The sequence below is a fragment of the Paenibacillus sp. FSL R7-0313 genome (assembly GCF_037969885.1).
In the GTDB taxonomy this organism is placed as follows: Bacteria; Bacillota; Bacilli; order Paenibacillales; family Paenibacillaceae; genus Paenibacillus.
In genome coordinates this window covers 5303810-5361480 of the sequence record NZ_CP150219.1, presented here as the reverse complement: position 1 = coordinate 5361480, position 57671 = coordinate 5303810, and the positions used below count along the sequence as shown (strand labels likewise).

General features: G+C 46.5%; 46 protein-coding genes (2 of these 46 running past the window's edge). 30 read left to right on the top strand and 16 right to left on the bottom strand.

Translation table 11 applies throughout. The features are described 5' to 3' along the window. Both NSQ38_RS23115 and NSQ38_RS23110 read right to left on the bottom strand, forming a co-directional pair. A protein-coding gene (locus NSQ38_RS23115; RefSeq protein ID WP_338594202.1) for an MFS transporter crosses the window boundary here: on the bottom strand, positions 1-571 show its 5' portion. Its footprint begins 740 nt before the window's first position; the window shows 571 of its 1311 coding nt (coding positions 1-571); it begins with the start codon at positions 569-571; its stop codon lies beyond the left edge, outside the window. Between the two features lie 77 nt (positions 572-648). Then, positions 649-1353 carry an O-methyltransferase gene (locus NSQ38_RS23110; protein WP_339784199.1) on the bottom strand — a complete coding sequence of 235 codons (705 nt, stop codon included), beginning with the start codon at positions 1351-1353 and terminating at the stop codon, positions 649-651. A gap of 139 nt (positions 1354-1492) precedes the next feature. On the opposite strand from NSQ38_RS23110, the gene NSQ38_RS23105 reads away from it, so the two are divergent. Next, positions 1493-2389 (top strand): LysR family transcriptional regulator, encoded by an 897-nt coding sequence (locus tag NSQ38_RS23105; RefSeq protein ID WP_339784198.1) that lies wholly within the window; start codon positions 1493-1495, stop codon positions 2387-2389. A gap of 117 nt (positions 2390-2506) precedes the next feature. Here NSQ38_RS23105 and NSQ38_RS23100 read toward each other — a convergent pair whose 3' ends face one another. Together NSQ38_RS23100 and NSQ38_RS23095 are read right to left on the bottom strand one after the other, a co-directional pair. Further along, complete coding sequence (locus NSQ38_RS23100) at positions 2507-3223, bottom strand: YoaK family protein (protein WP_339784197.1); 717 nt, start codon at positions 3221-3223, stop codon at positions 2507-2509. 86 nt (positions 3224-3309) lie between these two features. Beyond that, complete coding sequence (locus NSQ38_RS23095) at positions 3310-4194, bottom strand: prolyl oligopeptidase family serine peptidase (protein WP_339784196.1); 885 nt, start codon at positions 4192-4194, stop codon at positions 3310-3312. A gap of 245 nt (positions 4195-4439) precedes the next feature. On the opposite strand from NSQ38_RS23095, the gene NSQ38_RS23090 reads away from it, so the two are divergent. Together NSQ38_RS23090 and NSQ38_RS23085 are read left to right on the top strand one after the other, a co-directional pair. After that, a complete protein-coding gene (locus tag NSQ38_RS23090; RefSeq protein WP_036608962.1) occupies positions 4440-5183 on the top strand; it encodes a GTP pyrophosphokinase family protein in 744 nt (247 codons plus the stop codon). Positions 5184-5189: 6 nt separating this feature from the next. Continuing rightward, positions 5190-6425, top strand: coding sequence for a multidrug effflux MFS transporter (locus NSQ38_RS23085; protein ID WP_339784195.1), 1236 nt, complete (start codon positions 5190-5192; stop codon positions 6423-6425). Positions 6426-6561: 136 nt separating this feature from the next. On the opposite strand, the gene NSQ38_RS23080 is transcribed toward NSQ38_RS23085, so the two are convergent. Continuing rightward, the gene (locus tag NSQ38_RS23080; protein WP_339784194.1) at positions 6562-7209 is read right to left on the bottom strand and encodes a hypothetical protein; all 648 of its coding nucleotides are present in this window, start codon (positions 7207-7209) and stop codon (positions 6562-6564) included. Positions 7210-7663: 454 nt separating this feature from the next. Between NSQ38_RS23080 and NSQ38_RS23075 the strand changes: the two genes are divergently transcribed. From NSQ38_RS23075 to NSQ38_RS23050, 6 genes are all read left to right on the top strand, one after another. Continuing rightward, on the top strand, positions 7664-8656 hold the full coding sequence (locus tag NSQ38_RS23075) for an iron-hydroxamate ABC transporter substrate-binding protein (RefSeq protein WP_339784193.1): 993 nt from the start codon (positions 7664-7666) through the stop codon (positions 8654-8656). 165 nt (positions 8657-8821) lie between these two features. Further along, positions 8822-9442 (top strand): flavin reductase family protein, encoded by a 621-nt coding sequence (locus tag NSQ38_RS23070; protein WP_339784192.1) that lies wholly within the window; start codon positions 8822-8824, stop codon positions 9440-9442. Between the two features lie 233 nt (positions 9443-9675). After that, positions 9676-10830: a type III polyketide synthase gene (locus NSQ38_RS23065; RefSeq protein ID WP_339784191.1), complete on the top strand. Its 1155-nt coding sequence runs from the start codon at positions 9676-9678 to the stop codon at positions 10828-10830. 107 nt (positions 10831-10937) lie between these two features. Beyond that, the gene (locus NSQ38_RS23060; RefSeq protein WP_339784190.1) at positions 10938-13184 is read left to right on the top strand and encodes an MMPL family transporter; all 2247 of its coding nucleotides are present in this window, start codon (positions 10938-10940) and stop codon (positions 13182-13184) included. A gap of 189 nt (positions 13185-13373) precedes the next feature. Continuing rightward, positions 13374-14393: an alpha/beta hydrolase family protein gene (locus NSQ38_RS23055; RefSeq protein ID WP_339784189.1), complete on the top strand. Its 1020-nt coding sequence runs from the start codon at positions 13374-13376 to the stop codon at positions 14391-14393. Positions 14394-14501: 108 nt separating this feature from the next. Next, positions 14502-15617, top strand: coding sequence for a GDSL-type esterase/lipase family protein (locus tag NSQ38_RS23050; protein ID WP_339790667.1), 1116 nt, complete (start codon positions 14502-14504; stop codon positions 15615-15617). A 132-nt stretch (positions 15618-15749) separates the two neighbouring features. On the opposite strand, the gene mnhG is transcribed toward NSQ38_RS23050, so the two are convergent. Genes mnhG through NSQ38_RS23020 form a run of 6 tightly spaced genes read right to left on the bottom strand, consistent with a single transcriptional unit; the run spans position 15750 to position 21658 of the window. Then, positions 15750-16142, bottom strand: a complete 393-nt coding sequence (gene mnhG, locus NSQ38_RS23045) for a monovalent cation/H(+) antiporter subunit G (RefSeq protein ID WP_074094788.1) — start codon at positions 16140-16142, stop codon at positions 15750-15752. Then, positions 16126-16410: a Na(+)/H(+) antiporter subunit F1 gene (locus NSQ38_RS23040; RefSeq protein WP_017688855.1), complete on the bottom strand. Its 285-nt coding sequence runs from the start codon at positions 16408-16410 to the stop codon at positions 16126-16128. The genes mnhG and NSQ38_RS23040 overlap by 17 nt, the downstream gene beginning before the upstream one ends. Further along, positions 16410-16886, bottom strand: coding sequence for a Na+/H+ antiporter subunit E (locus tag NSQ38_RS23035; RefSeq protein WP_036608718.1), 477 nt, complete (start codon positions 16884-16886; stop codon positions 16410-16412). The genes NSQ38_RS23040 and NSQ38_RS23035 overlap by 1 nt, the downstream gene beginning before the upstream one ends. Before the next feature lie 6 nt (positions 16887-16892). Then, positions 16893-18371 (bottom strand): Na+/H+ antiporter subunit D, encoded by a 1479-nt coding sequence (locus NSQ38_RS23030; RefSeq protein WP_339784188.1) that lies wholly within the window; start codon positions 18369-18371, stop codon positions 16893-16895. Continuing rightward, positions 18364-18702: a Na(+)/H(+) antiporter subunit C gene (locus NSQ38_RS23025; protein ID WP_036670645.1), complete on the bottom strand. Its 339-nt coding sequence runs from the start codon at positions 18700-18702 to the stop codon at positions 18364-18366. Before NSQ38_RS23025 ends, NSQ38_RS23030 begins: the two co-directional genes overlap by 8 nt. Before the next feature lies 1 nt (position 18703). Further along, the gene (locus NSQ38_RS23020; RefSeq protein ID WP_339790664.1) at positions 18704-21658 is read right to left on the bottom strand and encodes a Na+/H+ antiporter subunit A; all 2955 of its coding nucleotides are present in this window, start codon (positions 21656-21658) and stop codon (positions 18704-18706) included. 461 nt (positions 21659-22119) lie between these two features. On the opposite strand from NSQ38_RS23020, the gene NSQ38_RS23015 reads away from it, so the two are divergent. Together NSQ38_RS23015 and NSQ38_RS23010 are read left to right on the top strand one after the other, a co-directional pair. After that, the gene (locus NSQ38_RS23015; RefSeq protein WP_339784187.1) at positions 22120-23760 is read left to right on the top strand and encodes a diguanylate cyclase; all 1641 of its coding nucleotides are present in this window, start codon (positions 22120-22122) and stop codon (positions 23758-23760) included. 71 nt (positions 23761-23831) lie between these two features. Beyond that, complete coding sequence (locus NSQ38_RS23010; protein ID WP_339784186.1) at positions 23832-24353, top strand: hypothetical protein; 522 nt, start codon at positions 23832-23834, stop codon at positions 24351-24353. Positions 24354-24484: 131 nt separating this feature from the next. Here the strand turns inward: NSQ38_RS23010 and NSQ38_RS23005 are convergent, their stop codons facing one another. Beyond that, positions 24485-25615, bottom strand: a complete 1131-nt coding sequence (locus NSQ38_RS23005) for a GGDEF domain-containing protein (protein ID WP_339784185.1) — start codon at positions 25613-25615, stop codon at positions 24485-24487. 232 nt (positions 25616-25847) lie between these two features. Here NSQ38_RS23005 and NSQ38_RS23000 point away from each other — a divergent pair, with 232 nt between their 5' ends. From NSQ38_RS23000 to NSQ38_RS22970, 7 genes are all read left to right on the top strand, one after another. Next, on the top strand, positions 25848-32558 hold the full coding sequence (locus NSQ38_RS23000; protein ID WP_339784184.1) for a hypothetical protein: 6711 nt from the start codon (positions 25848-25850) through the stop codon (positions 32556-32558). Beyond that, a complete protein-coding gene (locus NSQ38_RS22995) occupies positions 32555-34246 on the top strand; it encodes a DUF11 domain-containing protein (RefSeq protein ID WP_339784183.1) in 1692 nt (563 codons plus the stop codon). Before NSQ38_RS23000 ends, NSQ38_RS22995 begins: the two co-directional genes overlap by 4 nt. Positions 34247-34399: 153 nt before the next feature. Further along, positions 34400-34657: a YolD-like family protein gene (locus NSQ38_RS22990; protein WP_036608707.1), complete on the top strand. Its 258-nt coding sequence runs from the start codon at positions 34400-34402 to the stop codon at positions 34655-34657. A 100-nt stretch (positions 34658-34757) separates the two neighbouring features. After that, on the top strand, positions 34758-34877 hold the full coding sequence (locus NSQ38_RS22985) for a hypothetical protein (protein ID WP_017688846.1): 120 nt from the start codon (positions 34758-34760) through the stop codon (positions 34875-34877). Positions 34878-35034: 157 nt separating this feature from the next. Next, complete coding sequence (locus tag NSQ38_RS22980) at positions 35035-35538, top strand: ferritin (protein WP_339784182.1); 504 nt, start codon at positions 35035-35037, stop codon at positions 35536-35538. A 474-nt stretch (positions 35539-36012) separates the two neighbouring features. Continuing rightward, positions 36013-36753 carry a polysaccharide deacetylase family protein gene (locus NSQ38_RS22975; protein WP_339784181.1) on the top strand — a complete coding sequence of 247 codons (741 nt, stop codon included), beginning with the start codon at positions 36013-36015 and terminating at the stop codon, positions 36751-36753. Positions 36754-36801: 48 nt separating this feature from the next. Continuing rightward, positions 36802-37713, top strand: a complete 912-nt coding sequence (locus NSQ38_RS22970) for a hypothetical protein (protein WP_339784180.1) — start codon at positions 36802-36804, stop codon at positions 37711-37713. Between the two features lie 179 nt (positions 37714-37892). Here the strand turns inward: NSQ38_RS22970 and NSQ38_RS22965 are convergent, their stop codons facing one another. From NSQ38_RS22965 to NSQ38_RS22955, 3 genes are all read right to left on the bottom strand, one after another. Beyond that, positions 37893-38492: a response regulator transcription factor gene (locus tag NSQ38_RS22965; protein WP_036608692.1), complete on the bottom strand. Its 600-nt coding sequence runs from the start codon at positions 38490-38492 to the stop codon at positions 37893-37895. Beyond that, positions 38489-39637 carry a sensor histidine kinase gene (locus NSQ38_RS22960; protein ID WP_339790662.1) on the bottom strand — a complete coding sequence of 383 codons (1149 nt, stop codon included), beginning with the start codon at positions 39635-39637 and terminating at the stop codon, positions 38489-38491. Before NSQ38_RS22960 ends, NSQ38_RS22965 begins: the two co-directional genes overlap by 4 nt. Positions 39638-39724: 87 nt before the next feature. Further along, positions 39725-40783, bottom strand: coding sequence for a fatty acid desaturase (locus NSQ38_RS22955; RefSeq protein ID WP_339784179.1), 1059 nt, complete (start codon positions 40781-40783; stop codon positions 39725-39727). 373 nt (positions 40784-41156) lie between these two features. Here NSQ38_RS22955 and NSQ38_RS22950 point away from each other — a divergent pair, with 373 nt between their 5' ends. The 11 genes from NSQ38_RS22950 to NSQ38_RS22900 all read left to right on the top strand — a co-directional run bounded on the left by NSQ38_RS22950 (position 41157) and on the right by NSQ38_RS22900 (position 56259). Continuing rightward, entirely contained in the window at positions 41157-41996 is an 840-nt protein-coding gene (locus NSQ38_RS22950) for a YitT family protein (RefSeq protein ID WP_062834072.1), read from the top strand. Between the two features lie 657 nt (positions 41997-42653). Beyond that, positions 42654-43883, top strand: a complete 1230-nt coding sequence (locus tag NSQ38_RS22945) for an ROK family protein (protein WP_339784178.1) — start codon at positions 42654-42656, stop codon at positions 43881-43883. A 36-nt stretch (positions 43884-43919) separates the two neighbouring features. Further along, on the top strand, positions 43920-44972 hold the full coding sequence (locus NSQ38_RS22940; RefSeq protein WP_339784177.1) for an ROK family protein: 1053 nt from the start codon (positions 43920-43922) through the stop codon (positions 44970-44972). A gap of 49 nt (positions 44973-45021) precedes the next feature. Continuing rightward, positions 45022-46245: an MFS transporter gene (locus NSQ38_RS22935; protein WP_339784176.1), complete on the top strand. Its 1224-nt coding sequence runs from the start codon at positions 45022-45024 to the stop codon at positions 46243-46245. Positions 46246-46266: 21 nt separating this feature from the next. Further along, the gene (locus tag NSQ38_RS22930) at positions 46267-48507 is read left to right on the top strand and encodes a helix-turn-helix domain-containing protein (protein ID WP_339784175.1); all 2241 of its coding nucleotides are present in this window, start codon (positions 46267-46269) and stop codon (positions 48505-48507) included. Between the two features lie 239 nt (positions 48508-48746). Then, positions 48747-49121, top strand: coding sequence for a hypothetical protein (locus NSQ38_RS22925; protein WP_339784174.1), 375 nt, complete (start codon positions 48747-48749; stop codon positions 49119-49121). A 395-nt stretch (positions 49122-49516) separates the two neighbouring features. Continuing rightward, on the top strand, positions 49517-51118 hold the full coding sequence (locus NSQ38_RS22920; RefSeq protein WP_339784173.1) for an extracellular solute-binding protein: 1602 nt from the start codon (positions 49517-49519) through the stop codon (positions 51116-51118). Positions 51119-51229: 111 nt separating this feature from the next. Further along, positions 51230-52132 (top strand): ABC transporter permease subunit, encoded by a 903-nt coding sequence (locus tag NSQ38_RS22915; RefSeq protein WP_339784172.1) that lies wholly within the window; start codon positions 51230-51232, stop codon positions 52130-52132. 38 nt (positions 52133-52170) lie between these two features. After that, complete coding sequence (locus NSQ38_RS22910; RefSeq protein ID WP_076249554.1) at positions 52171-53043, top strand: carbohydrate ABC transporter permease; 873 nt, start codon at positions 52171-52173, stop codon at positions 53041-53043. A gap of 243 nt (positions 53044-53286) precedes the next feature. Further along, complete coding sequence (locus tag NSQ38_RS22905; RefSeq protein ID WP_339784171.1) at positions 53287-54993, top strand: hypothetical protein; 1707 nt, start codon at positions 53287-53289, stop codon at positions 54991-54993. Positions 54994-55293: 300 nt separating this feature from the next. Next, positions 55294-56259: a TIM barrel protein gene (locus NSQ38_RS22900; protein WP_339784170.1), complete on the top strand. Its 966-nt coding sequence runs from the start codon at positions 55294-55296 to the stop codon at positions 56257-56259. 599 nt (positions 56260-56858) lie between these two features. Here NSQ38_RS22900 and NSQ38_RS22895 read toward each other — a convergent pair. Beyond that, entirely contained in the window at positions 56859-57443 is a 585-nt protein-coding gene (locus NSQ38_RS22895) for an AAA family ATPase (RefSeq protein WP_339784169.1), read from the bottom strand. Positions 57444-57667: 224 nt separating this feature from the next. On the opposite strand from NSQ38_RS22895, the gene NSQ38_RS22890 reads away from it, so the two are divergent. Continuing rightward, positions 57668-57671, top strand: the start of a protein-coding gene (locus tag NSQ38_RS22890) for a helix-turn-helix transcriptional regulator (protein ID WP_017688825.1). 332 nt of this gene lie beyond the right edge of the window; 4 of the gene's 336 nt are visible here — the first part of the coding sequence; its start codon is at positions 57668-57670; its stop codon lies beyond the right edge, outside the window.

The following is a 57671-nucleotide window of genomic DNA, read 5'->3' as shown; positions in this document are numbered from 1 at the left end:
CCAGTGTTGCTGCACCACCGACAAATAAAACCGTCTGCAATCCGGTTACTTTGGCGAGTCCTGCCGTATGTAACAAATCTGCGAATACGCCGCCACCCAGGCTACCAAGCACCTGGGAAGCGAGCACAAGGGATGAATAATAACTGAACATTTTCAGCCGCTGGCTTTTCTTGACGTTTTCCGCCAGATAAGGAATGGCCAGTACTTGGAACACCCCAGCGAAAAGGCCAGAGAATACCGCGAACCAGATCAGTCCTGTAGCCGAATAATCGAAGGAGCGTCCGATCAGAAAGATTCCGCTGAATAACGCCCCGGTAATGAGTAATCGCTTGCGGCTGAACAGATCACCGCATAGACCGATAGGAACAAACATAATGGCTGTTGCGAGTGATTGAATACTTACAATCTGGCCGTTCATTGTATCATTATAGCCCAGACCCTGAATATACAGATTGTACAAGACAGAGAACATGCCATTTCCGATCTGATACAGAATGCTAGCCAGGAAAAACAGTTGAATATTGCGGGACCAGCCGCGAATTTCATCATGAATATGTTGTAAAACTCTCAAGTGGTTCCCCCCAGTCTGCCTGTGCAGTGATTCCAGTTTAACAGGAAAGGGGAATTTGCGGAAGAATTGACCACTGTTTATTTTGGTTCAGGGGCATCAATCACACGAGCAATGACGAATCCATCGTAACCTTTGCTACCGACCGTTTGTAGTGCTGTAGCTTCAAGCCGAGGGTGATCCGCGATCAACTGCAGGAATGATCGAACGCCCTGAACTCTGGGGTCTGTGCTGTCTGTGCGGATCACTTCACCGTCTCTGACGATATTATCACCAATAATAAGACTCCCCGGCCGAGTCAGTCGTAGGGCCCATCTCAGATAATCGGGATTACTCGGTTTGTCAGCATCGATGAAGATCATATCAAACGGTTCTCTGTATTCTTCCTGAACATCGGGAAGGGTGGTTAGTGCAGGACCAACTCTCAGGTCAACCTTGTGCATCAGTCCTGCTCGTGTGAGATTGGCTCGCGCCAAGTCCGCATGGTGTGGTTCGGATTCCAGTGAGACGATGCGTCCGTGTTCAGGCAGTGCTCTTGCCATCCAGATGGTACTGTACCCACCCAATGTGCCGATTTCAAGTACACGGGATGCACCTTGGATTTGCAGCAGGAGTTGAAGTAACTTTCCTTGATTTGGTGTTACGTCATGAGCCGGGAGTCCAGCTTCGGCATTGCTTTGCAGTGTATGTTCCAGCAGGGTATCTGATGGAATCAGCAGATCATTCATGTAATCGTCGACTTGAGTCCAGGTATGCTGTAGGTTGGTCGTATTTATATTTTTCATTTTCACATGTTCCTTTCTTTGTTTCGTGTATTGGATTTCATAATTCAACTATAGATGGAGTGAATGTATAAATAAAATATATATTATGTATGTTAATATAACTTTAGATTATGTATTTGACGTGGAAGAGGTGTAACACATGAATCTGCATGGATTACGATTATTTCATGCCATCGTGAGATATGGCGGGGTCACTCGTGCCGCAGAGGAACTAAATATTAGTCAACCTGCGGTATCTTCTCAGGTGAAGAAGTTTGAACGTGAATTGGGAATCCAGCTTTTTGTTTCGGAGGGAAGAAGACTGGTGCTTACGGATGCGGGGGTACAGTTAACCGGTTATGCGGAACGCCTGTTTATGCTGGAGCAGGATGTCGAGAATTTTGTGCAGGATTTTCGGGTGGGCAAGAAAGGACTAATCCGTCTTACCGCAACCTACTTGCCTTCAAATTTTCTGTTGCCGGGCTGGATTGCGCGGTTTAAGCAAATGCACGAGGATGTGGAGATTGTTGTGAGCACAACCAACACCCGGATGGCTTTTGACCAGTTACTTCGTTATGAGGCAGAGATTGCAGTGTATGGTGGAAGTGGAATTACACATGCGGGTGTCCAATGGGATGAATTGTTTGACGATGAGATGTGGTTTGTTGTACATCCAGACCATCCGTATGCAGGCAAAGAAATCGAGCTGAATGAGATGGTGGCAGAGCCGTTCATCATGCGTGAAGAAGGCAGCGCCACGCGTGAGCGACTCGTTTCCCTATGCACAACAAATAACCTGGCCGCTCCCCGCATTGCGCTTCAGTTCAACGGGCTGAATGAAACGATTAGTGCGGTGAAGGCAGGTTATGGAGCCAACTTTATATCTTCTTTGGTTGTGAAGGAAGATGTGCAGCAAGGCAAGCTGGCACGTGTGTTCGTTCGAGGTGTACAGCTGAGAAATACGGTTGCCGTATGTACACGAGCAGGGGAAGTGTTGTCGCCTGCTGCACAACATCTGGTCAAGCTTATCCGCCAAGAAGCTGCTTTGATGAAATAAATAGCGTGATTATACTTAAAATAACTTAAAGTCCATGTTCAAAAAGACCAGTTTTCAGTATCCTATAGCGGATTTTTGAACAGCCTCTTAAAAATGAATAGGTTGCTTCTCCAAATATTAACTTTCGCTTTGTTGTGAAGTTCCCCATGCATGTAATCGGGCGTATAGGGTTATGCCGCCAATGATCAGGACAGGAATCCAGACTGCAATCATGGGCAAACGGTGGAATAACAATGCTGCTGCAATGACGCCGATCAAATAGATGACAACAGCAGCTGCACGAAGGTAGGAATCTGTGGACAAGGCTTTGGTTAACGATCGGATATTGGCATGTCGCAGCTTTTTGAGAATGCTTACGGTATCCTCAACCACAGCGGCCAAATTATTGGTGAGCACGGTTGTTGAGATGCCAGCAATGCCAATGCGGCGTGCCGCAGTTGTTTGCATCCCCATTGCAACGGCAAGGATGACAATTAACAGATAGGACAGTTGTTCTGAAAATGGACTAATCATGGTGATTGCGAACAGCAGAAGCAATATGCTTTCAACAGTGAACACTGCTGTGACCCTGGAAGACCAGCCATTTTTGGTCTGCACAGGTCCAACCATATGTGCTGCAATGGCATTGCCGGCAATAAAACCGATGAGAGCAAGCAATGACCGCAGCACAACAAATTCCTGAGCACGGGCAATGGCAATACCCAATAAAACAATATTTCCCGTCATATTGGCTGTAAGCACATGCCCGAGTCCCAGATATCCGATCAGATCCACCATTCCGGCAGTCATGCAGAGAAGCAGCATAGCGTATTTTTGGAGGGTGCTTTGATTCATTCTATCCGTCCTTTCAGAAAAACGTAGCCCCTCCAGTATACAGCCATAACGCATGATTCTTCAAAATGAAATTCATAGTGAAAGACTTAAGGTGCAGCGAGCCAATCAAACATATTGTTCACCGCTGACTCATGTATTTTCTCGTGAAAATGATGATCCTGCCCGCCATAAGCGTGAAATGTGACGTCTGCACCTCGGCGCTTAAGCCAGTGATACATTCGGGTTCCGTGACTGTAATTCACCTGTGTATCTGATGTACCATGCATGATTAGCACGGGACAAGATAGTTTGTTTGCTTTTGACAAGGGAGAACGGGCGAGATAAGCTTCCGGAACTGCGCGTGGGGAGCCACCCAGCACCCGTTTCAATGTGCGCCTCAGGTCGGTTCGCTCATGGTAAGTGCGTTCCACATCGGCGACACCGCTCCAAAGAATTAACTTATGTACTTTGTCCGGTCCCTCATTGTAGGCAGTTGCGGTATGTACAGCATTAATGGCTCCACGGGAGAACCCCATTAACGATATCCGAGTTGGGTCGACAAAAGGTAAACGCTGTATCAACCGGTAACCTGCATGCACATCTTCGGCATCTCTTCCGCCATACTCGTCACGCCCCTCACCGCCTTCGTTGCCACGATAGGATGGGGCGAACACGATATAACCTTTATGTACAAATTGCTCAAGCCAAACGGTATTTACCCCGCCATAGCTGCCAAGTCCACCGCGACAATAGATCAAAACCGGCCACTGTTCCGGTAAGTTATCCGTATCATGTATTGTTGCAGCAGGGTAATGGCTGGCGAGCGGTTGCAGATGAAGATGTAGAGGCTTATGTATGGAAGCGAAGTCTGGAAAGGAAGAGGAGACAGAGCCGGGATGAGACGTTTCATATGTCGTGATATCAGGTAATGAACAACCTTGTGGCAGGTATAAATAAGCTTTAACTCGAAGTGTATCGGATGAATACGTCACTTGATAGAGCAGTAAAATCCACCTCTTTTATTAATATTTGCGTGCCAAATGACAGGGATGCTTCTATAGGATGCGCGTAAAATAAGTTCCCATACCTTCCAGGCTGAATCACCAGCCCAAATGTAAGAAATTCGTTTATTGGCTCCATATGATTTATAATGGTTCAGGAGACATGTGGATTGACCGCTTGTTCTCATATTCATAAAACTAATTTTAGTGTGCAGAAAGAAAGGGAGAAAGCCATGATGAACGCTCCACATCCAATCGATCAATTCAAGAAATTCAAATATGAAATTACGAGATTTATGATGATCTATAAATTTGCTCTGGATCAAATGGAGACCAAGATTGAGGTCCTGAAGGAAGAATTCCAGTCTTTGCATGATTACAGTCCAATTGAGCATACAAAGTCCAGACTGAAATCTCCTGAGAGCATTATGAACAAGATGTTCCGTAAAAATCATGAGTTAACATTTGAGAGCATCAAGCAAAATATCAAGGATATCGCCGGGGTACGGATTACATGTTCCTTTATCTCGGATATCTATCGCATTAAGGATATGCTGTGCAACCAGAGTGATCTGCGTGTACTGGAGGTCAAAGACTACATCGAGAATCCAAAGCCAAACGGCTACCAAAGCCTTCACCTTCTGGTGGAAGTGCCGGTGTACATGTCCAATGGTGAGGAACGAGCATGTGTGGAGATCCAGATCCGTACAATCGCGATGGATTTCTGGGCGAGTCTGGAGCATAAGATTTTTTATAAATACAATAAGGATGTTCCCGAGCATTTGACGAGAGAGTTAAAGAGTGCGGCAGATTCGGCAAATGCGCTGGATCAACAGATGGAGCGACTTCACCGGGAAATTCAGGAGATTAAGGACGCCGATAATGAGCGGGATGAAGAAGAATTGCGCCGTATTATTATTAACAATCAACAGTTCACACTGCCGTCCAATCTGCTCAAGCTGCTGGGTAGCGGGGAGTAGTATTTGATGAAAAGTACAACAGCTTCATTGAACACAAACTCCACATCTCGTGTACGGATGGCTTTAATTCTGGGGACACTGTCGGCCTTTGGGCCGTTGTCCCTGGATATGTATTTACCCGCATTGCCCACGCTGGCTGATGAGTTTGGTTCATCTACTTCGTATGCTCAACTCAGTCTGACGGCGTGTATGATTGGACTTGCGGTTGGACAGTTGCTTGCCGGACCGCTAAGTGATGTACGTGGTCGGCGAACACCGCTCATTGCAGGGCTTGTGCTCTATACGATCGCCTCCATACTTTGCCTGGTCAGCCCGACGATGGGCTCTTTTGTTGTGCTGCGGTTCATTCAGGGTGTAGCCGGAGCGGCAGGGATCGTTATCTCGCGCGCAATCGTCAGAGACGTATATTCGGGCCCGGAACTTACACGGTTCTTCTCCCTGTTAATGCTGATTAACGGCGTAGCTCCGATTGCTGCACCGATTATTGGTGGACAATTGTTGACGTATACGTCGTGGCGCGGCGTATTTATTTTGCTTAGCCTCATCGGAATACTGACGCTGTTGGCTGTCATTTTTGGTCTTGGAGAGACCTTGCCTTCCAACCGCAGATCAAGCGGCGGATTGAAGCAGACATTAATTACGTTTCGCCAAATCGCAGGGGATCGTCAGTTTATGGGGTATGCGTTAACCCAAGGGTTTGTAGCTGCTGGCATGTTTGCGTACATATCCGGTTCGCCGTTTGTGCTTCAGAAGATATACGGGGTATCCCCGCAAATGTTTAGTGTCTGCTTTGCCATAAACGGGCTGGGCATTATTCTGGCCAGTCAGATTGCCGGCAGACTTGCAGGTAAGGTATCTGAAACCCGGCTGTTAATCGCGGGGCTGCTAACCGCGGCGCTCGGAGGAACTTCACTGCTCATCGCCATTCTGGCTGGAGGTAATCTAATCTCTGTACTGATTCCGTTATTTCTGGTGGTATCCAGTGTTGGGTTGGTCAATACCGCGTCCTTTGCCTTGGCGATGGCCAATCAGGAGAAATCGGCAGGCAGTGCGTCTGCGCTTATTGGTGTGATGACGTTCCTGTTTGGTGGTATTGTCGCTCCCCTCGTAGGTATCGGGGGAGAAGGCACAGCTGTGCCAATGGGAATCGTTATCGCGTGTGCGGATCTCGGGGCCTTGGTGATTTACTTCCTAATGGTCAGTAGGGGCAGGAAGCGTCAGATGGATCAGGTGTTGAGTTAAAGACACTGATTCTGCACACCTTGCATTTGTGGGGTCTTAATAATGTAAAGGTACATCTGGTAAAAGAACGAACAAGAGCCTCATTTGGAAGGAATCATGCTTCCAAGTGGGGCTCTTGCTGTAGGTAAGGACAGGATTAGCAGAGCGCAAACAAAATCTGTGTATTGGACAGTATACCTGGCGTGAGGAATGGATAGAAGTACCCCACCACAAAACCAAACAGATTGATGGCAGGCCACATCAGGTACACATCATTGTATGTGAAGACAAGGGACCACCGGTTATAGCAAAAGTTGGGCAGCACACGTTCTTCGTTATCTCGTGGTGCCGCTGCACCAGTCTGTGCAAATTGCACAGCTTGAGTGAGGTTTTGCGGCTGTTGCTGGAGGAAGAGCGGAAGTAGACCCGGGCTGCTTTTGATCAGGTTATACAGAAAAAGCATTTCTGCCGGAGGCTGACCTACCGGACGAGGATAGGCACTAAGCAGGGTGGGCAGATTGCCTTGCGCCAGTTGCGCAGGTACGCCCGTTGCTGTACCCGGGAATGTACCCGGAATGCCTCCGGGGATATATGGACCAGGTCCTCCGCCTGGAATGTATGGAGGATAGGAGCCTTGACCGCCAGGTGTACCTGGAAACGTCTGACCACCCGGTGTGCCGCCACCACCACCTGGGAACAGTGGAGGCAATTGAAAGGAACGGTCTTCTCCATAACTTAGATAAGGGTTATATTCGTAATACATGTACAGAACATCCTTCCTGTCGTCGTATTCTGCATTCAGCATATGGCGGCATCCGCCTATATGTGAGTGCCGTCAAGAAGATTTTATATGATCTATATAGTTGAACTAATCATTTACACCAAACGGAGAAGATAGAAAAAACCTGAAAAAGCGAAGCGCTCGCCTAAAAGCTTTCTGAAAGAAAGCTGCATCGGAAGCATACGCTATCACCGGATTTTCCCTTAGAGAAAGGGGGATCGAAAAAATCTGGGGATAACAGCGATTGGAAGGTTGTTCTATCATCGAAGTGTCAGTGTAAATAATCTTTAGTTCAACTTTATAGCGCAGAGCATAATCGAATTGACAACTGAACTGATAACAATTATCATTGTCAATGGAATCGGACAAATGTACATACGGATATTATATGTATCAATAATAGTATCAATATTTTTGAACGTAGATATCTGTCATAATAACGCCTAATGAGGTGTTCATATTGAAAGGGGTTAATACAGTGTTTAAGAGAAATAGAAAGATGATCATGCTTCTAATTACGGTGATGGTCATGTCCATCTGGTTGGCCGCGTGTGGAGCGAAGCCTGCAGAGAACGGAGCAGCAGGAGAGAACGATACAACAACGGAGGCAGAGACGCAAACAGAAGCCGCTACAGAGCGCACATTAACAGATGCAATGGGACACGAAGTAACAATTCCCGCAAATCCGGAGCGCATTATCGCTTCTTATCTGGAAGACAATCTGGTAACACTAGGCGTTAAGCCAGTTGCCCAATGGTCCGTAGCCAACGGAATTCAGGAATATTTACAAAAAGATCTGAATGGTATCTCCACGATTGCTTTCGATCTGCCTTTTGAAGCGGTAACAAGTTTTAATCCGGATCTGATTATTATCGGTTCCGAAAGTGTAGTTGAAGGTGAGAAGTACGAACAGTACAGTAAGATTGCACCGACGTACGTACTCGGCGATGAGATTAATAACGACTGGCGCAAAACGCAGCTGAAAATCGGTGAAATTTTGAATAAGAGTGCCGAAGCACAAAAAGCGCTGGATGATTACGAAGTTAAAGCTACAGAAATCAAGGAAAAGATCAACACCGTTACAGGGGGGACAAAATCGGCAGCTGCCATTTGGTTGGTTAGCGGCAAGTTCTTCATCGTAAGTGACAATGTATCGAGTGGAGAAGTAATGTACAAAGAACTGGGACTTGTAGAGCCTGAAGTTGTAAAAGAAATCTCTGCCAATGCGACAGGTAACTGGTCTTCCATCTCTATGGAGAAGCTGGCTGAAATGGATGTAGACTACTTGTTCTTTGTGAATAGTGATGAAGGTACAGGGGCAGAAGCACTGAAAGATCCGGTATGGCAAAGCATCCCAGCTGTGAAAAATGGTAATTTGTTCGAGTTTCCCCGTTCCAGCAGCTGGTTATATAGTGGAGTTCAAGCGAATCTTCAAATTATGGAAGACATTCAAAAGAGCATTGTTAAATAAGAAATGGTCAAATGTATAACATGTTTGAACTCCTTGGTGCAATGGACACCAGGGAGTTTTTTTGTTAATACAGCATTTTAGGATATATAATAAAGAAGTTAGTTTATTGTATTGTCATGAAGTAGAGTGGTCATATACTTTGTGGCAGGGAAGGAGATATTACATATGTATACATTGGATCCACGTGAAATAACGGGAAGAGACAACTATAAACTGATGAGTGGTTCGGTGGTGCCGCGTCCAATAGCTTTTGTGACGACACGTTCAGATGAGAATGGTGTGATCAATGCAGCGCCTTTTAGCTTCTTTAATGTGGTTAGTTCGGACCCACCGCTGTTATCCATATCCATTGCACGTAAAGACGGTATCATGAAAGATACCGCACGTAATGTGCTTGCTCATAAAGAACTGGTCGTGCATATATGTGATGAAGCGATCATAACAGAAGTGAATGAGACAGCAGCTATTCTTGAACCCCACGAAAGTGAGCTTGAGCGGACGAAACTGACTACAGTGCCGAGTACAAAGGTCACCGTGCCAGGAATAAAAGAAGCACTTATTCGGATGGAGTGTGAGCTGTATCAACACATTCCTATCACGAATGATGATGGTAAACCGGTGAGTGACCTGCTGCTGGTACGCATTGTGCAGTATCATTTCAGCGAACAAGTCTATAATCCGGACAAAGGCTATATCCTCATGGATCATTTGAAACCAGTCAGCCGACTGGCAGGTAATGATTATGCCAAACTTGGGGAGAGATTTACTATAATTCGGCCTGAGTAGTTCTGACAGATCGAATATGTAATATAGGAACGGGTTTAATCCGGTAGCAAAGGCGGACAGCACGTGCGAAACTCGCATATGTTGTTCGCCTTTGCTTGTTAATATGAACATAAACAGGACAGGTAGTGAATAGACTTGTACTATATCCTGCACACATGTCATATGAACCTATTTTATATATAGGTTGTTTAAAAAGCCTACTTTTGAACACGTACTATAAGGGGGTTAAGCCGATGAACCAGCTTGAGGCAACTACTGGGGCAAGTATTATGGGAATAGGAACGGCGTGGCCTGCCCACCGTATTGAGCAAAAGGATGTGTCTGCCCGTCTCGCGCAAGCGCTGGAACATGAGCCAGATGCGAGAAGGTGGGCCAAACGAATCTTTAATCAGTGCGGTGTGGAGACTCGGTATACGTGTGAACCGAATCTGCTTGAGCCTGTTGATTCTTGCCGATATTTACCCTTTACCAATGCGGACGAGGTTCCGACTACATCCGAACGTATGGGCAAATACAAAGCTGCTGCTGTTCCACTTGGTCTCGAGGCGGCCGGACAGGCCATTCAGGATGCAGACGTAACCTCCTCGGAAATTACACATCTCATTACGGTGAGTTGCACGGGGCAATTCTTGCCGGGACTTGATGTTCGGCTGATCCAACAGCTTGAACTGTCACCGCAGATCAACCGGATTCCACTGGTGTTTCAAGGATGTGCAGCCGGTCTGAAGGCGATCCAACTGGCGAATTCCATTGTAACGGCAGATCAGAAGGCTACAGTTCTCATCGTGTGTGTGGAACTATGCACACTTCACTTTCAGCCATCTGCCAAACGGGACGACCTGTATGCCGCATCGTTTTTCGGAGACGGTGCCTCTGCCTGTGTTATTGGTGCGTCCGGAACAGACCGCAATGAATGTTTTCGATTAGGTCATGGGCAATCAACGCTGCTCCCGGATTGTGCAGAAGAAATGATCTGGGAAGTGGGCAATACAGGTTTTGATCTCTACCTGTCACCACAGATTCCGAAGCTGCTTGGTTTGCATCTCGGTCCAGAGGTAGAGCGGTTGCTGGAGGGTAGCAGTTTACCGGAAATATGGGCGATCCATCCGGGAGGCAGAGGCATCGTGGATGCCGTTCAGAAGCTGTATCAGTTGACAGATGAGCAGGTCTCCTACAGCAGAAACATTCTGCGGGATTATGGCAACCTGTCGTCCGTGACGATTCTTTTTGTTCTTCAAGCCATCCGCGAGGATTACAGACAGAAGGAAGAGCATTCCAGTGGGATTGCGCTGGCCTTTGGCCCGGGACTGACGGCAGAGTTACTTCCTTTTACATACATCCCTGCCCCCATAGCGAACAGAACACCTGTGAATCATGGTATCCAATAGTTCGCGAACCCGAGTGAAGGAGATATACACCGCAAGTGTATGAATGTGCTTAGATCTTACCGATGAACATAATCGAAGGACTAATCTAATTGCAGAGGAGCTTAGGTATGGGTTATCGCAGACTTGCTGCCTTCATCAGCCGATATCCGAGGTTCATTATTCTCTGCTGGGTATTTATCATCGGAATGTCAGCGGTCTGGGCGTGGAAGTTACCTGACATAGTTCAGGATCACGGATTAAAACGGGTTCACGGGGATGCGCAAGCAGTTGATGCTGTTCTGGAGGACGAATTCGGTTCTCCTGCTGATCCGGTTATTCTGGTTTTTGAGAAAAAGGAAAATACCTCGCCGTTACAGTTCCGGCAGTGGATCAAGGATCAATTGACACAGGTTCTAGTGCTGCCTGCGGTAACCTCTATCACGTCCCCTCTGGATGTTAGCGAAAGAGTGACGATGCAAGACCAAAGGGCATATGCCCTTGTGAAAATGGATGTGCCCGCGCATCAGATGGGTCCCCCACTGGAGCAGTTGCGCGCCGTGTTGGCAACAGACGGTCCAGGTACGGTGCAATTGACGGGAAAGGCAGTCGTGCAGCAGGATGTCAATCATCTGAGCTTTCGTGATCTGGAACGTGCAGAAATGGTCGGCCTGCCGATTGCCCTGATCGTTTTGTGTTTTGCATTCAGGGGGCTATATGCCGCGTTGATTGCTGTTATGATGGGCATCAGTGCTGTGATTACCGCTATGGGAGTCACGTCACTCCTTGGTTATCATCTGGAATTGTCCAACTTTATCATTAATGTGATTCCCATGGTGGGAATGGCACTCAGTATAGACTTTGCCCTGATCATCCTGAGCAGGTACAGGGAAGAACTTCAGCGGGTCTACGAAGATGAAGGCAAAGCTAACGTTACGGGCAGCAGCCTGGATATGCAAAGCGAGGTTTTGCGGAGCGAGATTCTTCAGCGAACATTGCGTACAGCAGGCAGAGCGGTATTGTTCTCGGCAGCTTGCGTGCTCCTTGGGCTGCTGGGTTTGCTCTGGATCAGACTGCCAATGTTTCTGAGTGTCTCCTTGGGGGCCATTATTGTTCTGCTCCTATCGCTATTGTTAAATGTTACGCTGCTGCCAGCTCTACTGTCACTGTCTGCGGATCGGGTCTTCAAGCGAAAGTTAATCCATTCGTTACCCAGACGCTCGGTCTGGCATAGATGGTCAGCAATGGTCATGAAACGACCAGTCAGTATGGCCATTGGAGGTACGGTTGTGCTGCTCCTGTGTGTTTATCCAGTGACCCGGTTGGAACTGTCCGTCCCGGATGCTTCTTCACTGCCAGAGAGAATGGAGTCCCGCCAGACAGCAGAGCAGTTGCAACATGATTTGGGGCAAAAGAATACCTCCGCCATCGAGATCGTGATTGGCGGACAGCAGGAACTGTTAACTGCCTCTCACTGGCAGTTGGCCCACAACAAAGCCCGTCAATTACTGCAGGACTCAGACGTATTGAGCATTGTTTCACCATGGGGTCTATTACAGCCGAATCAAAATGGCGCGCAAAGCCTTTTTCGAATTCCGCCGTCGTCGCTCACTCCTTCCATAGAAGGTAAGGAGTCAACAAGGACGGCATGGCTGCGTTCAACGGTCTCTGATCATTCCATACGATTGGTAGCCACCGTACACGGGGAGCCCGGGTCGGAGCAGGTGGCAGATTGGCTGGAACGAATGAGGAATAGCGATTATACGCTTGGTTCCAACAACGTAAAACTACGTTATGGTGGGGAAGCTGCCAAGCAGTATGAAATAATGCAGGAAGTCACAAGTCAACTGCCCAAAGTGCTGGTATTTGTAGTGGTCACCAATTATCTTGTGTTACTGGCGGCATTCCGATCGATGCTCATTCCAATCAAGGCAATTCTGATGAATCTGCTCAGCTTAGCCGCTTCATTTGGCATATTGGTGTGGGTGTTCAATGAAGGACATCTAGGTATGGAGCCGTCAGCCATTGCCATTATGATTCCTGTATTCATTGCAGGATTGGTGTTTGGCATATCCATGGATTATGGTGTGTTTATGCTGAGCCGTATTCAGGAAGTGTATAGACGAACCGGAGACAGTGATGTGGCTGTCCAACAGGGATTGGCTTCTACGGGTCGTCTGGTTACCTCCGCCGCGGCAATTCTGCTTGCGGTGACCGTGCCGTTTGCTTCTGCCGAAGTCGCAGGTGTGAGGCAGTTAGGGATCGGAATCACGGCAGCGGTGTTGATTGACGTTACATTAATTCGGCTAATACTGGTACCTGCATTGATGAAATTAATGGGCAGGTGGAACTGGTGGCTGCCAGGTCAGATGAAATGAAGGGTATTTCCGTAACCTGTCTTCAGGTTGGAGATATCCTTTTTGGCTAGAAATCGTGTGATTCTATTCAAAACAGGCAAACATGTTCAATTCATGGCTGACCTAGATGTTCTATAATGGATGGGATTAATTCCATGTAACAGTCTTATATCTACGTTATCCTACGAATAACAGGAGGGACACAGGCCCATGTCGGATATTGAAGCCTATTTACAACAACAAACGAATCTCCGTGATCGTTCCGCGTATCATGCAGATCAACCCCTGGAGTTATGGCGAAGTCAGTTACGTACACGTGTAAAAGAACGGTTGGGCGGTTTTCCCACGATGGCGGCCGCACTGAATCCTGTCTTACTGGAGCGCATTACATGTGACGGATATATTCGGGAGCGGATTGAAATCACGACCTATGCAGGACTTCGTATGCCTGTATATTTATTAATTCCAGATGAGGGTAACGTTACCGATACTAAAAGACCTGCTATCGTTGCTTGTCATGGGCATGGCTACGGTAGCCGAGAGATATCGGGTATGGAACCTGATGGGTCGCCACGGACAGGAGAGCCCGGATTACACAAGGACTTTGCAGTAGCTCTTGTGAAGCGTGGTTATGTGGTTGCGGCTCCAGAGCTGCTCGGATTTGGTGATCGAAGACTGGAAGAGGACCGCGATGCGCCACCAGGGGTAAGTTCCTGTACGAAGATTGCTGCGCATCTGCTCATGGTGGGGAAGACCCTCGCCGGTCATAGGGTGTATGAAACAACACGTGTATTGGATTATGTATCGACTCGGCCAGAAGTGGATTCGGAGCGAATTGGAAGCATGGGTATCTCGGGCGGTGGGCTGGTGACCGCATTTACAGCCGCGTTGGATGAACGGTTCAGGGCAACTGTGGTAAGCGGTTATGCAAATACATTCCAGGGCAGCATATTGGATCGGAACCATTGTCTGGACAACTATGTGCCAGGTATCCTGGGTGAAGCGGAGTTGCCGGATCTCATCGGCCTGATTGTGCCTAGGCCACTTTTTATTGAAGCTGGAAGTGATGACCTGGTGTTCCCCATTCATGCAGCGAGAGAGGCGTATGCCCGTTTGACACACATATATGAGCAGGCGGGAGCATCAGAATCACTGGATGCGGATTTCTTTACAGGTGGACATGAGATTAGCGGAGCGAAAGCCTATGACTGGCTTGACCAAGTTCTGTGAAGTTGTGGATCGTGCACCGAGTTAATTCTGATTCGAGAGGAGAATTCAGTGATGAAATGGTCAATATCGGTAAAGCTTCTGCTCTGTCTTGTTCTGTTTGCGAGTACAATGGGCATCGGTTTGGGAAGCAGTGGAGGGCGAGTCGCCGAAGCGGCAACAGACAATTACAGATTTGATTTTGGTTCGGGTGCTGTTGAGAGCGGTTACACAGGCGTGTCCGCAGGAGATGCCTATACATCTACGAAAGGTTATGGCTTCAACACACCTGCACAGATGAGGAATGTGTCTGCCTCAGGAAGCGGGGTTAAGAGTGACGCTGTGCAGTTTCTGACTTACGGCACGAAGAGCACCAATACCTTCAATGTGAATCTGTCCAATGGTCTCTATGAGGTCAAAGTGGTTCTGGGCAATACAGCCAGAGCGAGTGTGGCTGCAGAAGGTGTCTACCAGATCATTAATATGACAGGCAACGGGGCAACGGACCAATTTCAAATTCCGGTGACTGACGGGCAATTAAACCTGCTGGTTACGGAAGGAAAGACAGGCACCGCCTTCACACTTAGTGCACTCGAAATCCGGAAGTTATCCAATCAGACCGTTACCAACCGCACAATCTACATTGGTGGGGATTCAACAGTCTGCAATTACTATCCGCTGGGTAGCAGTGTACAAGGAGGTTGGGGACAGCTGTTTCCGTCCTATGTGAACAATTCCACCTTCCAGGTTCGCAATATGGCGGCAAGTGGTCAGTTTGCGAGAGGATTCCGCGATGATGGTCAGATGGAAGCGATTCTCAAGTATATCAAGCCGGGAGATTATTTTATTTTGCAATTCGGAATTAACGACACCAATGCCAAGAACAATACAACAGAGGCGCAGTTCAAGGAGATTATGCGGGATATGGTGCGTCAGGCAAAGAACAAAGGAGCAACGGTCATTCTCTCTACGCCTCAAGGCCGGGCAACGGACTTTAATTCAGCCAATGTGCATCAAGCGGAGAACCGCTGGTACAATCAATCCACCCGTGCACTAGCTCAGGAAGAGGGAGTCACCCTGGTTGAACTGAATAAGTTAAGTTCTGCCTATTTCACGTCCATTGGTCCAGCGGCAACACTTGGTCTATATATGACAGGGGATAGTCTGCATCCGAATCGTCAAGGCGCTGCGGAGCTTGCGCGTATTGTGGCTGCGGATCTGAGAAGACAGGGACTGAATGGTTTCTGACTATACTACTTAATCTGTCTGTATAATCAGTGTTTGATATGATCCGTGTATGAAAATAAAAAATACCCCCAGGACGTACCGCAAAACGAGCGGTTGATCCCTTGGGGGTATTCGTTATGCCTAGGCTTGGGATTATTCCATCATATCCTTGGCCTCATGGTTCACCTTTTTCCCTTTTAACAAAGGTTCCAGTTCATCTTGAACGCTCTGCTCCCACAGCGGTACATCTGTGCGATAGGCGGCCCGTCCGTTCAGATGTCCGGCCACCGGAGCCGTGATGAATACAAACAGGATACCAAGCAACAAGCGGGCACTGATATAGTTATCGAAGTACCAGAAGTAGAAAAATGTAGCGCTTAATACACAGAATACTCCAAGTGTCATACTTTTGGTTGCGGCATGGGCTCTCAGATATACATCAGGCAGACGAATAAGTCCGAATGCACTGAGTGCACTGAGTAGTGCACCGAGCAGTACGAGTAGACCTATAGCGGTTTCAGTGGTTACTTTAACGATCTCCATCATTTTTGAATACCGCCCCCCGTTCGATATAACGTGCAAATGCCACTGTACTTAGAAAGGCCAGAATACCAATCAGCAAGATGATATCCAGATAGGCTTGGGTTTGCAGCATCATCGACAGAACGGCAACGATGGCAATTACATTGATACCGATGGTATCCAATGCTGTAATCCGATCAGCCATGGATGGTCCCCGCAGCACCCTGTACAAGCAACCTAGTATGGCTAAGGAGAGGATGAGCAAGGAGATGAACAACAGTGAGGATAACATTAACGCGTCACCTCCATAATTGCTTTTTCGAATGTATTTTGGATATCATCTCTCATTTTCTGTTCATCCTTGATATCCAGTGCATGAATAAACAGTTTGCGTTGATTACCCGAGATCTCAAGCGGAAGAGAACCTGGTGTCAATGAGATGAGTAAGCAGAGCAGAGTAACCTCCCAATCCGAGGACAATTGAGTTTTATACGTAAAAATACCGGGCCTTATATCGAGCTTGGGCTTGATAATCTGGCGTATAACCTCAATGCTGGCTCGCACCAGTTCCTTGAACAGCAGTGTAATCAGTTTGAAGATGGCCCAGACCCGCACAATATAGAAGCGCTGGGGGAAAAATCTGCGCATTCCCCCGATGAGAAGCAGTCCAAGCAGGTAACCTATGAGAAAACCAACACCATTCCAGGCATTGTTCAGAAACATCCATACAAAAGCAATGATAAGATTCAGTACAATCTGAAAGGCCATAGACATCTACTCCTTCAATACGGCATCAATATAAATATTGGGATGCAGTAGAATATCGCCTGCGCGGGAGGTCAATTGGAACATGCCTTCAGCCCCCACACCCATTACGATGATGAATACAAACAGAATTCCGGCAGGAATCAGCAGGCCGTTCACCGCGTAAGGGCGTCTTGTAACCCCGGCAGGCGGTTCGCCCCAGAACGCTTGTATGAAGATGCGTAGTACCGAATATAACATCAACAAGCTCGAAAGCACCGCAATGCCGGTAAGACCATACAAGCCTGCCTGCAAGCCTCCTTCAAAGAGAAGCAACTTCCCTGGAAATCCACTGAATGGCGGCAAACCTGCCAAGGCAAGTGCGCTAATGAAGAACATCCAGCCGAGCAGTGGATAGCGATGGATCAGCCCACCCATGTTATCGAGTTTTGATGTTCCGGCAACAGCGATCAAGGCACCGCCGAGCAGGAAGAGCAATGTTTTGATCAACATATCATGCAGCATATAGAAGAGCAGCCCCTCCAGTGCAGGACGACTGGCCGAAGCCATACCAAAAGCGACAAAACCTACACCTGCGACCACGTTGTAAATGAGAATTTTGTTCACATCGCGGTATGAGATCGCACCAATGACACCAAGGACCATCGTTGCACCAGCCATCCATCCGATCAGTGTATGGAAGAAATCAGGATCATGATAGAAGATCAGTGTGAATGTTCGCACAATTGCGTACAAGCCAACTTTGGTAAGCAATCCTGCGAACAATGCAGTGACGACAGCAGGTGGTGCCGCATAAGAGCCCGACAGCCAGAAGAACAGGAACAGTCCGGCCTTGATGCTAAATACGATTAGGAAGAGTACGGCAATTAAGGTAATGACCCCGCTCTGTCCCACTTCAGCAATTTTTACGGACAAGTCTGCCATGTTCAATGTGCCAGTAATAGAGTAGAGGAAGCCGATGGAAGCGACAAACAGTGCTGAAGAAACGATGTTAATCAAGACATATTTAATCGTTTCACGTAATTGTCTTTCCGTACCTCCCAATACGATCAGTGCATAGGAAGAGATGAGCATCAGTTCAAAGCTGACAAACAAATTGAACAAATCTCCGGTTAGAAATGATCCATTAACTCCCGCAATCAGGAAATGAAAGAACGGATAGAAGTGGTGCTCTTCCCGCTCCTTGTTCACACTGCGGAAAGCATACAGTAGACACGCCAGTGCAATGATGGAAGCGGCTACGACAAGTAGCGCCGACACCATGTCAGCAACAAGCACAATACCATAAGGAGGTGCCCAACCGCCCATATTAAGCGTTAGAACTCCAGTTTGAGTCACACGAGTAATGAGTATGGTTGAGACCGCTGCTGTAAACAAAAGTCCGATGACACTAATGATCCGCTGGATATTTGTTTTCCGGAAAAAGAGCAAAGTCAGAACGCCTGTAATTAAAGGCAACAGAATCGGCAGAACGACGAGATTATTCATATGGGCGCCCCCTTACTTCTTCCATATCGTCTGTTTTTAACTTCAGATAAGAACGATAGGAGAGAACAAAGAAGAACGCAGTGAGGCCAAAATTAATAACAATTGAAGTTAGTATCAAAGCCTGAGGAAGTGGATCGACATAACGTTCAGCCATCTCCCCAAGCAGTGGTGGTGCCCCAGTTTTGAGACGTGACATGGTGATCAAGAGCAGATGCACGCCATGGGTTAGTATGGACATGCCAAGTACGATGCGGAGCAGGCTCCGCGACAAGATTAAAAAGACGGCAACCGCAAACAGAATGCCAACGGCTACACACATCAATATTTCCATATCAGCGATCCTCCCCGATCTGTAGAATGATGGTCATGGTGACACCCAGGACAGCGAGATACACGCCAAGATCAAACAGCATGGCCGTGGCGAGTTCTGTCTCTCCCAGCAAAGGAAGTTCGAAATAGCCGAAGGTTTGACTTAGGAACGGGACTCCGAATATAAATGAACCCGCACCCGTAAGTAACGCTATACCCAATCCGATCCCTGTGAGAACACGGAAGTCAACGGGTAACGCTTTGCGTATTGTATCAGTAGTGAATGCCAGGGCAATCAATACGAGCGCTGCCGCTGTTACCAAGCCGCCGATGAAACCTCCGCCCGGATTGTGGTGACCTGCAAAGAAGAGATGCATGGCAAACGTCAGAATGATGAACACAACGACCTTGGTGGTCGTTTGCAGCAATACATCATTACTCTGCAAGGGAACAGTATCCCACGAGGATGAGCTGCGTTCCCGGTTACCATATTTTTTCGTATTGTCTGTTTCATCATCCAGATCGGGCTCGGAATCCTGACTTTCGTCCTTCTTACGGAACTTCAAGCGGGCTCCGAGATCTTTTGCTTCGAGGTTCAGATTAATCATGGAGTAGATGGACAATGAAGCAACCCCAAGCACCATAATCTCCAATAACGTATCGAAGCCTCGGAAATCCACCAATAACACGTTCACGACATTTTTACCACCAGCCGAATCATAGGCTTCCTGAAGGAAGAAAGTAGAAATGCTGTCGAGTGATGCTGTTCCGCTTGCAGCCAGTGCCACAAAAGTCATCACGATTCCGACTGCAATCGCTACGATCATATTCACCGTGAGATAACTGCGGCTTGATTTGCCACGTTGAAGCTCAGGCAGATGGTAGAAGCAGAGCAGGAACAACGCAACGGATACCGTCTCAACAATCATCTGTGTCAACGCCAGATCCGGCGCCCGGAAGAGTACAAACAGCAGGGTTACGAGGTAACCAACCGCTCCGGTCATAATGACTGCCGACAATCTGTTCTTGGCAAAAGGAATTGAAACTGCAGCGCCGATGAGCGTGACTAGCAGTACCACCTCATAGAATGAGTAAGGTGCATTGCCCTGCAGATTCCAGGTAATATTTTCTCCTGAACGGAAGAAGGCATAGACCAGCAACGCGACCGTGAATGAGAAAATGTAAACGAGATAATTACGAACCGAGCCATTCATATAGGCTTCCGTCCATTTGCGTGCATAATGCTGAAGATTATCCAGCACGACATGGTACATATTGTTAATTGTTAATCCTTGTGGATAATGCTCATAAATATTCCTCCATCGTGGCAACAGCTTGTAGAGAGTGATTCCGAGAATCACAACTCCGATCGTCATAATCAGTTCCGGAGTCCATCCATGCCACAGAGAGAAATGTACATCGAAGCGCTCATTCCCATTTAAGAGGGATGGAAGCACAGCGGCCATTGCCGGTTCAATCAGTGATCCGGCCAGCAGATTCGGGAAGAGTCCGAATACGATGACAAGAACACCTAGAACAACAGGCGGAATGAGCATGCCAGCGGGCGCTTCGTGTAGCTTCTCGGCAGGGATCTCGCTTTGGCTACGACCGAGGAATGTTTTGAACACGATAATAAGCGCATAGATCAGGGTAAACACACTTGCAAGCCAAGCGAATACCGGCAATAGAACACTCCAGGACCCAAGTCCAAAGATTCGCAGATGCGTGACTTCTACCATCGCCTGGAAGAATAACTCCTTGCTCAGGAATCCGTTGAACGGCGGAATACCCGCCATGGCAAGTGAACCGAGCAATGCCACGGTGAATGTAATTGGCATGAATGAAGCAAGTCCACCGAGCTTCCGAATGTCACGTGTACCCGTTTCATGATCGACAATGCCTACGACCATGAACAGAGCGGCCTTGAAGGTCGCATGATTAAACAGGTGAAGCAGCGCAGCGGTTATTGCCACGGTATACATCGCAGAGGATTCGCCATATCCGAAGTAGAGAGCAGCAGATCCAACCCCTAACAGGGACATGATCAGACCAAGTTGAGAGATGGTCGAATAGGCGAGAATCGCTTTGAGATCGTTTTTTTTCACCGCCAGGAATGATCCATAACACAAAGTTAGAAGACCAACGCCAGTAACCAGCCAGAACCAGAGTCCCTCTCCACCGAAGATTGGTGTGAATCGGGCCACAACGTACAGTCCGGCCTTGACCATGGTGGCTGAGTGAAGATAGGCACTAACAGGTGTGGGAGCTTCCATGGCATCCGGCAACCAGATGTGGAACGGGAATTGAGCTGACTTGGTGAAAGCTCCAATCAGGATCAAGATAAGTGCGGGTAGAAATAGCGCGCTTTCCTGAAACTGACCCAATCCTGCAATGGTTGCACGAATACTGAATGTTCCGGTAATGAGATACATCATCATGAATCCGGTAAGCATGGCGAAACCGCCAAATACCGTAATCAGGAATGATTTTTGTGCACCTGAAGTCGAGGCTTTACGTTTGTAATGAAATGCAATCAACAGGAATGACGTAATACTGGTCAATTCCCAGAATCCGTAGAGCACGATCATATTATCAGACAGCACCACGCCCAACATGGCTCCCATGAACATCAACAGATACAGGTAGAAACGGTTCAGCGCTTCTTTCATATCCATGTAGAAGATGGAGTAGAGAACAACGAGGACACCGATTCCGGTGATTAGCAGTGTCAGCATGAGGCTCAGACCGTCCAGATACAGGTTAAATCCAATGTCCAGTGAAGGAATCCATGGGATATTTCCAGATACGGTATTGCGCTGTGACACAGCGGGTATGAGACTCGCAAAGTATACAAATAATAGTGCCGGAACAAGGAGAACCGGCCATCCCAAATGTAATTTACGGAAGAAACGATGCAGCGTGGCAAGAAGAATGCCAGCGGCAAAAGGCAGAATAACAGCAACATGAAGCAGGCTCAACATTACACCCCCAATGTTTAGTAGTTCGATTACTCTCTCTGTGACATACAGGCGCATGATCCTTTGAAGGATATGCTTGCTCTCTATATTCATAACCCAAGTATGTATATACAGAATCGTGTCTATTCTTTGAATGGAAGAAACACGGTGAAAATTTCAGTATAATATTGTATGGGGATGTATAATAAATAAACACACAAGTTCCGATAAATATGAAAACGATTAGGGCGTGTCTGAAACTCCGAAGAAGCAGATTTTGCCGAATTTTCGTTCCAAGCCAGGAAGTTTTCCGCAGGCGTGCCGGGGCACGTCAAGGGAAAGTGACGCAGCAGGGGGCGAAAAGGCGGTAAAAGATGCACTTCAGCGAGTTTTGAGACACGTCCGAGGTGACATTCCGTGTACTCTTTACAGCATAGTTATGTTGAAAAGCAAGATGGTTTCACCGTGTAATGGAGGAAGTAATGTCATTCAAAATTAGAACTGTGCTTACAGTCATCTTCGCTGTGTTATCCCTGCTGGTTACTCTGACGATTGGGTCTATTTTTAGCCAAAAGTCATTTGTTGCTGTAGAGACTGAGATTGGTCACTCGCTTACAGGCACGGCCTCACAGGCTTCAGACAAGCTGGATCGATTCATGTCCGCTCGCGCGGGTGAACTGGACCTGCTGGGCCGGATGGTTTCGTTGGAAGATGGATTCCAACCTGATGAGATTCAGATGCTGCTGGATCAGTTACAAGATAGCTTTCCCTCATTCTCATGGGTTGGATTCATGAACCCAAAAGGAAAAGTGTTAGCTGCCACGGATGGTATCTTGCTTGGGGAAAATTTATCGGAGCGACCTGTGTATCAGGAGGGAATCAAGGGTAAATTCATTGGAGATGTGCATAATGCAGTACTTCTTGCCAAGCTGCTTCCGAATCCAACGGGAGAGCCGTTGCAATTTGTCGATATCAGTTTTCCGCTGAAGGATAGCAAAGGACATATTCAAGGTGTGCTCGCTGCACATTTAAGCTGGGAATGGGCGAAGGAAGTCGAGGAATCCGTTCTTGCCCCATTGAAAAGGGAAGAAAAAGACATTGAGTTCTTTATCGTGAGCAAAAAGGAACATACAGTGCTGCTGGGGCCGAAGGAATGGGTTGGTAAACCGTTGGTACTGCCCGGCATCGAAGAGGCCCAGCGCAACAAAAGCAGTTGGTCCATTGAAAAGTGGCCTGACGGTAATGAATATGTGACAGGGTTTGCCTACAGCCAGGGTCATCTGGATTACCCCGGATTAGGCTGGACCGTAGTCATTCGTCAAGTCAAGTCTTCTGCCTTTGCTTCTGTGTTTGACCTGATGTGGTTTAATGTGTGGTCTGGACTCGCCGTTACCGTGCTGTTTGCACTGATTGGCTGGTTTGTCTCACGTCTGATCTCTTCCCCACTAGTGCGTCTTACCAGAGTAGCCAATCGACTGCGTGCAGGGGAAGAGCTTGAGATTCCTGCGAATAAGGGGATAAAGGAGATTGAAGTGTTGTCCCGTTCGCTTCGGGATATGCTGACCTCTCTTATGAATAAAAACTCAGAGCTCGTCGTGATGCAGAATCTGGCGCATTTTGATCAGTTGACTAGTCTGCCGAATCGCACTGCTCTTGAAGTGTATCTGGAGGAGTCTCTGGAGACCGAAAGTGAAAATCACACGCTGACTTTTCTCTATCTGGATCTCGATGGATTCAAACGGGTCAACGATACACTTGGACATCAGACTGGAGATGTGCTGCTACAGAAAGTGGCCCAGCGACTGTCGGCTCTTGGTCAGGAGAAGGGTATAACAGTCCGATTGGGCGGAGATGAATTCCTGATTGTACTTCAGTCTGTTGGAAGTCATCCGAGGGAAGAAGCCATGGCTTATGCAGAAGCCATCATTCAAAGTCTGAACAAGCCGTTTATTATCGAATACGAGCGAATTCGAATTGGATGTAGCATTGGAGGTGCTGAATATCCAACCAACAGCGACAACCCAAGTGAGATTATTCGGATGGCGGACGAAGCTTTGTATGAGTCCAAACGTGCAGGTAAGAACAGAATGACATTTTATTCCGAGTTGAAGCAGGATCGTTAGCGTATAATAACAATAGCTGGGTTATCCCAATTACCTTTGTGCGAATGTGCGTATAGACAAGGAGGGGTGAAATGTCTGGAAATCATACATCTGTACCTTATGGTTATGAGCCACCTGCGGCCAGCCGTAAAGGCACACTGACTTTTTATGACTCGTTTGAACATGTGACGGATGAGCAACTCGAGCGCGCTGCTGCAACGGTGGATACCCGTTCATTCATACAGCTTGTGCTGTATCCTTTACATGAGAGCACGTTCAAACGAATAAGCAAGGATACAATACAGGCATATTACAAAAGAGAAGACCGCCTGCATGATTGGCGGCGGGAACATCCAACTTCACGTATACGTGTGGAGGGGCTTGAGGGCAAGAGAAAGAAATATACACCTGTGGATAGCGCGTTGCGCCATATCACTGCGGAATATCCAGCCCCTCACTTTCTATACTTGACGATAGAGATGGCGAATATGTTTGCTTCATTTGATTCCTTCAAGGATTGGATCAAAGAGCTGCGTCTCATCATTGACGGATCGTCCGAATACCTGCATCCCAGGCTGGAGCAAAATCGTCATCGCTGGGAATGGGCGGAATGATGTACAGACATAGTTGCAGGTATGGATTTAGAGAGAAGATCGGCTAATTGATCATAAGCAAACCCAAAAAAAGTTGTGTTGTACAAACCGGAATTCCGGTGTACAGCACAACTTTTTTATTTATATTTTCTCTACGAAGGAGACGGAGTCAGATCAAGTGATGTTACGGTTTTATTTTTACCTGTTCGTTTGGCGGCATACAGACAGGCATCCACTTCCTCGAACAATTTGTCTTTGCTTAGATTAGGACTGTAGCTTTTGAGACCGATACTCACCGTGATGGAAGCTCCTTCAAGTTCCAGATGGCCCATCAGGGCAATCTTCTGACGAATCTGTTCCACCAAGGCATAGGCCTGCTTGAAAGATTGCTCAAACATCAATATGGCGAACTCTTCGCCCCCGTACCGTGCTGCAATATCACTTGAGGTAATCGTTTCCTGAATGATCAGGGACACTTTCTCCAGAATGATGTCTCCAACCCGATGACCATACGTATCATTAATGGATTTGAAGTCATCAATATCGATCAGGGCCAGATGCAAACTCAAGCCACTGTTGGCATACTCAAATGCTTTTTCGTAATAATCCTTGAATGAGCTTTGATTATAAAGGTTCGTTAAACCGTCAGTTTTGGACTGTTTGGTCATAATGGCATTTCGCACAATAAGGTCCTGCTTGGCAACCATACTGGCCTGAAGATCTTCCAAAACTTCAACGCCGCTGGTTACGATAACCTGTGCTACATATGTACCAAGGATTAGAAAAGCCGGAATGGATACCATGTCAAATGAAGACAGGTACAACCGGTAGGCCGGATCGAACAAAACCAGAAGGTAACCAATCATCTGCATCAGAAAGACAATCCAGACTCTTTTTTTACTGAAGAACAGTACCGAAGCAAAGATGGGCAACAGACAGATTGCTAATATAATCCGAATGTCATAATTGACATGAATAATCGTCCAGGCGATAACCGTGCTGGCTATAGACATGGTGTAAAAGGAATATGAACTGAAGCGCCGATCAACCCAACTTGCGAACAAAATGCATGAACTGCTGACGGCCGTAGGCCAGAAAAGCACATTCATCAAGAAATCTATCGGTGTGCGCTCATACTCCAGAAACAGGAAACAGCCAATCTGAATGGCGAAATGTGCAATGATAACAACCCAGTAGGCATGGAGCATTTTTTGAATCCATTTGGAATGTTTGAACTCGTATTCTGTTGGAATATGGCTATTGCGCGTATGGAAACCTTTCATATATCACCGCTGACTGCATCATAATGGTACGACAGAATTACTCTCGTATATGATGATTATAAATCACAATGAACAAAACGCAAATGTATTTAACTGTTATGTGAGAACAAAACTCACAGAAGTTTCGAGTTGTCACAAACTTTTTATGGAGGACAAACAAAACTCAACGATACACTCATAGACTATATACATGGCTCCGTTCCATATGTAGGAAATCATTGATGAAGGGGAGGTGATCTTCATTCCTCTTGTCGTTCGTTCAACCGTTAATGCTACGGGAGCAATTACATTTACAGGAAATACGCTTGGACTGAGTCGTTCGGAAACAGCGGGGGTACCCGGAACACAGGACAGTATTGGAGGTTTTATCACAACCAACACCAGCCTCCAGTACGGCACCTATCCACTGGGAACGACAAGCCTGTATCAGAGCAACAGTTCAGCAGCCATTCTTACGCTGCCGGCTGGAAGTACCGTTCTGTATGCAGAATTGATCTGGGGCGGCAGTTACATCAATGGTACAGTCAATCTGAGTGCTGCCATCAACAATCCGGTTACGTTTATTACACCGGCAGGGACTTCCAGTGTTACCCCCGATCCACTTACCTACAATCAATTTGATCTTGGGGGCGGTGCTGCTGGCTATGTACGTTCCGCCAATGTGACGACACTTGTACAAAATGGGGGAGCAGGTACATATATCACCGGAGCAGTAGTAGGGACTATTGTTATTACAAATGATTCCACGGCCAATCATGCGGGATGGACACTTGGAGTCATTTATCAGAATCCCAATCTGCCTTTTCGCAACATGTCTTTGCGTGCAGGAGGCGTACTCGTTCAATCCACTTCACCACCTGTCGTTACCACATTGACTGGATTTGCAACGCCCCTTTCCGGTGTACTGGGAGGAAGAATACTGTTCAGTGCGCAGGAGGGCGACGCGAACCGGACCGGTGACCAGGCATTATTCGGGCCAACCTCAGCTACATCGGTTGCTTTGTCCGGGCCCAATAATCTAGCTGCGAACTTTTTTGCTTCTCAGATTAACGGAGATACCGGAGCGCTTAATACAACAGGAACGTTTGGGACACGAAATCAGATCAACGGGGCTCCAGGCACCAATATTATCGGTGGACGTCAAGGCTGGGATATTACCAATGTGGATGTTTCAGCAAGGTTGATCAATAACCAGTCATCTGCGGTGTTGACATTAACCACCTCGGGGGATGCCTACATTGTCAACGCCAATGCAATTCAAGTTGATATTAATGCACCCAAGATCACATTGGCTAAGGCAACGGTCGCCGCCGGTGCAGTTGCCGGGGATAGTATTTTATATTCGGTTACCGTTACCAATGCAGGCACTGCGAGTGCGGCCAGTGTTGTTTTATCCGATTCACTTCCTGCAGGTCTTACCTTTATTCCAGGCAGTGTCACTGTTGCAGGTGTATCCCGTCCAACACTTGATGTGACGGCAGGCATTCCGCTGGGTTCGTTAACTTTATCCAGCAGTGTCGTTGTAACCTATCGAGCACTCATCGGTCAGGATGCAAGCATCCTGCAACTGGTGAATTCGGCCAATGCAGCCTTTACCTTTCAAAGCGTAGCAGGGGGGCCGGTCATTACCGGAGTTATTCCGTCCAATAACTCCACCCTTCCTGTTTATTCGCCAAACCTGTCCATTGTGAAATCGGCGAGTACCACCAATGCCACGGTGGGTGACCTGGTAACTTATACACTCCAAGTGAACAACGGAGGGAATGTTGCTGCCAACGTTACATTGAGGGATAACATTCCAAGTGGTAGCTCATATGTAGCAGGCAGCTTTCGTCTGAATGGAAATGTGATTGCTGGCGCCAATCCGGTTACCGGCGTTAATCTGGGGAGCCTTGCGGCAGGAAGTGCCAATACCGTGACCTTTCAGGTACTTGTAACAAGCTTGCCGACACCGCCGACTCTTGTGGATCAGGCTACGGCTTCTTATTCCTTCAATTCACCTGATGGTCGGACGATCACGGGAAACATCGCCTCGAATACCTTAACAATCCCGGTAACCTTGCCCAATGTGACCACGGTAAAATCAGCATCAGTCACCGATGTTGCTGTCGGGGAGACCTTCACGTACACCGTAGTTACTACCAACAGCGGTATTCAGGTGATTAACAATGTGGTACTTACAGATGCGCTCCCTGCTGGAATAACTTTTGTTCCCGGCAGTGCAACCGTAAGGGGAACTGTCGTACCGTCTGCGAATCCGAGCAGTGGTATCTCTATTGGGACATTGGCGGCCGGAAGTTCTGCAACGGTGACGTTTCAGGTGAATGTGCAGTCCCAGCCTGCTTCGGGTTCGTTAGTCAACCGAGCGGTAGTATCGTATAGCTCAGGTGCGTTCACGGGTATTTCCAACTCCAATTCCATTACAACCCCTGTATACCAAGCTGTTGTTGGTATCAACAAGTCGGCAAGCCAAACCAATGCGACACTGGGGGATCAGATTGCATACACACTTGTGGTCACGAACAGTGGAAACATAGCGACTCAAGTAAATGTGACCGATACGATTCCAGCGGGACTGACGTTTGTCCCGGATTCGGTAACCGTGAATGGTACTGCACGTCCTGGAACCAGCCCATTAACCGGAATAACACTGGGCAGCCTCCTGCCGGGAGTTACGGCTACGGTGGTGTTTCGCGCTACACTCACCACACTTCCGACTCCCCCGACACTGGAGAATCAAGGGACAGCAAGTTATACGTACCAGCTTCCAAGTGGAAGGAATCTCTCAGGCAGCAGCTTATCCAATATCGTTCGTATATCTGCATCGGCTCCCAATGTTTCTATTAGTAAAACAGTAAATACACCGGATGCGACAGTAGGAGATGTGCTTACGTATACCGTTGTTGCAACAAACGCAGGAATTAGTGCAGTACAAAATCTGGTGATTTCGGATGCACCATCCGGCTCTGAATTTGTCCCGGGTAGTGTCACGATTAATGGATCTGCTGTTACAAGCGCAAGCCCCGTTGCGGGAATAGCAGTGGGTACATTGAATAGCTCAAGCAGTGTAACTGTGACCTATCAGACCCGAGTGAATTCTGTTCCACCCACGGGTTTGGTTAGTAACCGGGCCAATGCAGCATTTACATCAGGCAGTTTTAATGGTGTTTCTTCTTCCATATCAGTAAATACCCCCATATTTCTGCCAGTGATCCAAGTGGTGAAGTCAGCAAGTACAACAAGTTTGACGGTAGGCGATACGTTTAATTACACCATCCAAATTAACAATACAGGTAATATAGCTGCAACGGTTACCTTGACTGATCCCATTCCAGCAGGAGCAGTATTCAGCACAAATAGTGTCATTATTAATGGCGTACCTACACCTGGGGTCAGCCCGGAGATAGGAATCAGTCTAGGAGAGATTGCTGCGGGCTCAGGTGCAACAGTCACCTTTGTTGCGACGGTTACCAGTTTGCCAGATGCAAGACAGTTAATTAATCAGGCGGTTGCTTCGTTTGCCTACACGCTGCCAAGTGGGAGAACGATTGCCGGTCTCTCGTCATCAAACACCATCACTATTCCAGTGTCTCTACCCAATGTTACGATTGTTAACAGTGACAATGTAGAGTACGGCGTAGTCGGGGATGTCATTCGATACACATCTGTTATTCGTAATAACGGCACAGTAGCCGTTAATAATGTGGTATATGTCAATCCTCTTCCTTCAAATACCCCATTTGTACCCGGAAGTGTCATTGTGAACGGGACTTCGTTCCCGCTCTCCAATCCGACAGCCGGCATTCCAATCGGTACGTTGGCTCCAGGAGCCGAGGTTACCGTAACTTTTGAGGTGACGATTACCATGCCGATTCCTTCACAGATTAACAATCAGTCGACGGTCAGCTTCACATCCGGTTCATTTTCAGGGTCATCATCGTCCAATACGACTCAGACTCCGGTCATACAACCGCAGATTTCACTTGTCAAAACGGCAAATACCGTCAATGCAACCGTAGGTGATACGGTTGTATACACGGTAACGGTTAGCAACACAGGCAATCTGGAGGCAAATGTTACAGTGACAGATACCATTCCAGCTGCGACTACTTTAGTAGCTAACAGTGTTGTGGTATCTGGTGTACCCCAACCTGGAGCGACGCCAGCAGCTGGCATCCCGGTAGGCATTGTAGCAGCGGGGGCGACGGCTGTTGTCACGTTTGCTGTTGTTGTGGATTCCCTTCCATCTCCGCAGCAGCTTAGCAATTTTGCTACATCATCCTTTACCTTTACACCTCCAGATGGGCGGACGTTGACTGGCTCAGCCACTTCGAATACGCTCACGTTCCCGGTCTCGTCACCAAACGTCGCTGTTGTCAAAAGCACAGCTTCCACTGCGGCTACGGTAGGCGATACGGTGACCTATTCCATTCTGGTGACTAACAGTGGAATTGCACCAGTGAACAATATTCAGTTTTCGGACCCGATTCCAGCCGGAGCCTCCTTTGTTACAGGTAGTGTCACAGTGAATGGGGTTGCGCAACCTGGAGCCAATCCGGCAGGTGGGATATCCCTTGGGACATTGGGGCCCGGAACGTCCGCAACGGTCACGTTCAGTATCCGTGTCGACGCGATCCCGCCAAGCAATCAGTTGAGCAATCGCTCTACGGTCAGTTTTACCTCAGGTACATTCTCAAGCACAACCTTTTCAAATACCGTGGTCACTCCGGTGTACCAGCCTATTCTTTCAGCACAAAAAACAGCCAGTACACAAAACGCTACCGTTGGGGATACGGTCAGCTACACGATCACCGTGAGCAATCAGGGAAACTATGGAGCCCAGATTAACTTGACAGATAACCTTCCAGCCGGAACCATCCTTGTTCCAAATAGCGTTATTGTGAACGGTCAACCGCTGCCAGCAGGAAGTCCGGCAACCGGCATCCCCGCAGGCAATGTGGCTCCCGGAGCTACGACCACCATTACCTTTTCAGTAGTTGTTGATACGCTGCCAAGTCCGCAACAACTGGTGAATCAGGCTACGGTAGCTCTATCATATACATTGCCGGATGGGCGGAACATCACGGGGTCTGTTCTATCCAATGTGCTGACCATTACTGTATCGGCACCGGATGTCGATGTCGTCAAATCCACAACTTCAACGGCGGTATCTGTTGGTGATGTCGTAACGTATAGCATCGCTGTAACCAATAACGGAATTGCAACGGTGAACAATGTGGTTTTCACGGATGCATTGCCGACAAGTACCGTTCTTGCGCCAACCGGCGTGTTTGTCGATGGTGTTCTGCGCCCTGGTGCCAATCCTTCTACGGGAATAACACTTGGTTCCATCGCACCTGGTGTTACGGTAACCGTTGTATTTAGTGTGCAGGTTACGGCGCTCCCGGCAAGTGCAGTGTTAAACAATCAGTCCACGGTCAGCTTTACATCAGGTACTTTCTCAGCGACCACATTCTCCAATACAGTTACAACTCCGGTCTATCAACCTATTCTGTCGGCAGTGAAAACGGGAGATCAGACGATAGCAACGGTAGGGGATACCGTTGTGTACAGCATCGCCATCTCCAATGCCGGGAACTATGGGGCATCCGTCACGTTGACCGATACCATTCCAGCCGGAACAGAGCTTGTTCCAAATAGCGTTATTATTAACGGGGCTTCTGCACCAGGTGCAGATCCGGCTTCGGGTATTCCGCTTGGTGTCGTTTCTACAACAACTCTAGTTACCTTCTCCGTTGTGATTGTGACATTACCTTTGAGCCAGTCCATCACCAATCAGGCTTCTGCTACATTTTCGTACACATTACCTGATGGAAGAACACTTGGAGGCACGATTACGTCCAACGCACTCAACATTCAAGTATCTGCTCCGAATGTCAGCGTTGTGAAGACCACTCCGGTGATTGATGCTGTGGTGGGCGATACGATTGTATACGAGATGGTTGTGACCAATGAAGGAATTGACCCGGTAAACAACATTGTGATCACCGATCCGATCAACCCAGCCACTACATTTGTTACAGGCAGTGTTCTGGTGGACGGCGTCCCACGTGCCTTGGCCAACCCTGCGCTGGGCATAGCCCTTGGTAGTTTGGCACCTGGAGCATCGATAGCGGTATCGTATGCAGTTCGGGTCAATACACTGCCAACACCACCACAAGTGAGCAGTCAGTCTTCCGTAAGTTTCACATCGGGTGTTTTCTCGGGAGCAGCGTATTCCAATACGGTTGTAACACCAATCTATCAGCCGATTATTGCCGTAACCAAAACAGGGAGCACTTCCAATGCAACGATTGGTGACACTATCACCTATTCTTTTGCCATTAACAATAGCGGGAATCTTGATGCAAATTTGACATTAACGGACAATATACCGAATGGAGCCGTACTGCTTCCCAACAGTGTTCTGATTGATGGTGTTCCACAGCCAGGTGCCAATCCGGAGACGGGTATCGTTGTGGGTACCATACCGTCCGGAGGTACGGTTATTGTAACGGTTACCCTCGAAGTGACTGTAGATACGTTGCCGCAGGATCAGCAACTGGTTAACCAGGCGGTGGCCAACTATACATTTAGTCCACCCGATGGCCGTCTGTTGACGGGCACCGTATCTTCGAATGTTCTGGTTATCCCGGTATCTGCACCAAATGTTGTTGTTGCCAAAAGCACAAGTGCCATTGATGCTGTTGTTGGTGATGTAATCACCTATACGGTTGTAGTAACTAATAGCGGCATTGAAGTGGTGAATAATGTGGTCATGGTTGACCCGGTACCTGTCGGTACAGTATTTGTGCAAGGAAGTGTTACGGTGGATGGTGTGCCAAGACCAACAGGGAATCCGAATACAGGCATCACGCTTGGTTCGATTGCTGCGGGTGCTTCCGTTACGGTTACATTCAGAGTAGAGGTTGTGGTGATATGAGCCAATCTTCCGGTCCGTTGTCCCACTGGCTAAAGAATCAGTCCCTGGTTCGATTCAGCTCGGGTGCGACTGAACTGGAACAGGTATCTTATTCGAATACGGTTGTAACACCGTGGATCGGCCCCAGGCTTGAAGTCAGAAAAGTGTGCAATGTCACGGAGGCTGCCTTGGGGCAGTCTCTTATCTACCGTGTTGAAATTGTTAACACCGGAAATCTTACGGCCGTAGTGCGCCTATTGGATCAGCTATCTGCAGAGACGGCACTGCTTCCCAACAGTGTATTACGTGATGGTATTCCGTTACCGGGAGCATCACCGGAGAGAGGATTGCCTCCAGCTGAAATCGAGCCCGGAGCCACGTTGCGATACCACTTCCAAGTTGTAATATTGCGTTTACCTGAGACACTGAAGCTGTTGAATCAGGCACAGGTTAACTATGAGTTTTTGACACCGGAAGGCAGAACGGTTACAGGTATGGAACAATCCAATATCGTGGAGGTCAATCTGGTCTCATCCCGGCTGGAGATCTCCTTGCAGGCGGATCACATCTATACCTTCTCAGGGGATATTGTCATGTACACCGTCATCGTGAGCAATCCGGGTTTTATTGCGGCCACGAATGCCCAAGTAACGATTTCTTTGCCACAGGGTATTGTTTTTATACCTGCGAGTGTCATCGTAGATGAAATGTTTGCGCCACAAGTAACGCCTGATACGGGCATACAACTTGGAGAGATTTTGCCCGGAAGCTCAATTAGGATACAATATCGGGTTCAGGTTATGGGGGGAAGCGATGCAAACGGAATATCAAGTTTAGCCGTACTGGCGTATATTTCAGCAGGACAGCAGGAGACGGTCTACTCCAATCAGGTTACCCTGGAAGTGATACAGCCCCAGGTCTCTGTGGTGAAAAGTGTGCTCCCGGTAACGGCCACATTGGGTGATGCCGTCCAATATAATATTACCGTCTCCAATGCAAGCAGTTATGCGGTGGATGGAACTCTCCTGGATGTAATGCCAACAGGTGTGACATTTGTTGAAGGCAGTCTGCGCTGGAATGGGGTTAAACGTCCCGGAACCAATCTGGTTAAAGGGCTTAATCTGGGGACGTTGACAGCCCGTTCGGTTCTGAATATTCAGTTCGAAGCGAAACTTCCAGATCGAGATGAATCGATGCCTGAGGACTACAGGTATGTGAATCATGCTAGCCTGATGTATACATTTCGATTGCCGGATTCACGGTCAGTGCAGCGGATGATTACATCCAATGAAGCTGTGGTCGAATTAAAAGCGCCGATAATTCAGGCTTATGTTCAAGTGACACCCACATTGGTCGAGCAGGGAGGTACCGTCACTTTTCAGGTACGTGTGGGGAATACGGGCAATTTGCCGGCACGTGTACAACTTGGGAGCATTTTACCTGAGGGTGCCAGATGGCTTGGGCAAGCTACGGGTGAGATCCAATTGAGCATATCAGAGTATTCTACACCACGGGTTCTGCATGTGGGCGTGATTGAGCCTGGAACGGAAAAGAACATCTCGTATGTAGCGCAGTTAGCTTCTGAGAAGGCGGGGACGCTGCAAGGAGACTTGATTGCCAGGTACACGTATGAATGGAATGGACAAAAACGGGCTGGAGAAACCCGATCGAATGAGTACAGCATCATTGTGGAGTATGGAGAAGAATAGGAGGTATCACGGTTAACGGTAAATTGCCTGAGGAATTTGCTCATTCTGGATGCCATGAGATTACACGAACGTAAATGAATGGTATACTAATTGAATATGAACTCGGCAATCAACCCGTGGAATCGGGACGTCGGAGTAGAGGAGGCAGCCACATTGGCAAAAGCAAAAGTAGCAAAAAGACCTACACGGGATGAGTTTGAACTTGAAGAGTTGGGAAACCAGCTGGTTGAAGCCTTTCGGGAACGTTCGGAAGTACTGTTGACGGTATGGGGCAAGGAAGATCAGGTGCAAGGAGTCATCGTCAAAATGGACTCCCGTACACGACTTGTGCATGTAGAGTATACCGAAGAAGAGTTCACAGCGAAGGTACCTTTTCTGGATATCATGCGTGTGCAATCTCCCCGGTACTGAATGAAAAAAACAGCAATCTGAATAATTAGGGCATCCGCCCTGTCAAAGTCGTTCTTCCTGCATAAGATAACCCATACCTGTTGCAGAGGAGGTACGGTCAATGAGCGAAGTATTAGGTGGAGAAACAAGAGGCTACGGATACGGAGGTTTCACTTCTGTAGGTGCCATTCTGGTTCTGTTCATCCTGTTGGTTATCATCTCCAAAGCGTTCTTGGTATAATTGCATATCTCTAAAGAATGAAAGAAGCTCTGCCATCGCGGCAGAGCTTTTTTTGTTCGTTCAGTCATTGGCGAATTTTGTAGAAAATCGGTGTAAGTCCTGCTTACGTTATGTTAGAATGTAACCATCCCTAGAGAAAGAAAGAGGTGTTTTGATTATGAGCCAAGCGTTAACAGAATCTTTAAATGAACAGATGAATTTTGAGTTTTATTCCGCTCATGTATATCTGGCTATGGCAGCCTATTGTTCCAGCAAAAGTCTGGATGGATTTGCGAACTTCTTCATCGTGCAAGCGGAAGAAGAGCGATTCCATGGCATGAAAATATACAAATTCCTGAATGATCGTGGACAACGTGCCACACTTGCGGCTTTGCCAGAACCGAAGAATGAATATGCTTCGATGCTGGATGTATTTGAGCATGGTTATGCTCATGAACAGCAAAACACGAAAAAATTCTACAATCTGGCTGACATCGCTCTGAATGAACGTGAACATGCAACGATGTATTTCCTGAAATGGTTCATTGATGAGCAGGTTGAAGAGGAAGCTTTGTTTGACAATATTATTCAGAAGCTTCGCCGCATTGAAAAAGACAGCAATGCCTTCTATATGCTGGATGCCGAGTTTGGCAAACGTTCGTTCACTGCTCCAACTGAATAAATTGCACGTAGGGAGTCGAGAAGATTCCAGCGTCAAAACACCATGTACATACAGCATGAGGTAATGATCCTGAAAGCAATGGGGGCAATCCCCTTGCAAGGGATGATGGTTTGATGCCATATGCTGATTGAAGACAAAGAAGCCTGCACTTGTGCAGGTTTTTTTGCATGCAACGATATTTAATGATTGTATAGATTTGTTTGAATTGGAGTAAAAGTCTATCAAAATTCTGAATGTGGGTAATAGAGGATATGTCACAATTGATCTATCCTGACGGGATCTTTTTTTTTACTTAAATCTATCAAATTCGTATTAAATTTTAGGTTTATCTGACAAAAGTGTAACTCTACCGTAGCCTTTGAAGCGAGAACAGGAGTGACTATCTTTGATAGTATTAGGATTAATCGCCAAGGGATGAAGGTAGAAAAACATGGACACCCGGGGAAATATAACACACAAGGGAGATTTTTAATTATGTTACATATTCGCAAATCTATCATGCTCACACTTGCTATTTTACTAATCATTCCACTACTATTGCCGCAGTCGGTATCTGCCAAATCAGCTGCATCCAAGGGTGGTGCAAGCAAAGCAAATTCCAAAATCATATATCTGACGTTTGATGATGGGCCAACCGCTCATACGGGTCAGTTACTGGATATTCTGGATCAGTATAATGCAAAGGCAACGTTTTTCATGCTGGGTCCTCAAATGGAGAAATTTCAGAAGGCTACCAAACGAATCGTAGCTGACGGGCATGGATTGGGTCTGCATGGTGTGACTCACGTTCCAAGCAAATTCTATAAATCTGCATATAGCGGATTGAAAGAGATGCAACAGGCCAATGTAAGTCTGAATAAGGTTGCCGGAGTTAAAACAAGTCTCGTTCGGACGCCATATGGTAGTAAACCATATCTCAAACCGGCATTCCGTAATGTACTGCTGGGCCAGGGTGGATTCCATCTATGGGATTGGAATGTGGATTCGGAAGACTGGAAATACCAGAAAGATCACCAGAAAGTCTATAACAGTGTAATGAAGCAGATCCACAATGTGCAAAAGAGCGGAACAACGCCAGTTGTGCTTATGCACGACCAGGAAGCAACGCTGAAAGTATTACCGCAAGTGTTGAAAACATTGAAGGCAGAAGGGTATCGTTTTGAAGTATTAAGCAAAAAAGTGCAGCCGGTTAACTTCTGGAACGACAAGCGTTAATCTTTTTAATTTTTCTACAGATTGGCTACAACGAAGGAGGTACACATCATGAAGAAACAACCATTATGGATCACGATTCCAGTAACGACAGCCGTTTTACTTGCTCTGGCAGGATGTGGCGGACCGGATTCAAATGCAGCATCATCAGAGAACAGTTCTTCAACAACGACAACAGTGGGTGAACAGACCGAGACCGGCAGCGGTGGTGCTGATTTTTCTAATGAAAATGAAACAGGAACCAAAGCGAATACGGGCACAACAGATAATGAAGAAACATCAGGATCGCAGGCGGGCGACAACCATGTTGCTACTGGTCAATCAGGTGTGAATGATATGATCAAACAAGTTCGCAACCAACTGAAGATGAAGGATGCAGCGTTACCCACTTCATTCACATTGGACAAGGGTACATCTTTGGGTGCGGCAATACTGTCCAATACTGCTGATGCATTTAAGGTAAACTTCTATGCTACCACTCAGTCTGTTGCCATTAATGATCAATCTTTAACTGCATCCGATAGTAAGATACCTGTACTGGCTTCCTATGAAGTGAAGACCTATAAGGACCCGAATCAGCCAGAAATTTTCCCTGAGACGGACCTGAAAGATATTCCAGCAGATATGGCTGTGGATCTGGGACATGGCATCAAAGGCATGAGTGAAGGTGCCGCAGGCAGTCAATATCTGACTTGGCAAGAAGGTAGATGGACGCTGGAAATTCGTTCGGTATCCGAAGATGAAATGAATAATCCGGGCATAGCGAAGAAAATGGTAGAGTACCTGGAGTCCCATACGTTGCCTGTACCCAAAGATAAAGGGTATATCAAGGTTGAATATCCAAGTGGTGGAAAGTCAGTTCATGTAACGATCTCATGGCAGGACGGTAACCAAATTCATCAGCTTAAGACCGATCAAGTGCCATTAGAAGCTCTTGGCTTGGCTGTATCTGTGAAATCTTGAGTGTTTTACGGATATTCTGCAATGTAGAAGAAATGAGTGTTGGGTTGTTACGATACACATAAAAAAGCTTGGCCCAGCAATTTTTTCCTGGGCCAAGCTTTTTATTTGGAGCATGTTATCGCAGCTTATGCAGCCGGGACACATGTTTATTTTTGTTTCAGTGGGTTAAAGCGGTACTTTCATTTGAACCACCCTTTTTCCTTGGAGCGAGTGATGGCCTCAATGCGGTTACTGGCATTTAACTTGTTGAGAATAATGGAGATGTAGTTACGCACTGTTCCCGTTGTGATGAAAAGATGCCCGGCGATTTCCTTGGTGTTTTTCCCATCTGCCATGAGGCCTAGTACGGCATTCTCCCGTTCTGTCAGGGGATTTTCTTCTACATAAGCTTCATCGACCAGGTCGGGAGCGAAGATTCTTCTGCCGTTCATGACTTGGCGAATGGATTCGGCAAGTTCTTCAATCGGACTGTCTTTGAGCAGGTAACCACGGACACCGCCCTTTAGGGCACGTTCGAAATATCCGGTCCGGGCAAAAGTGGTCAGGATAATGACCTTACAGCTCATTCCTTTAAGTTCTTCTGCAGCTTCGAGGCCGCTTTTCACGGGCATTTCTATATCCATCAGACAGATGTCTGGTGCAAGCTCCTGGACAAGGGCAAGGGCTTCCTGGCCGTTGCTGGCACGTCCGACAACTTCCATATCTTCCTCCAGATTGAGGAGGGAGGACAAGGCGCCAAGCATCATGCGCTGATCTTCCGCGATTACAATTCTAATCATGATTCTGCCTCCTTTATCGGTTTGCGGACGAGTTTGGGAACATGAATAATGATCGCTGTACCCGGGATGTCTGTTGCAGAGCGAATATCCAGACAACCGTTCACAAATTCAAGTCGTTCCTTCATGCCCAAAATTCCTGTTCCGCGCCGATCCTGTTTGCGAGTTCGTTCTATTCCAACACCGTTATCTTGTATGGTTAACACATTATCCGCCAGTGTTTCCTTAATGGTGATGGTACATGTTGTTGCCTGACTGTGTTTGACGACATTGGTGACAGCTTCTTTCAAGCACATACCGAGCACATTTTCATTTAATTGTGACGTATCCTGTAACTTCGGATTGCCTTCCAGCTCAAATTCAATCGAAGCGGCCTTCAGAATCTGTTCCGCCCGGAACAGTTCATCAACCAATTGTGTACCACGCATGGTGGTGACCATTTCCCGGACTTCCTTCAGAGCTGTACTTGCCGTTTGTCTGAGGTCGTTCAACTCGATCTCAGCCTGATCGGGATTATTGCGGAGCAGCCGTCTCGCCAGATCGGTTTTCAGACCGATCAGAGAGAGCTTCTGTCCAAGTGTATCGTGCAGGTCACGAGCGATACGCTGGCGTTCTTCCATTTTTACGAGATCATCAAGTCGCTTGTTCGCATTCTCCAATTGGCCTTCCAATTGTTCAGTCTTGTTTTTGTTATACGTACTGATTGGAAGCAGGATGGAGGCCATTAAGCTGATGAACACAAACGGGAACTGACTCACGAGCAATGAACTCTGATTGATAAAACCATAATTAATGGTTAGGAAACTGGCTCCCAAGTTCACCGAGTAGAGGGTGAAGAAACCGGCTTTATTTTTAATATTCCCAATAAAAAAAGCAAGAAACAATGAGAAGTAGGCATAATCATAGGCAATCGTCATCGTAATGGATATGGCAATGAGCAATCCAATCCACATGTATACCTGCCAGCCCTTGGTGATGAAGGCGAGCAGATAACAGACGAAGAAAACGAGAATGATAATAATGCCTGTTACCATCGTCCATAATTTGGAATATTGTGAAATGTAATAGAAGGGCAGGATGAAAAAGACGAGCCATACATAAGGGTTCAACCCTGTATTTTTATAAAAAATCTGCATCCACTTTTGAATGTAATTCTCCTCCTTGTACTTGTACTCAACTGTAGCATGACTGTAGCATGACTATGGCTTGAACACAAGAAAACGAATCCGACAGAGTTAAGGCTTCTCTGTCAGACCCGCTGGATTCGTTACACGGATAGTCGGTTGAATATAAGGCTTGCGGGACAGCTTTTTGAGCTGTCTGAAGCTAATAAACTGTTTGGAATCTTCATCCCACAGACGGAAGCGCAGGGCAACCAGACTGGAACGTAGTGTAATAGTCGTAGCTTTTTGCAAGGGTGGTGTTGCGTTATGTGCTTCTTCCAAGAAATAGTTAGGTACACGCGGGCTCAAGTGATGCACATGGTGAAACCCAATATTACCACTGATCCATTGCAATAATTTTGGCAATTTGTAATAAGAACTGCCTTCAACAGCTGCTTTTACATAACTCCATTCATCTTCATGTTCAAAATACGTCTCTTCGAACTGATGTTGCACGTAGAACAGCCAGATACCAAAGAAACCAGAGAAGAAGAAGATAGGTGCCTGCACCATTACAAAAGCCTGCCATCCGACTAACCAGGACATGAATGCATAGAGCACTACGATCAATGCGGTAGTCAGATGTGTGTTGATGCGTTCTTTACGTCTTGCACCTTTACGGTTAAAACGGTAAGCCAACAGAAACACGTAAATAGGTCCGATACAAAACAATACAAACGGGTTACGATAAATCCGATAGAAGAGGCGTCCCCAAGGAGAAGCTGCTTTGTATTCGTCAACCGTCATAACCCAGATATCACCTACACCACGTTTGTCAAGATTACTGCTTGTCGCGTGATGGATAGAATGCTCGTTTTTCCACTGCTGATAAGGTGTGACTGTTAATACACCCGTAATGGTACCGAGAATATCATTGGCGCGTTTGCTCTTGAAGAACGAACCATGACAGCAGTCATGGAAAATAATAAAGGTCCGAAGTACAAATCCGGATGCCACCAAAGCAATCGGGAAGGTCAGCCAGTAGGAAACCGATAAGCTAAAGTAAGCTGCAGCCCATAACAAGAAAAGCGGGAGCAATGTATTGATTAACTGACGGATACTTAATCTGAGATCATTTTTTTCGTAAGGGGTAACTTCTTTTTTTAAGGCCATTTCTTTTGATCTGTTCATAAAATTGTGTCCTCCTCAATCGTTATAACTGTAATCAGCTACAACTTGGCGTTTCCCGCTAGACTTTCCTGTAGGAAGCGTTTTTATCATTGTAAAACAATCCGAACATGACAGTAAGTCATAAACGTCAGCCTTCTGTAATGATGAATATCAATGACGGACCATGACATTTGTCATGGGTGTATGATACTCAATAGCTCTGCAGAAGACGGAAGAGCAGGTTTTACAAATTCCTTTGCACAAATTACGCAACAATTTGTATTATGTATACAAATTTTGTTGAGAGCATGGTAAAATCTATCTTTGAGTGGTTATGACAACTTATGAGACGGGTCGATTAGGTTGATTTCTGATGGATTGGATGGAATGCATAATGAAGAAACGAATTACGGATATCCTATTTATTATGGCAGGTGCATTTCTGTTTGCACTGGCGGTGAACCTGTTTGTCATCCCGAACGATTTGGCTGAAGGCGGCGTCACGGGTATCACGATTATTTTGTATTACCTGTTTGAATGGTCCCCTGGACTGATGAACTTGATCCTGAACGGTATTTTGTTAATTGTGGGATATCGGTTTCTTGATAAAACGACTACGGTATATACGATTATTGCGGTGGTATTCAACTCGTTGTTCCTGCATCTGACGGAGAGTTGGACGATTGCATCGGATGAACTCTGGATCAATACCATTTTTGCTGGAGTATTTGCCGGTCTTGGTATTGGCTTAATTGTTAGAGTGGGAGGCACAACGGCGGGAACAGTGATCCTGGCCCGACTTGCCAACAAATATCTGGATTGGAATATCAGTTACGGACTTCTGTTCTTCGATCTGATTGTGGCTTTCTCCTCATACTTCATCATTGGACCGCAAGGATTAATGTGTACAATTGTCTTGCTGTTTGTCGGAACCAAAACAATGGAGTTCATTATTGAAGGACTCAATCCGAAAAAAGCAGTCATGATTATCTCTTCCAAACAGGATGAAATCGCGAAGCAAGTTATTGAGAAGATGGATCGCGGAGTAACCGTCCTGTCTGGTCATGGCTATTACACGAAAAATAAGAAAGAAATTCTATACATTGTGATTAGTAAGCAGGAAGTTTCTATGCTGAAGAAGATTGTACGAGCGGAAGATGAGATTGCTTTTATCACCATTCATGACGTGCGTGATGTATTCGGTGAAGGATTTATTGAACTCTCCAAAACTTGATGAATATGTATATAAGGAAGAAAGGAGTTGCGGTGAAATATCACCGCAACTTTTTTGATAGGTTAATGGTATCCGGTATTAATCTAGTTCAAATAGAAAGAACCCTTCTCTATAGAGAAGGGCAAAAGAATATTAATAATGTTTTCTTTTTTTGACTGGACAATATTCAACAGTGACACAACAATGTTTTTTACACTTTGTAGGGACATATTTGATTTTGGTAACACAAGTTTTCGTAATTTTTTTGTAAAAACACTTTGGTCTTGGATGATGACATTTATGATGTTTTCTATACATATTAAAACCTCCCTGATCGTGATAAGGTATTCTATGACCGCGTCACTGTTTCGGAAATGTATAAACGTCTATTATTGTATAATAATTCCTTTATTAGGCTTTTGTGTTACAGGTGAAGGTTGGTTCTTTCTAGTAAGAGAGTGCAATGACAAAAAGCTGTACACCGACTAAGCACGATGATATATTGAATCTAATCAATTTGTTAATAAACCTAACTAACTAAGCGTTTAGCATAATTTCCAAGAGCGTTTTACAATCAGCAAGATATAGATCGAAACGGTGTTATTCGTCTATATTTTGTACCCGAGAGCGACTTTAATCGAATTATGAAAAATGCTAACTATTAGAGGAGGCGATAACATGGCTGGCACACCGCAGTATATCCGCAATCTGAATGAAAATCTCATTATGGATGCCCTGATAACTCAGGGAACGATGTCGAGAGCGGATATCAGCCGTCAGACCGGACTTAGTAAACCAACGGTGTCTTTGGCGGTCGAACATCTGATTGACCGTAATCTGGTGAGGGAAATGGGGAGAGCTGACAACGCTCAGGGTCGCAAAGCAACCCTCATTCGTTTCAATGAAACGGCTTATTATGTCTGTGGTATAGATATCGGCGCAACACGTATTCGGATTGCATTATCCGATCTGAATGGAGAGATCATTGCCTATCGAACATATCCTATGGTTGTTCAAAAAGCTCATGAGCCAGCAGAAGCGACGATGTTGGAGCTTCTTCGAAGCCATATGAACGAATTGCTTGATAAGAATCATCTGAACTGGGATCAGATTCAATGCATAGGGTTTGGTATACCAGGCGTAGTGCTGCCTGATTCAGGGCGTATCCATCGTATTGTGGACCCGTTAGCGGGTCTGGAAGAAGCTTTCTCTCTAGAGTCGTTATCAGGAGCTTTTCCCTGTGAAGTAATTCTGGAAAATGATGTGAATCTTGCGGCGCTTGGGGAGTATCGGAGTGGTGCAGCAGCAGGGTATCCCTTGTTTGTTTTTTTCTCGATTGGTACAGGGACGGGTGCTGGCATCATGGTACATGGCCAACTGCTTCGAGGTTTAGGTGGCTTAACTGGCGAGATCGCAGAGATGCTGGTGGACGATGGTCGACGTCTGGAGGAAGTGTTATCCGCTGATGGTCTGATGCAACTGGCGAAAGATTATCTAGATCAGCATGGTGAACTATTATTGGAAGCTGCTGATTCGGGTGCAGATGTAAACGTAGATGTAGTTGCAAATGATCTTCACAGACACCTGACTCCCGAGAAGTTATTTGAAGCTGCACGTAGTGGAGAAGTAGAGGCGTTAGAGATTTTAAAGCAATACAGCCAGAAGATTGCTTCAGCTCTGCGGCAGATTAGCGTTGTGCTTGCTCCAGATCTCATTGTGCTTGGCGGAGGCGTAGGAGGAAACGGTGATGTGTTATTGCCTTTACTGAGGCAGATTATATCTGAGCAATTCCCGGTGCAACCACAGTTAATCTGTTCCAAGCTTGGTGAGCAGGCTGTTGTCACTGGCGCGGTACAGGTAGCCATACAACAAACGATGCTGAACCTTCAGCAGGAAGCCATGGAATAAGAGATTGGATATACAACATGTGAGGAGGGGAAAGGGATGACAGAATCCGTGAAAAACGTAAGTAATGATGATCAGTCCAATCAGGATGGTACGGTTGGAGGTGATCGATCCGGCTGGATTGCAGGTATTGACATTGGAGGCACCAAAACATTAATGCTCTTGTCATCACAACAGGCTGGAAGTGAAGTTCATGAACGTATCTTGCCTACGCTTGCAAGTGATCAGCCGGATGAGTTCTTCCGATGGTTATTCGCTGAATTGGAAACGTTCTGCCGCGAAGTTGGATGCAGTCTGGATCAACTTTCGGGTGCAGGCTTGGGATTCCCTGGTGTGATTCTGCAGGAGGAGGGGATACTGCGAAATGCTCCAGCTTTTCAGTGGCCTGAGCTAGATATTCGCCCTGTTATTGCGAAGTATTACAGCGGGAATATCATGTTGGACAATGATGTGAATCTGGCCGCAATGGGAGAATATGATCGAGGGGCAGCGCAGGGACATCAACACTGTGTGATGGTCACGGTTGGAACAGGCATTGGAGCTGCTCTTATCCTGAACGGACAACTCTACAGCGGCCAGAATGGAGCAGCAGGTGAGATTGGGCATTTCATTGCAGGAGACGAAGGGATTCATACCGGTTATGTTGCAGATGCGGATTCCTTTGGCGTATTTGAGCAAGTGACTTCAGGTACGGGGATTACCGAACAGGCGAGGCGTTATTTTGCTGCTGGAAAGGGGAGTTCCTTATCCCTGATTATGAGTCTGGCAGGAGGGGAAGTGGAACAGATTGAAGCCAGACATGTATTCAGAGCAGCCGAATCAGGTGATGTTGCTGCACTTGAGATTCTGGAACTGCCTATGCGTTATATGGCTAGAGGTCTGGCGAATATTACGGCTTTACTCAATCCTTCCATTATAGTGATCGGTGGTGGCGTGGCTGCATCCAACCCATCCTATTATCTAAATGAAGTGCGCACGCGCCTCCAACGTTACACCGTTCTGCCTACACTTTTAGCTGTAGCTGAACTGGGGAACAAAGCAGGAGCAATCGGGGCATTGGCTGCAATCAAATCGAGTCTGACACGCACATAAAAATAGAGAATAGGCGAAGCAACTACAGAAATAAAGGATGGAGATCCGGATGAGAAGTAGACATATGAAGGCTTACACAGAGAAAACAAAAGCCGATTCCAATGATGCAAAACGTGTTTTACTCCAATTACAGGGCCTATATCTGTTTATGGGGCTTGCCGGGGGGATGTTTAACCCGTACATTAATCCCATATTCGTAGCACAAGGGTTTTCCAGTAAAGAAACAGGATTTATTATGGCGTTTGGCACACTTGTATCCATTATTCTTCAACCTATATGGGGAATTCTGGTAGATAAGTTTAAAAAGACACGGTTCGTCCTGGTCATAAGCCTGCTTGTTCCTGCGTCGTTAGCGTACTTCTACAATATTCAAGTGTACTTTATATTAATATTGATTTATACTTTATGCACTATATTCCAAGTGACTCAAATACCCGTTGCTGACTCCTATGCGGTTACAGCCGCGAGAGCCGCAAACACCTCATATGGCATGATCCGACTCTTCGGCAGCATAGGAACGGGAGTTGGTGGATTTGCCGCAGGGATGTATCTCTCCCAGTTTTCCATTCACATGTTATGGCTGCCATTTCTCCTGTTTAACATTCTGAGCGCTATACTGGCAAGTACACTTCCCCGGCAGACGAGTATCTCCTCGTCCTCGGTAACCTTCTCCGTAGGTTTGGCAAGATTGCTCCGAAACCGGACATTCCTTCTATTTCTAACAGGTTGTTTCCTGGTTAACCAAACGCTCACTGCGTTTAACTCCTTTTTTGTTATTTCATTTCAGATGGCTGGCGGTTCTGTGACCATGACGGGTACAGCACTGTTGCTGGCGTCGATTACCAATGTTCCATCCATGTTGGCAGCAGCATTCATACTCCGAAAATGGGGACATGAACGGACGATGCTGCTTGCAGCCGGGGCGTATATGTTACGTTGGGGGATACAATGGCTATGGCCGACGCCTGAGGTCATGATTGGCGTTCAGGTGCTGCATGGGTTATCCTTCGGATTCTTCTATATCGCAGCAGTGGAATATGTGGCTTCCGTTACGGGACGGGAGATGCAAGCCACAGGACAAAGTTTATTTAACATGGTGTTTGCTGGCCTGGGCGGAATTGTTGGTAATATGCTTAACGGATATTTACTCGATTCCGGCGGTCCATCACTGATGTATCTGGCTTGCACGATCAGTGCGGCACTAGGATCAGTGATTCTGTATATCGTCAGCAGGCAGGCCAAAGAACAGAGAAGAGCATACTCATTAGAATAGAGATGGAAGGAGTTGGAGCCTATGAAAGTAAATCTGAAGCGGAATTGGCACACCAAGTTGATGTATTCGTATTTTCCTATTTTTCTGCTTACGATTTCCATTCTGATCTTTCTCTCCTTCCTGATTGTCAACGAACTCTCACGTAACGAAACGCAAAAAGCCGACATGATCTCCACCCGCTATATCGTGGATACACTGGAGCGATCGCTAAGCGACATTGAACTTCGCTTGCTTGAAGACATTGGTGCGAACAAGACATATAGTCGCTTTCTGGAAGCTGGACAGGGACAATTATCGAGTCAATTCATCTATGATGCAGCAAGTGGGCTGGGACGTATGCTGGATCAGCAGGATATGATTCAATCCATTTATCTCTATCGCATGTCCGATTCCCAGATTCTTACGCCCAGAGGCATGATGCGTTTGGAAGATTTTGAAGATCGCGCCTATATTGAGCAAGCCTTGAAAGATCGGGAGAATCTTGGTTGGAACTTGCCACGTGATTATAAGGAACGTTCCTTCGACGTACCTTCACAGGTGATTAGCATGAATAAGTGGCTTCCTTTGCCGTGGGGCGGGGAAGGTCTGCTCGTCATTACCATCCGCATGTATGCAGTAGAACGGCAGATTGATAACATGACCAATGAAAAGTTATCTGTTCTTCAGGTTCGGGATAAGAGCGACAATCTGATCTATACCGCGCATCAAATGGACCCTTCTGCAGGTGAAATCCTTAATCGTGTGACTGCGGACAAGCTTGGTCTGGTCTTTGAGAGCGGCATTCAATCCGGACAGCTGTATTCATGGGTATCACTCGTCTCTTATGTGTGGATCGGTATTGGATTATTAACGATTGTTGGTGCAGTGGCGGGACTAATCTACATTACGCGCAGAAATACGCGGCCCATCCAGCTCATCATGAATCGAATTCAGGCGTTACAGCCACGTGCCGAGGAGGATGAAGCAGCTCCATCCGTTAAGGATGAACTGGCTCTCATCGACCGTGCGCTCGAACATCTGATAGCTCAAACGGTTGACTATGAGAAACAGCATCATGAAAACTTGCTGATTCATCGCAGACAGTTGCTTGTTGATCTGATGGAAGGAGAGCGAATGGATTCGTTCCGTCAGCGACTTCGCCATCTGCAACCGCTAGAGGAACGATTCATGGAACCGAAGAGTGTTGCTGTCCTCATTGCGGAGATGAATGGTGACGATCTCTCGACCAATCAGAATATTCTGAAGATTGCGCTCATGAACGTAGTGGAAGAACTTGTGCAGAACGAGACTCAATTCGGTGGTTGGGCTGAATGGTTTGGGAACCGTAGGCTTATTGTGGTGATTGCGTCGGATGAGCAGGAAGGACTGGACCGTGAATTGCTTATGGATCTGGCTAAACAGATGCATATGTGGATTGCGGAAAATTTCCGCCTCCGGTTTACGTTCGGGATTGGACGAACCGTATCGGGCTGGGAGGAGATTACTCGTTCCTATGCGAGTGCAGATGCGGGTTTGCAGCATAGACTTACCCTGGGTAAAGATGCCATCGTTCTCAGTGAGCAACTGCCGGATCGTATTGAGCTGCAATCGTACAAGTATTTGCAGATGCTCGCAGACTTTGTCCGTGAATTCAGACTAACCGGTGATGGTTGGCGGACGCAGCTGGACCAGATGTTTGTTGCGTTCAGCGAAGATCAGATTACAGATAACGATATTCGCATGTTGCTGCAGGCGTTAATCCAGATGTTGTCCCGTGAATTCGGGGAGCTGTCTGAGCGGTTGCAAAGCCAATTTGCCGAGGAAATCCTGACTCGTCTTCGCAGTGATATCCAGCAGGTGGAGACACTGGAGGGGATTCAAGAGATTTTGCAGGAGTGGCTTAAAGAGGTCTACCGCAATTATGTATCCGTAAATGAAACGAAAAGTCATCGTGCGATGATCAATGAGCTGCGGATTTATATTGAAGAGCATTTTGATGATCCGGATCTGTCGCTGAAACATCTGAGTGATCGGTTCCAAATCTCGGGCAAATATGCAAGTTATCTGTTCAAGGAAGAGTTTGAGATGAAGTTTGTTGATTTTCTGGTGAAACTGAGGGTCGAAAAGGCCTGTCGTCTGTTGTCTGCATCCGATATGGCTGTTCAGGATATTGCTTTGCAAGTGGGTTATGCCAATGCCATCTCCTTTGGCAGAGTATTTAAACGGATTATGGGCGTGACACCAGGAGACTACCGCAAGCAGAGTGGAAAACAAGGAGATTAATAACGGTATTGCACGTGTTAGAACATCCGAGTATCGGGTGAAATCCAATAATCTTAGAGATATCAATGAAATCTCCTGAATGAGGCAATAAGGTTTTTCCCTTATCGTCCTTTGCAGGAGATTTTTTGGATGTTCAACAACGATCTTAGGCCAGTGTAGCTGGTATGTTGTTATGGAATTTTACGAATGTCCTATACTAGCATTATGACAATTCATAGATTAATAGGGCAGGAGTGAAGATGATGTACAAACACGGACAGCAAGTATGGGGGTCAGTAGATATCAGTAAAGGGGTTACCATTACAGAAAACAACAACACATTTACATTTCATGTAGATGACTCGTCATATACGATAACTATACCTGTTGGTACCTACAAGACAAGTCAACAAAGGCATGAATCTGAACTTATTCAGGCCATTTCGAAGGCAGGGGCGGCTCAGAACACTCCTGTACGATTTATTTTGGGCGGAATGCATTATGATGAGAAGTATAATGTATTGATTTTGGAACATACGGATACGAACAACGAACATGTTATCGATCAATTTGCGGGAAATGCCATCGATACGTTGTTTGGTCAAGTGAAGTTTAATCTTCCGCCGAGGGATTAGTGCGTCGAGTCGTTCTACACGTGTTGTTAAACAAGGAGATCACATAAGATGTGGTCTCTTTTTCATTTTTTGAAGAGAGATTCTATGGAAAAAGGATTATTGCAAGATGGGTGATGCCAGATTGGGTATGAGAAATCGACCATAACACAACATATTATGTTAATATAGTTAACATTGGTGTCGTGAAAATTGTATATTGTCAGGAAATATGTTTATATATCGCGGTATTTAACTTAAAAATCGTGAATTTTACATTTTGAAAATAGTTTATTGTCTAAATAACAGCTCATATGTAATGATTGGTGACATTCACAGGTGCAACAAAATGGGATGAACAAAGTGGAGTGGCAATCATGTGAATTCATTCAGAGAGTGTGCGAAAGGGGAAAGGTCAAATGAGATTATTTCAAAGACGTAAGGCAGGCAAGGCAAGTTCAATCCTCGCAGTGGTAACAGCATTCACTCTATTATTATCTGCATGTTCGTCGGGAAGCGAATCAACATCTTCATCTGGAGAGTCGGGTTCGGGGGAAAAAACAACTTTGAAAGTAGAAATCTTCGATCGGGGAAACACTCCGGCGGGCTACACCATTTCGGACAGTTATCTGACTCGCTTCATTCAAGAGAAGTTTGGTGATCCAAACAACATCGATGTTCAATTTGTTCCGGTACCACGCTCGGAGGAAGTACAGAAGCTTAACGTTCTGATGGCGAGTGGATCTGAAGTACCTGATATCGTATTTACCTACGACTCGGGAACATTCAACCGATATGCAGAGCAAGGCGGTCTGACTGAACTTACGGATCTGATCAATCAAAGCGGTCCTAACCTGAAGAAGTTCCTGGGAGATGAAACGCTGGCTTACGGTCAATACGATGGACAACAGTTTGCGGTTCCAGGTAAACGTCTTGTTCTAGGCAAGTACGCATCCTATGTTCGTCAGGACTGGCTGGATGCGCTCGGATTGCCTTCACCTGAGACAGCTGAGGAGCTGCATACAACACTGAAAGCCTTTAAGGAAAAAGATCCGGGTAAAGTCGGTACAGGACTTATCCCCATGGGGATGTCGATTGCCTCGGCTCAATATGAACCCCTGATCTGGTCATTCATTGAACCGCTAACGGAAGAACAAAAATATACATTAACGCAGCAACTGGGTTCCAATGACTATCCAACGTTGTTGCCTGGTTTCAAGGACGCTCTGAAATATATGAACACACTTTATAATGAAGGATTAATGAGCAAGGACTTTGGACTCGACAAAGACAAGAAAAAGCTGTGGGAAGATGTATCTAACGGCAAAGTTGGATTCTACACCGAGGATGCGGGGGAGATTTACATCTCCGGTACGTACAAAAACCTGCAAACCAATCAACCGGATGCAGTAATGACACCGATTGATGCATTCAAAAACTCCGAAGGCAAATTTGCCAAACCGGCATATGCACCCAATGCGATGTATGTCATGATCCCAAAATCGAGCAAAAATGCGGAAGCAGCGATGAAGTATCTGGATTGGATGGCTTCAGGCAACAACCTGTTCGACCTGCAATTTGGTGTTGAAAATGAGAACTATGAGCTCGTGGATGGTGTACCACTGATCAAAGATGATGCTTCACCTGAAATCGCAGGTCGTATCTATAATTCCGGTGACATTGCCATTATCGTTAATGGTAAATACGTTGGGGATGACAAGAAAAATGAAGAGGCTTATGTCGTACAGGTAGAGTCGAAGTATCGGGATGACATGCGCAAGTCGGTAGCGATCTCTAACACGGACACGATTCAACCGGTACGCTTCTCCAAACCGATTGATGCAGAAGCACGTTACGGTAACGGCTTGAAAGACAAATTCATGGAGTTCTTCGTGAAAACAACCATTTCCAAACCCGCTGATTTTGAAGCCACGTATGACAGCATGATGAAAGACTACATGGCAAGCGGTGGTCAAGCGATCCTGGATGAACGTACAGAAGCTTACAAAGCGATGAAATAAGTAGAGTAGAGTTCACATCTAATGTGTATGACAACAAAGAACAGGGAATTCATTAGGGCGATGGCAACATCGCCTTGATGAAGAATCCTGAATGACATGGGGGGAAGGTTTATGAAAACAAGCATCTATTTCCGCAGAAACTGGCAACTATATGCGTTGCTCCTACTGCCCATGATCTACTTCATTATTTTCAAGTATGGGCCAATGTATGGCGTGCAGATTGCGTTCAAGGACTTTAACTTCTTTCAAGGGATCTCCGGTAGTGAGTGGATTGGCTTGGATGCATTCAGAGAAGTGTTTCAAAATCAGGGGTTTTACACTGCATTACGCAACACGTTATTGCTAAACATGCTGGATCTACTGGTTTCTTTCCCGGCGCCACTTATACTGGCCATCTTATTGTTTGAGCTGAAGAAGGCTTGGTTCAAAAAGTTGGCACAGACCTTACTGTACATTCCTCACTTTATTTCGTGGGTCATTATTGGAGGGATCGTACTTCAGGTATTCGGTACGCAATCAGGTTTCATTAACAATATCTTGATGAGCATGGGATTTGATCCATTACCTTTCCTTTCAGACAAAAACTATTGGCTCTTCACGTATCTTGCGGTAGGCGTGTGGCAGAGTGCAGGCTGGGGAACGATTCTGTATCTGGCATCCCTGACAGGGATTAACCGGGAACTGTACGAAGCGGCAGAAGTGGATGGAGCAAGTCGGCTACGCAGAATCTGGCACATCTCCTTGCCAGGCATCAAAACAACGATTGTTACCTTATTGATCATCAATGTCGGCAACATGATCTCTATCGGGTTCGACCGACCATTTATTATCGGAAATGTGGCTGTACGTGAATACTCGGATGTGCTCAGCACGTTTGTGTATCGTGTCGGTTTACAATCCGGTCAGGTCACGCTAGCAACGGCTGTAGGTTTGTTCCAGGCTTTAGTTGGACTTGTCTTCATACTCGGAGCGAACTATACGTCCAAGAAATTAACCGATGAGAGCATTATGTAGTGGATTGAATCACATATGATCTGTAAGGAGTGAGTGAGATGTCTGAAAACACGGCGAATCGAATATTCAACACGGTAAACGTCATTCTTATTATCATTACGATGGTGCTGTGTCTTGCACCATTCATTCATATTATTGCGATCTCGCTCAGCTCAAACCGGGCGATCGGTTCAGGAGAAGTTTCCTTTTTCCCCAAAGAATTGTCCTTTGAGGCGTATACCAAAGTATTTGCAGATGGATCGATGATTCGTTCCCTCATCTATACCATTTGGCTGACCGTCCTGAGTACGGTACTAAGCATGGTGATGACCATTGCAGCGGCATATCCACTGGCGAAGAGTAATCTGAAAGGGCGAAAGTGGTTCATGCTTGTCATTGTCGTGACGATGTTCTTCAGTGGCGGTATTATTCCCGAGTACATTCTGATCAAAAATCTGCATCTACTTGATAGCACATGGGGACTTATTCTGCCTGGATTGATTAGTCCGTTCTACATGATTATCCTCATTACCTTTTTCCGAGGTATTCCCGAAAGTCTGGAAGAAGCAGCAGGTATTGATGGAAGCAGCCACTTCGGAACACTTATGCGCATTATTTTGCCGCTATCCCTTCCGGTTATGGCAACACTGAGCCTGTTCTACGCGGTAGGACGGTGGAATGGTTTCCAGGATGCACTCATGTATATTACCAAGCCTGAGCTATACCCTCTACAATTGAAGTTGTATCAGATGATTCAGCAAAACCAGATTACAGAATTGATGCAGAACGAAGGCATTGGTGCCGTTCAGGTCCTGCCTGAGAGTCTGAAAGCAGCTAGTGTTATATTCTCCACGTTACCGATCCTGCTTGTGTATCCGTGGTTGCAGCGGTACTTTATCAGTGGCGTAATGGTAGGTGCTGTAAAAGGTTAATAGAGGTTGTTCAAAAAGTTCACTTTTGATTACGAATGATGCCTAGTGGCATCATCAGTATCGAATATGAAATTTAGCCGAAATAGGTTGATGCTTACGAAGTATGTTTCCTTCAGAAACATTGTAGTTGCTCACGTAGTTGTCCTACGCTCCGCAACTCCATTTCTAGCTTAATTCCATCTTCTTGGTACTGAAAACTGATCTTTTTGAACACGCACCTATAGTCTCGGGAGGGCGCATGACATGACACAACGAATGGTAGAAAAGATGTCGAAAGAGCAGCAGTATCTTGTAAATCAATCCATGACGATGATGGATAGCTTCTATGATAAGGAACTGGATCTGCTTCGGAGTTTCGAAGAAGAGGATTCATCGCAGCACAGCACACGAGCCAGTGCGCATTATGCGCTCGGGTTGTTGATTCGAAATGAGCCTGGTGATGTGGAACGCGCGATACGGGTGTTCCACAAGGTGCTCGATGTTCAATATGACGCTCCGGATGAGATCTATCACGGAACCTTCGCGACCCGACCAACTGATGCGCATCCACCAGCGGGTCACTATGCTTGGAAATCTTTTGCGCCAGGCACGGCCTATTTCCTGGAACGCACCTTTGAGAAGGTGTCTGCGCAGTTTATCCATAAACTACAGGAAGATGGATCTCTGCTCACAGAGGCGGCAGATTCCAAACAACTGAAACGCCTTTTTCATTCAGCAGTGAATCAGGTTCTGCCACCGGTCTGGATCAGCTATGATCCCAACTGGCGCGAGTTTATCGCTTGTGTCTGTGTGGTCGTAACTGCCGAATTCGGTGAACTTATACCGGAGACACTCATGAAACGGATGGACCATGCGATGGAGTTGGCTGTCCAAGGGTCAATAGAACGCAGGTTATCTGACGTAATCCCCATGAACACGAATATTGAGTTAATGCATATTTTCATCACCCACTACTACGGCCATCGCTTGAACCGAACAGAATGGATTCAGCATTCGGATGAACAGGCAGAGGGATTGATGCAGGAGTTTGAACAGTACGACGGGACATTCGCTGAATTCAATACAACAACGTATTACGGAGTCGATCTCTCCGTGCTTGGCATGTATCGAAAGTATGGTCTCACCAAACGTTTGGTTGAAATTGGACACCGGATTGAGCACGGGTTGTGGAATAACATTGCACTTTATTACAATGCCAACCTGGAGAATCTCTCTGGCCCATTCTCTCGGGCGTACGACATGGAGATGCGAGAGCATAGTTCAATCGGTGTATTTATCTATCTTTTGCTTGGTGAAGGGTATGAATATCTGACAGGCATCAACTGTGAATCAGGCCATGATCCATTGATTGCGCTCCTTGGGGTAGATGTGCCCGCGAAAGCCGTGCCGTATTTCAAGGCTCATCAAGAAGATCGGCTTGTGCAGAAACAGTTCATGGAACTGTGTGAGCGTAATGATCCAACGTCCAATCGGAATTTGTGTACGGCCAAAGCCTGGATCGGAGAGGATCGGATGATCGGGGCCATGTCGGGAAGTGTGAATACGAACGGACAGATGCATCCCGCCACGATCCACTGGCAGACAGAGACGGGTGAGCGTTATTATCTTCGCTTGATCCGCCGTGAGGTAGGCGAGGGTTGGAACAGTCATCTGCGCGGAGTGACGTTTGACGCGGATCTCACGCCAGATTCGTTAACCATTGATGTGGAACTGGATACGGCGGAAGAGATCGATGTTTATTTTGAAATCAGAGGACCATCCCTCCGGCAGCAGGACATTACACCAGCGTTATGGCAGTTCCCGGGACTTACGTGTACCGTGAAGGCTGAGGCGCCTGAACCATCCGTGTTAATGTACGTGAATCATGCGGAGATCGTCTATCGTTATGTGCCTGGGAAAACTGCGAACAAGATGAGATTTGAATTGACCCTCCGTGAAAACAACGGATAGAGGAATGAATAGGTATATAAGATGAACTGAACATTTACACGAGAACGAAGAGTGCAGAACCGATCTGAAGAAGCGGAGCGTTCGCCTGAAAGCTTTCTGCAAGAAAGCTGCATCGGAAGCATAAGCTATCACCGGATTTTTCCCTTTGGAGAAGGGGATCAAAAAAACCTGGGGATAACAGCGATCGGAAGATGGTACTGCATTGGAGTGATCTAGTGTAAAGTTTATTGGTTCAACTTATATAGATAGAGATAAATGGAATATGAATGGGCGATAGAATGAGAGACAGGAGGACCAATCATGTATACGGACAAGCAGGAATATTCGTTTTCAACATGTTGGAATATCAAACGTCATGCGACCGGACAAGGCATGATTGAAGAGATCAAGTCTCTTGGGTTCAGACAGGTGGAATTGAATTACAACGTTACGGAAGAGATGCTGCAGACGATAGAACCGATGATTGAACGGGGAGAGATCGGTGTATCCAGTGTGCATAATACATTTCCACATGTGGCTGATCCGGATTACGGGACGGATTCCGTCCTGCTCGGATTCGATGATAAATCGCGCCGCAGACGGGCGATTGAACTGTTACTTCGCTCAGCTGAGTACGCACATCGTTATGGGGCCAAGGCTGTTGTTGTACATCCGGGTGAGGTTCCGTTTGAATACAATATAGATGAAGCGTTGAAAAAGATATACCACGATCAGGGGCCGGACTCACCTTCATATCAATCTTTATGGCAAGAGATGCTGGAGAAGCGGGAAGATGGCAGCGCACATTACCTGAGCCGGATTCAGGAGAGTCTGGAAGAGGTATGCAACTTGTCGGAGCAGCGGGGATACGGAGTGAATTTCGGTATTGAGACCCGTTCACGCTGTTATCAGATGCCGACGTTGCACGAAGCCGGAACGATTATTGGACACATGAAGGGCGCGCCGCTTGGACTCTGGTACGATATTGGGCACGGCATGATGATGGATCGAATGGGCCTGTATGACAATGTACGTGAGGCTAACGCATTGATTGATCACGTGGTTGGCGTGCATATTCATGAAACTGTAGGGTTGGCAGATCATTGGTGTCCATACATTCATAGTAAAGACATGACCTTCTTTGATTCATTTTTGGATATTATCGATCGTTCGCCGGTGAAAGTATATGAATTAAAAGCCGCTTGTACAGCGGAAGAAATCGATGAGAGTCATGGAATAATTACGGCTCGTATTGCTGAACGTCATGCGGCGCGTCAGCGCGGATAGGAAGATTGGTCTATTTAATGCTAAATGCATGGATGGGTGAATGGTAGGGGGACGGAGGAATGTGAAGTATTCTTCTCCGCAGATATCTGACGTCCAATTGGAGTAGAAGGTATCGGATATCCCATGTTGTGCGGGGATGTTTAATGGAAAAAGGGATCGGTTTCATCGGCCTGCTAGGCTTGGTGAGACGGATCCCTTTTTTTTGATATTGTTAGATATGTATATGTGATCGGTGTACAGCTTTCATTCAGATCACATTCGAATAGCATTCAGAAGCATTTTTGCGCACAATTAGCTTCTTTGCTGGGCACTCTTTGGAAAACTAACGAACCTGACGCACCCTATTCCACGCATATGAGTCAGATTGAAATCGTAAGGAATCTGAGACACCTTATCACTTCGTGTATAGCCCGTTTTTGCCCATTTCCACTTGTCGGCTCCAGTTTAACATTACTGAGGTTCGTTAGAATTTTCATGTTAGTCTAAACCAATTAATAAGGTGCCTAAGATTCGTTAGAGTGTTCGAAGTGAGTCAGAATTTGGAGAGAGAAGCGTTTATTCTACCTATCACCAAAGTAAGATTGGGCCTGTGATTCTTTTTACTCGTACATCCGTCGTTCAAGTTCAGCATAGGCAATCGCAGGATCATCACTGGAATTATCAATATAAGCGACAGATGAAGCAGGGAGGGGCCAGGCTACTTCTTTACGGACTAGAGAAGCTCTGAAGGCATCCCAGTTGGCTAACTTCCAATCATCTAGTGGGGATTGTCTTGCTGAGATCCGTTTGTGATACAATGCTTCATTCTCTAGATAAATATTGGCAACTCGCACATCCGTATCTTTCAGAGAACGTCCAATCCGTGCGAGTTCCTGCTCGATCCAGTCAGAGGTACCGATTTCCTTGGTAAATGGGCCCACAACCATTGTATCGATACCCAACTGAACGTTATCCAGAGCAGCATCCATCGTAATGCGGTACCCAAGATCACGGCACAACCGTTTGTATTCAGGCGAATCTCGGTCAGATGGGTCAAGTCCCTGAAGGGTCATGATTGCCTCAGCCGCAGGACGGAGCAGAATATCCATATCGAAGAAAGCAGCTTTATGTTTACGGGAAAGGGCTTTGGCAAGTGTGGTCTTGCCACTTCCGGCCCCGCCGAGAAAGAAAATTAGTTTGCTCATGAATGTAATGCCTCCTTAATTGTATTGAAAAAATAGTATCTGTAATTAAAAAATACACGAATATATAGATTCATCATTAGAGTTCATGAATGAAAGGACTTGTTTATTTTAACATAAATAAAGAAGCTTGTTGGCTAGACAGAAAAGGAAGGATAAGGTAATATCATACCTAGTTGTTCTATGCATAGGTTTCCGATGTATATGAAAAGAAAGGAGTGAGCGCGTTGC

What these genes read in the sequence shown, in the direction of transcription:
- NSQ38_RS22955 (WP_339784179.1), bottom strand. Translation starts at nt 40,783, where the DNA reads ATGAACAGATCAAAAGAAATGGCCTTAAAAAAAGAAGTTACCCCTTAC.
- NSQ38_RS23065 (WP_339784191.1), top strand. Translation starts at nt 9,676, where the DNA reads ATGAACCAGCTTGAGGCAACTACTGGGGCAAGTATTATGGGAATAGGA.
- NSQ38_RS22915 (WP_339784172.1), top strand. Translation starts at nt 51,230, where the DNA reads ATGAAAACAAGCATCTATTTCCGCAGAAACTGGCAACTATATGCGTTG.
- NSQ38_RS23090 (WP_036608962.1), top strand. Translation starts at nt 4,440, where the DNA reads ATGAACGCTCCACATCCAATCGATCAATTCAAGAAATTCAAATATGAA.
- NSQ38_RS22985 (WP_017688846.1), top strand. Translation starts at nt 34,758, where the DNA reads ATGAGCGAAGTATTAGGTGGAGAAACAAGAGGCTACGGATACGGAGGT.
- NSQ38_RS23070 (WP_339784192.1), top strand. Translation starts at nt 8,822, where the DNA reads ATGTATACATTGGATCCACGTGAAATAACGGGAAGAGACAACTATAAA.
- NSQ38_RS22910 (WP_076249554.1), top strand. Translation starts at nt 52,171, where the DNA reads ATGTCTGAAAACACGGCGAATCGAATATTCAACACGGTAAACGTCATT.
- NSQ38_RS23010 (WP_339784186.1), top strand. Translation starts at nt 23,832, where the DNA reads ATGTCTGGAAATCATACATCTGTACCTTATGGTTATGAGCCACCTGCG.
- NSQ38_RS23025 (WP_036670645.1), bottom strand. Translation starts at nt 18,702, where the DNA reads ATGGAAATATTGATGTGTGTAGCCGTTGGCATTCTGTTTGCGGTTGCC.
- NSQ38_RS22945 (WP_339784178.1), top strand. Translation starts at nt 42,654, where the DNA reads ATGGCTGGCACACCGCAGTATATCCGCAATCTGAATGAAAATCTCATT.
- NSQ38_RS22995 (WP_339784183.1), top strand. Translation starts at nt 32,555, where the DNA reads ATGAGCCAATCTTCCGGTCCGTTGTCCCACTGGCTAAAGAATCAGTCC.
- NSQ38_RS23100 (WP_339784197.1), bottom strand. Translation starts at nt 3,223, where the DNA reads ATGAATCAAAGCACCCTCCAAAAATACGCTATGCTGCTTCTCTGCATG.
- NSQ38_RS22965 (WP_036608692.1), bottom strand. Translation starts at nt 38,492, where the DNA reads ATGATTAGAATTGTAATCGCGGAAGATCAGCGCATGATGCTTGGCGCC.
- NSQ38_RS23030 (WP_339784188.1), bottom strand. Translation starts at nt 18,371, where the DNA reads ATGAATAATCTCGTCGTTCTGCCGATTCTGTTGCCTTTAATTACAGGC.
- NSQ38_RS23105 (WP_339784198.1), top strand. Translation starts at nt 1,493, where the DNA reads ATGAATCTGCATGGATTACGATTATTTCATGCCATCGTGAGATATGGC.
- NSQ38_RS23015 (WP_339784187.1), top strand. Translation starts at nt 22,120, where the DNA reads ATGTCATTCAAAATTAGAACTGTGCTTACAGTCATCTTCGCTGTGTTA.
- NSQ38_RS23050 (WP_339790667.1), top strand. Translation starts at nt 14,502, where the DNA reads ATGGGCATCGGTTTGGGAAGCAGTGGAGGGCGAGTCGCCGAAGCGGCA.
- NSQ38_RS23110 (WP_339784199.1), bottom strand. Translation starts at nt 1,353, where the DNA reads ATGAAAAATATAAATACGACCAACCTACAGCATACCTGGACTCAAGTC.
- NSQ38_RS22900 (WP_339784170.1), top strand. Translation starts at nt 55,294, where the DNA reads ATGTATACGGACAAGCAGGAATATTCGTTTTCAACATGTTGGAATATC.
- NSQ38_RS23080 (WP_339784194.1), bottom strand. Translation starts at nt 7,209, where the DNA reads ATGCTGAATGCAGAATACGACGACAGGAAGGATGTTCTGTACATGTAT.
- NSQ38_RS23035 (WP_036608718.1), bottom strand. Translation starts at nt 16,886, where the DNA reads ATGGCCTTTCAGATTGTACTGAATCTTATCATTGCTTTTGTATGGATG.
- NSQ38_RS22970 (WP_339784180.1), top strand. Translation starts at nt 36,802, where the DNA reads ATGAAGAAACAACCATTATGGATCACGATTCCAGTAACGACAGCCGTT.
- NSQ38_RS22950 (WP_062834072.1), top strand. Translation starts at nt 41,157, where the DNA reads ATGAAGAAACGAATTACGGATATCCTATTTATTATGGCAGGTGCATTT.
- NSQ38_RS22925 (WP_339784174.1), top strand. Translation starts at nt 48,747, where the DNA reads ATGATGTACAAACACGGACAGCAAGTATGGGGGTCAGTAGATATCAGT.
- NSQ38_RS22905 (WP_339784171.1), top strand. Translation starts at nt 53,287, where the DNA reads ATGACACAACGAATGGTAGAAAAGATGTCGAAAGAGCAGCAGTATCTT.
- NSQ38_RS22935 (WP_339784176.1), top strand. Translation starts at nt 45,022, where the DNA reads ATGAGAAGTAGACATATGAAGGCTTACACAGAGAAAACAAAAGCCGAT.
- NSQ38_RS23085 (WP_339784195.1), top strand. Translation starts at nt 5,190, where the DNA reads ATGAAAAGTACAACAGCTTCATTGAACACAAACTCCACATCTCGTGTA.
- NSQ38_RS22975 (WP_339784181.1), top strand. Translation starts at nt 36,013, where the DNA reads ATGTTACATATTCGCAAATCTATCATGCTCACACTTGCTATTTTACTA.
- mnhG (WP_074094788.1), bottom strand. Translation starts at nt 16,142, where the DNA reads ATGATGGAGATCGTTAAAGTAACCACTGAAACCGCTATAGGTCTACTC.
- NSQ38_RS23060 (WP_339784190.1), top strand. Translation starts at nt 10,938, where the DNA reads ATGGGTTATCGCAGACTTGCTGCCTTCATCAGCCGATATCCGAGGTTC.
- NSQ38_RS23005 (WP_339784185.1), bottom strand. Translation starts at nt 25,615, where the DNA reads ATGAAAGGTTTCCATACGCGCAATAGCCATATTCCAACAGAATACGAG.
- NSQ38_RS22930 (WP_339784175.1), top strand. Translation starts at nt 46,267, where the DNA reads ATGAAAGTAAATCTGAAGCGGAATTGGCACACCAAGTTGATGTATTCG.
- NSQ38_RS22940 (WP_339784177.1), top strand. Translation starts at nt 43,920, where the DNA reads ATGACAGAATCCGTGAAAAACGTAAGTAATGATGATCAGTCCAATCAG.
- NSQ38_RS22980 (WP_339784182.1), top strand. Translation starts at nt 35,035, where the DNA reads ATGAGCCAAGCGTTAACAGAATCTTTAAATGAACAGATGAATTTTGAG.
- NSQ38_RS22895 (WP_339784169.1), bottom strand. Translation starts at nt 57,443, where the DNA reads ATGAGCAAACTAATTTTCTTTCTCGGCGGGGCCGGAAGTGGCAAGACC.
- NSQ38_RS22920 (WP_339784173.1), top strand. Translation starts at nt 49,517, where the DNA reads ATGAGATTATTTCAAAGACGTAAGGCAGGCAAGGCAAGTTCAATCCTC.
- NSQ38_RS23055 (WP_339784189.1), top strand. Translation starts at nt 13,374, where the DNA reads ATGTCGGATATTGAAGCCTATTTACAACAACAAACGAATCTCCGTGAT.
- NSQ38_RS23040 (WP_017688855.1), bottom strand. Translation starts at nt 16,410, where the DNA reads ATGTTATCCTCACTGTTGTTCATCTCCTTGCTCATCCTCTCCTTAGCC.